The sequence below is a fragment of the Mycobacterium sp. NGS33 genome (genome assembly GCF_059812885.1).
The window spans coordinates 111,923-153,068 of record NZ_JCALDN010000010.1; the positions used below are offsets into that span (position 1 = coordinate 111,923).

Annotated in this window: 46 protein-coding genes, 2 pseudogenes and 1 riboswitch (1 of these 49 only partly in view); of the genes and pseudogenes, 29 read left to right on the forward strand and 19 right to left on the reverse strand. The window is 67.7% G+C overall.

Annotated features, from left to right (window positions below; translation table 11 throughout):
• A protein-coding gene (locus tag AC5Y5B_RS17110; protein ID WP_112630948.1) for an Rv1363c family protein crosses the window boundary here: on the reverse strand, nt 1–635 show its 5' portion. 157 nt of this gene lie to the left of the window's left edge; only the first 635 of its 792 coding nucleotides appear in the window; its start codon is at nt 633–635; its stop codon lies beyond the left edge, outside the window.
• A 213-nt stretch (nt 636–848) separates the two neighbouring features.
• Here AC5Y5B_RS17110 and AC5Y5B_RS17115 point away from each other — a divergent pair, with 213 nt between their 5' ends.
• Nucleotides 849–1,238 (forward strand): hypothetical protein, encoded by a 390-nt coding sequence (locus tag AC5Y5B_RS17115; protein ID WP_112631226.1) that lies wholly within the window; start codon nt 849–851, stop codon nt 1,236–1,238.
• Between the two features lie 9 nt (nt 1,239–1,247).
• Here AC5Y5B_RS17115 and AC5Y5B_RS17120 read toward each other — a convergent pair whose 3' ends face one another.
• A complete protein-coding gene (locus tag AC5Y5B_RS17120; RefSeq protein WP_112630946.1) occupies nt 1,248–1,850 on the reverse strand; it encodes a TetR/AcrR family transcriptional regulator in 603 nt (200 codons plus the stop codon).
• Between the two features lie 100 nt (nt 1,851–1,950).
• On the opposite strand from AC5Y5B_RS17120, the gene AC5Y5B_RS17125 reads away from it, so the two are divergent.
• Genes AC5Y5B_RS17125 through AC5Y5B_RS17140 form a run of 4 tightly spaced genes read left to right on the forward strand, consistent with a single transcriptional unit; the run spans nt 1,951 to nt 4,397 of the window.
• Entirely contained in the window at nt 1,951–2,736 is a 786-nt protein-coding gene (locus AC5Y5B_RS17125; protein WP_500005991.1) for a hypothetical protein, read from the forward strand.
• Entirely contained in the window at nt 2,733–3,536 is an 804-nt protein-coding gene (locus AC5Y5B_RS17130; protein WP_112630943.1) for a hypothetical protein, read from the forward strand. Before AC5Y5B_RS17125 ends, AC5Y5B_RS17130 begins: the two co-directional genes overlap by 4 nt.
• Nucleotides 3,533–4,111 carry a cytochrome c oxidase subunit 3 family protein gene (locus AC5Y5B_RS17135; protein ID WP_112630941.1) on the forward strand — a complete coding sequence of 193 codons (579 nt, stop codon included), beginning with the start codon at nt 3,533–3,535 and terminating at the stop codon, nt 4,109–4,111. The genes AC5Y5B_RS17130 and AC5Y5B_RS17135 overlap by 4 nt, the downstream gene beginning before the upstream one ends.
• Nucleotides 4,112–4,115: 4 nt before the next feature.
• Entirely contained in the window at nt 4,116–4,397 is a 282-nt protein-coding gene (locus AC5Y5B_RS17140; RefSeq protein ID WP_500005992.1) for a cytochrome C oxidase subunit IV family protein, read from the forward strand.
• Nucleotides 4,398–4,417: 20 nt separating this feature from the next.
• Here AC5Y5B_RS17140 and AC5Y5B_RS17145 read toward each other — a convergent pair whose 3' ends face one another.
• Nucleotides 4,418–5,713, reverse strand: coding sequence for a cytochrome P450 (locus AC5Y5B_RS17145; RefSeq protein WP_112630937.1), 1,296 nt, complete (start codon nt 5,711–5,713; stop codon nt 4,418–4,420).
• 195 nt (nt 5,714–5,908) lie between these two features.
• Between AC5Y5B_RS17145 and AC5Y5B_RS17150 the strand changes: the two genes are divergently transcribed.
• The gene (locus tag AC5Y5B_RS17150) at nt 5,909–6,610 is read left to right on the forward strand and encodes a TetR/AcrR family transcriptional regulator (RefSeq protein WP_112630935.1); all 702 of its coding nucleotides are present in this window, start codon (nt 5,909–5,911) and stop codon (nt 6,608–6,610) included.
• Here the strand turns inward: AC5Y5B_RS17150 and AC5Y5B_RS17155 are convergent.
• Together AC5Y5B_RS17155 and AC5Y5B_RS17160 are read right to left on the reverse strand one after the other, a co-directional pair.
• Nucleotides 6,526–6,966, reverse strand: coding sequence for an Rv2576c family protein (locus AC5Y5B_RS17155; RefSeq protein ID WP_500005993.1), 441 nt, complete (start codon nt 6,964–6,966; stop codon nt 6,526–6,528). The genes AC5Y5B_RS17150 and AC5Y5B_RS17155 overlap by 85 nt on opposite strands.
• Nucleotides 6,963–7,718, reverse strand: a complete 756-nt coding sequence (locus tag AC5Y5B_RS17160) for an enoyl-CoA hydratase/isomerase family protein (RefSeq protein ID WP_112630933.1) — start codon at nt 7,716–7,718, stop codon at nt 6,963–6,965. Before AC5Y5B_RS17160 ends, AC5Y5B_RS17155 begins: the two co-directional genes overlap by 4 nt.
• A gap of 111 nt (nt 7,719–7,829) precedes the next feature.
• Between AC5Y5B_RS17160 and AC5Y5B_RS17165 the strand changes: the two genes are divergently transcribed.
• The 5 genes from AC5Y5B_RS17165 (at nt 7,830) to AC5Y5B_RS17185 (ending at nt 11,786) form a co-directional block, all read left to right on the forward strand.
• Nucleotides 7,830–8,249: a lipoprotein LpqH gene (locus AC5Y5B_RS17165; protein WP_112630931.1), complete on the forward strand. Its 420-nt coding sequence runs from the start codon at nt 7,830–7,832 to the stop codon at nt 8,247–8,249.
• An 88-nt stretch (nt 8,250–8,337) separates the two neighbouring features.
• Nucleotides 8,338–9,528: an amidohydrolase family protein gene (locus AC5Y5B_RS17170; protein WP_112630929.1), complete on the forward strand. Its 1,191-nt coding sequence runs from the start codon at nt 8,338–8,340 to the stop codon at nt 9,526–9,528.
• A gap of 35 nt (nt 9,529–9,563) precedes the next feature.
• Nucleotides 9,564–10,967 carry a FadD3 family acyl-CoA ligase gene (locus tag AC5Y5B_RS17175; protein ID WP_240631641.1) on the forward strand — a complete coding sequence of 468 codons (1,404 nt, stop codon included), beginning with the start codon at nt 9,564–9,566 and terminating at the stop codon, nt 10,965–10,967.
• A complete protein-coding gene (locus tag AC5Y5B_RS17180) occupies nt 10,964–11,581 on the forward strand; it encodes a fatty-acid--CoA ligase (RefSeq protein WP_112630925.1) in 618 nt (205 codons plus the stop codon). Before AC5Y5B_RS17175 ends, AC5Y5B_RS17180 begins: the two co-directional genes overlap by 4 nt.
• Nucleotides 11,582–11,600: 19 nt before the next feature.
• Entirely contained in the window at nt 11,601–11,786 is a 186-nt protein-coding gene (locus AC5Y5B_RS17185) for a (2Fe-2S)-binding protein (protein ID WP_112630923.1), read from the forward strand.
• A gap of 4 nt (nt 11,787–11,790) precedes the next feature.
• Here AC5Y5B_RS17185 and AC5Y5B_RS17190 read toward each other — a convergent pair whose 3' ends face one another.
• Entirely contained in the window at nt 11,791–13,476 is a 1,686-nt protein-coding gene (locus AC5Y5B_RS17190) for an alpha-keto acid decarboxylase family protein (protein ID WP_112631222.1), read from the reverse strand.
• Between the two features lie 67 nt (nt 13,477–13,543).
• Between AC5Y5B_RS17190 and AC5Y5B_RS17195 the strand changes: the two genes are divergently transcribed.
• Genes AC5Y5B_RS17195 through AC5Y5B_RS17210 form a run of 4 tightly spaced genes read left to right on the forward strand, consistent with a single transcriptional unit; the run spans nt 13,544 to nt 16,062 of the window.
• Nucleotides 13,544–13,987: an SRPBCC family protein gene (locus AC5Y5B_RS17195; protein ID WP_112630921.1), complete on the forward strand. Its 444-nt coding sequence runs from the start codon at nt 13,544–13,546 to the stop codon at nt 13,985–13,987.
• A 5-nt stretch (nt 13,988–13,992) separates the two neighbouring features.
• Complete coding sequence (locus tag AC5Y5B_RS17200; RefSeq protein ID WP_112630919.1) at nt 13,993–15,069, forward strand: CaiB/BaiF CoA transferase family protein; 1,077 nt, start codon at nt 13,993–13,995, stop codon at nt 15,067–15,069.
• Nucleotides 15,070–15,127: 58 nt separating this feature from the next.
• Nucleotides 15,128–15,583 (forward strand): SRPBCC family protein, encoded by a 456-nt coding sequence (locus AC5Y5B_RS17205; RefSeq protein WP_112630917.1) that lies wholly within the window; start codon nt 15,128–15,130, stop codon nt 15,581–15,583.
• 38 nt (nt 15,584–15,621) lie between these two features.
• Entirely contained in the window at nt 15,622–16,062 is a 441-nt protein-coding gene (locus tag AC5Y5B_RS17210; RefSeq protein ID WP_112630915.1) for an SRPBCC family protein, read from the forward strand.
• Here the strand turns inward: AC5Y5B_RS17210 and AC5Y5B_RS17215 are convergent.
• A complete protein-coding gene (locus tag AC5Y5B_RS17215) occupies nt 16,059–17,240 on the reverse strand; it encodes a pyridoxal phosphate-dependent aminotransferase (RefSeq protein WP_112630914.1) in 1,182 nt (393 codons plus the stop codon). The genes AC5Y5B_RS17210 and AC5Y5B_RS17215 overlap by 4 nt on opposite strands.
• Nucleotides 17,241–17,522: 282 nt before the next feature.
• Between AC5Y5B_RS17215 and AC5Y5B_RS17220 the strand changes: the two genes are divergently transcribed.
• Both AC5Y5B_RS17220 and AC5Y5B_RS17225 read left to right on the forward strand, forming a co-directional pair.
• Entirely contained in the window at nt 17,523–18,734 is a 1,212-nt protein-coding gene (locus AC5Y5B_RS17220; RefSeq protein WP_112630912.1) for an acetyl-CoA C-acetyltransferase, read from the forward strand.
• 4 nt (nt 18,735–18,738) lie between these two features.
• Entirely contained in the window at nt 18,739–20,892 is a 2,154-nt protein-coding gene (locus AC5Y5B_RS17225; RefSeq protein WP_112630910.1) for a 3-hydroxyacyl-CoA dehydrogenase NAD-binding domain-containing protein, read from the forward strand.
• A gap of 68 nt (nt 20,893–20,960) precedes the next feature.
• Here the strand turns inward: AC5Y5B_RS17225 and AC5Y5B_RS17230 are convergent.
• The 3 genes and pseudogenes from AC5Y5B_RS17230 to AC5Y5B_RS17240 form a co-directional block, all read right to left on the reverse strand.
• Nucleotides 20,961–21,567: pseudogene (locus AC5Y5B_RS17230) on the reverse strand (class I SAM-dependent methyltransferase).
• A 31-nt stretch (nt 21,568–21,598) separates the two neighbouring features.
• Nucleotides 21,599–22,465, reverse strand: a complete 867-nt coding sequence (locus AC5Y5B_RS17235) for an LLM class F420-dependent oxidoreductase (protein WP_112630906.1) — start codon at nt 22,463–22,465, stop codon at nt 21,599–21,601.
• A gap of 60 nt (nt 22,466–22,525) precedes the next feature.
• Complete coding sequence (locus AC5Y5B_RS17240) at nt 22,526–23,734, reverse strand: FAD-dependent monooxygenase (RefSeq protein WP_500005994.1); 1,209 nt, start codon at nt 23,732–23,734, stop codon at nt 22,526–22,528.
• A 78-nt stretch (nt 23,735–23,812) separates the two neighbouring features.
• On the opposite strand from AC5Y5B_RS17240, the gene AC5Y5B_RS17245 reads away from it, so the two are divergent.
• Complete coding sequence (locus AC5Y5B_RS17245) at nt 23,813–24,349, forward strand: TetR/AcrR family transcriptional regulator (protein ID WP_500005995.1); 537 nt, start codon at nt 23,813–23,815, stop codon at nt 24,347–24,349.
• 29 nt (nt 24,350–24,378) lie between these two features.
• Complete coding sequence (locus AC5Y5B_RS17250) at nt 24,379–25,368, forward strand: LLM class F420-dependent oxidoreductase (RefSeq protein ID WP_500005996.1); 990 nt, start codon at nt 24,379–24,381, stop codon at nt 25,366–25,368.
• Nucleotides 25,369–25,372: 4 nt separating this feature from the next.
• On the opposite strand, the gene AC5Y5B_RS17255 is transcribed toward AC5Y5B_RS17250, so the two are convergent.
• The gene (locus tag AC5Y5B_RS17255) at nt 25,373–25,666 is read right to left on the reverse strand and encodes a putative quinol monooxygenase (RefSeq protein ID WP_112630898.1); all 294 of its coding nucleotides are present in this window, start codon (nt 25,664–25,666) and stop codon (nt 25,373–25,375) included.
• Between the two features lie 130 nt (nt 25,667–25,796).
• Between AC5Y5B_RS17255 and AC5Y5B_RS17260 the strand changes: the two genes are divergently transcribed.
• The 3 genes and pseudogenes from AC5Y5B_RS17260 (at nt 25,797) to AC5Y5B_RS17270 (ending at nt 27,490) form a co-directional block, all read left to right on the forward strand.
• Nucleotides 25,797–26,222 carry a Zn-ribbon domain-containing OB-fold protein gene (locus tag AC5Y5B_RS17260; protein WP_500005997.1) on the forward strand — a complete coding sequence of 142 codons (426 nt, stop codon included), beginning with the start codon at nt 25,797–25,799 and terminating at the stop codon, nt 26,220–26,222.
• Nucleotides 26,223–26,321 (forward strand): annotated as a pseudogene (locus AC5Y5B_RS17265) (hypothetical protein); the annotation flags it as partial.
• Between the two features lie 23 nt (nt 26,322–26,344).
• The gene (locus tag AC5Y5B_RS17270) at nt 26,345–27,490 is read left to right on the forward strand and encodes a thiolase family protein (protein WP_112630894.1); all 1,146 of its coding nucleotides are present in this window, start codon (nt 26,345–26,347) and stop codon (nt 27,488–27,490) included.
• Here the strand turns inward: AC5Y5B_RS17270 and AC5Y5B_RS17275 are convergent.
• Both AC5Y5B_RS17275 and AC5Y5B_RS17280 read right to left on the reverse strand, forming a co-directional pair.
• Nucleotides 27,487–29,136, reverse strand: a complete 1,650-nt coding sequence (locus tag AC5Y5B_RS17275; RefSeq protein WP_500005998.1) for a DNA repair helicase XPB — start codon at nt 29,134–29,136, stop codon at nt 27,487–27,489. The genes AC5Y5B_RS17270 and AC5Y5B_RS17275 overlap by 4 nt on opposite strands.
• Before the next feature lie 41 nt (nt 29,137–29,177).
• Nucleotides 29,178–31,436: a helicase-associated domain-containing protein gene (locus AC5Y5B_RS17280; protein ID WP_500005999.1), complete on the reverse strand. Its 2,259-nt coding sequence runs from the start codon at nt 31,434–31,436 to the stop codon at nt 29,178–29,180.
• Between the two features lie 150 nt (nt 31,437–31,586).
• Here AC5Y5B_RS17280 and AC5Y5B_RS17285 point away from each other — a divergent pair, with 150 nt between their 5' ends.
• From AC5Y5B_RS17285 to AC5Y5B_RS17300, 4 genes are read left to right on the forward strand one after another with little or no spacing between them, the layout of a single operon-like run.
• Nucleotides 31,587–31,787, forward strand: a complete 201-nt coding sequence (locus tag AC5Y5B_RS17285) for a hypothetical protein (protein WP_067351092.1) — start codon at nt 31,587–31,589, stop codon at nt 31,785–31,787.
• 8 nt (nt 31,788–31,795) lie between these two features.
• Nucleotides 31,796–32,326, forward strand: a complete 531-nt coding sequence (moaC, locus tag AC5Y5B_RS17290) for a cyclic pyranopterin monophosphate synthase MoaC (protein ID WP_112635835.1) — start codon at nt 31,796–31,798, stop codon at nt 32,324–32,326.
• On the forward strand, nt 32,323–32,805 hold the full coding sequence (locus tag AC5Y5B_RS17295) for a MogA/MoaB family molybdenum cofactor biosynthesis protein (protein ID WP_112635841.1): 483 nt from the start codon (nt 32,323–32,325) through the stop codon (nt 32,803–32,805). The genes moaC and AC5Y5B_RS17295 overlap by 4 nt, the downstream gene beginning before the upstream one ends.
• Complete coding sequence (locus tag AC5Y5B_RS17300) at nt 32,802–33,227, forward strand: molybdenum cofactor biosynthesis protein MoaE (protein ID WP_112635833.1); 426 nt, start codon at nt 32,802–32,804, stop codon at nt 33,225–33,227. Before AC5Y5B_RS17295 ends, AC5Y5B_RS17300 begins: the two co-directional genes overlap by 4 nt.
• A gap of 110 nt (nt 33,228–33,337) precedes the next feature.
• Here AC5Y5B_RS17300 and AC5Y5B_RS17305 read toward each other — a convergent pair whose 3' ends face one another.
• From AC5Y5B_RS17305 to AC5Y5B_RS17320, 4 genes are all read right to left on the reverse strand, one after another.
• Entirely contained in the window at nt 33,338–34,144 is an 807-nt protein-coding gene (locus AC5Y5B_RS17305; RefSeq protein ID WP_500006000.1) for a transglycosylase family protein, read from the reverse strand.
• 13 nt (nt 34,145–34,157) lie between these two features.
• Nucleotides 34,158–34,342, reverse strand: a riboswitch (cyclic di-AMP (ydaO/yuaA leader).
• Between the two features lie 234 nt (nt 34,343–34,576).
• Complete coding sequence (locus AC5Y5B_RS17310) at nt 34,577–34,855, reverse strand: MoaD/ThiS family protein (RefSeq protein ID WP_112634939.1); 279 nt, start codon at nt 34,853–34,855, stop codon at nt 34,577–34,579.
• A gap of 4 nt (nt 34,856–34,859) precedes the next feature.
• Nucleotides 34,860–35,939 (reverse strand): GTP 3',8-cyclase MoaA, encoded by a 1,080-nt coding sequence (gene moaA / locus AC5Y5B_RS17315; RefSeq protein WP_500006001.1) that lies wholly within the window; start codon nt 35,937–35,939, stop codon nt 34,860–34,862.
• Nucleotides 35,936–36,343, reverse strand: a complete 408-nt coding sequence (locus tag AC5Y5B_RS17320; protein WP_112634941.1) for a YccF domain-containing protein — start codon at nt 36,341–36,343, stop codon at nt 35,936–35,938. Before AC5Y5B_RS17320 ends, moaA begins: the two co-directional genes overlap by 4 nt.
• Nucleotides 36,344–36,508: 165 nt before the next feature.
• Between AC5Y5B_RS17320 and AC5Y5B_RS17325 the strand changes: the two genes are divergently transcribed.
• Nucleotides 36,509–36,916 (forward strand): cold-shock protein, encoded by a 408-nt coding sequence (locus tag AC5Y5B_RS17325; protein WP_007777168.1) that lies wholly within the window; start codon nt 36,509–36,511, stop codon nt 36,914–36,916.
• A 32-nt stretch (nt 36,917–36,948) separates the two neighbouring features.
• Nucleotides 36,949–37,953, forward strand: a complete 1,005-nt coding sequence (locus AC5Y5B_RS17330; protein WP_112634942.1) for a glutathione S-transferase family protein — start codon at nt 36,949–36,951, stop codon at nt 37,951–37,953.
• An 81-nt stretch (nt 37,954–38,034) separates the two neighbouring features.
• On the opposite strand, the gene AC5Y5B_RS17335 is transcribed toward AC5Y5B_RS17330, so the two are convergent.
• On the reverse strand, nt 38,035–38,535 hold the full coding sequence (locus AC5Y5B_RS17335) for a DUF2771 domain-containing protein (protein ID WP_500006002.1): 501 nt from the start codon (nt 38,533–38,535) through the stop codon (nt 38,035–38,037).
• Entirely contained in the window at nt 38,532–40,175 is a 1,644-nt protein-coding gene (locus AC5Y5B_RS17340; RefSeq protein WP_500006005.1) for an MFS transporter, read from the reverse strand. Before AC5Y5B_RS17340 ends, AC5Y5B_RS17335 begins: the two co-directional genes overlap by 4 nt.
• Before the next feature lie 130 nt (nt 40,176–40,305).
• On the opposite strand from AC5Y5B_RS17340, the gene AC5Y5B_RS17345 reads away from it, so the two are divergent.
• The coding region (locus tag AC5Y5B_RS17345) for a DUF3027 domain-containing protein (protein ID WP_500006003.1) at nt 40,306–41,146 on the forward strand (841 nt) is incomplete at its 3' end.

Below are 41,146 nucleotides of genomic sequence, written 5' to 3' on the forward strand. Positions count from 1 at the left end.
GACTGGACGGCGACACCTTCGATGGTGACCTTGGTGCCGACCTTCGTCTCCTGGGCCTTATTCACTATCAGAGTCGACAGCACGGCTAGCTGATTCTTCTGGTCGCCCGTGGAGGCATCGATCGAGCGTTGGACGTCCTCCTTGGCATGAGCGGGGTCGATCGACATGAAAGCCGTGATCCCTTGCCGGGCGGCGGCGCTGAATTCCGCGGCCAACTTGCGATTGTGCACCGCAATGTGGTGCTGCCACAACATGTAACCGCTCGCGGCGAGAGAGGCCGCGAAGAGCAGCGAGCCGCCGACGGCCGCCACTGCTTTCCTCTTTGGGCGCCGCAACCAGCGTGGCCGCGACGGCCGCGAGAGCCGTAGCCGTTTCCGAGTCTTCGCGGGGGGCTGCTCGATATCCGGGGAAGCGCCGTCCTCGTCGTCCACGCCCCCGTTTTCGGCGGCCCGGCGCAGTTTTGCGAGGCGTTCTCGAGCCGCCGCCGCGCGCGCTTCCGCCGCGGCGACTTCGTCGTCTGCGTCCGCTTTCGGCACGGGCGCTGCGATGTCCGCCTCAACCCCACGTTGGGCGGGATCGATCGCTTCCGCCGCGTCATCACGTGGGCCGGCGGCGGGCCCCTCCGGATCGTGCACGGAGAAGCAGCTTATCACTGGGGTCCGGGCTCAAAGCCGTCGTCGGTCGGCTGCCTTCCCGGCCCTTACATGCGGAAATAGTCGCCCGCAGGGGATCGGGCCGGGGTGACGTTCGGGAAGGCGTCCCCCCGGCCGCGGTCCGGCCCCGCTGATCGTCTCCAACCAGGAGAATTTTCTTTCCAGGTGTGGCAGAGTGATCGGGTGCGATCAATCGTGGCTCTGGTTGCCGCGTTGCTCGGCGCCGGGGTCCTGGCGGCGCCGCCAGCCTCGGCGGGGCCGACCGTCTGCGACTACCCAGCTTGCACCCCGGGCATCATGCCCCATCAGGTTCTGGGTGCGCCGTGTGACAACACCACCTATTACGCCTTCGGTGTCGCCGACGGATACGTGTCCTTCGCCTCGGAGCCCGGCCGGCTGATGTTCTGCGGCTCGCCGAGGCGATACCAGCCTCGCTGGTTCCGCTCGCCGCCGATGGCGGGGGTCAAGGACGAAAACTCCGACTGCACGAACTATTTGAACTACGTCGCGCAGGCCCCCGATGGTCTGTTCCTGATCTGTATCGCCCACGACGGCATCTCGAGCTGGGTCCGCGCCGACACGTAGCCGCCGCGCTCAGTCGCGCAATGTGCGGGGCAGACCGAGCAGGCGGCGGCTCAAATCGGTAACCCGATCGAGCAGGGTCTCGTCGTCGATGTCGGCCACCAGCGGATGCATGACCGCGGTGCTGAGCGCGCCGGAGAACATGGCGGCCTCCACCCGCCCGTCGAGGCCCGCGTCGCTCAGCAGCACCTGGTACAGACGGTCCATGAAACGCTGAAACGGCTTGTGCTCGGCCAGCAACCGGACGACGACGGGATCGAATTGCAGCGTTCGCACCAGCCGGCGGTCGCGAACCGCCATCTCAATCACGCCCACCAACAACGCATCTCGCGCCTGCGGGCCGTTGTCGTATGCTTCGGCCGCCTCGAGGGCGGGCTCAAGGCGGCCCAGTTCGCGTTCGGTCACGGCGATGACGATCTGCTCTTTGGTCCGAAATTGATGGTAGACAGCAGCTTTCGTGATGCCGACGGCGTCGGCGATCATCTGCAGCGACGTACCGCTGACGCCGTGGGTGGCGAACAGATCCAGCGCGGCATCGAGTACCCGCGTGCGGGCCGGACTGTGCTCGATGAGCCAGAATTGCTCACCGATGTCCGGCTGCCGTGCTGTTCCCACGCACCGAGAGTAGACGACGCTATTGACCCTGGCTAGCCGATCGGCTAGCTTCGCTCACTAGCCGGGTTGCAACGGCGATTTCGTGCGGGAAGGAGTGCCGATGTCCGACGTCGGCGGAAACGATGCGAGCGGTAGCCAATCGGCGCGAACCGCCCGGCGGCGGACCGATGGCGAGCTGATTCTGCTCTGGACGTTGCCGGCGGCGCTGATCCTGTGGATCGCGTCCTTCTTCCTGTTTCCCGGGTTCAACCCGCCGATGTCACCCACCATGCCGGCCGAACAGGTGGCCGCGTTCTACCGCGATCCGGCGCATATCCCGCAAATCCGTTCCAGCATGATCCTGTTCAACTGGTTCGGCGTGTGCCTCGTGCCGATCCTGGCCCTGATTGTGCTGCAGATCCGCCGCATGGCGCATCAGACGCCGATCTTCTCCTACGCGATGCTCGGGTGTGCGGCCGGCGGTCCGACGCTGTTTCTCGTCGCCAACGTCTGCTGGCTGCTGGCCGCGTTTCGACCCGAGCGCAGCCCCGAGCTGACTCAATTGCTCAACGACCTCGGCTGGATCACCTTCACCATCCTGGTGCCGTTTCTCATCGGGCAGTGTGTAATCCTGGCGTTGGCAATCTATTTCGATGATCCGTACCGCCCCGTGTTCGCCCGTTGGGTGGCGCACTTCAATCTTGTGGTGGCGGCCGCGCTGGTGCCGGCATCGTTCGTCGGTGTGTCGTTGACCGGCCCGCTCGCCTGGGACGGCGTGCTGTCGTTCTGGGTGAAAAACGCCGCCATCGCCTTCTGGATCATCGTGATGGGCGTTGTCCTGGGCCGCGCCGTCTATCGTGATCGGACCGAAAGCCGCGGCTGCTCAGGCGAATCGGCTCCCGCATGAGCGCGGTGATCACGCCGTCGACGTCCCCGGCGGGCCCCCTGCATCGCCGAATCGGCTGGCACCTGCGGCGCGACCGCAAGCGAGAACTGTGGCTGGCGTGGGGGGTGCTCATGGTGTTCTATGGCCTCTTCTTCCCCATGTTCTTCATCGTGGCCCAGGTCCAGCCGCCACCGGAACCGACCTGGGACCTTGCGACGCAGGTCCACTGGTTCGCCGAACGTCGCCTCGGCATTCCCGTCGGCTTCGGCATTATCTTCGCCATCAGCGGCATGATCGCGGTCAACAACGCCCTCATCGCGTATTCGATGCGGCGCATGTCGGTCAGCCGTGCGTTCGCTTACTCGTATCTGCTCATCTACTCGCTCAGCGCGGTTCCCGGCATGCTGCTGCTCAACATCGCGCTGATCGTCGGCACGCTGCGCCCGGACCGCGACCCCCGGGCGATCGGTTGGCTGTATGACTTCGCGTTCCTGTCATTCGACGGGACGATGGGGGTGTTTCTGATCGGCTCGCTGATCTGGATGGTGGCGATCCTGCTCGACCGGAACAGGGTGTTCCCCAAGTGGTTCGGGTATCTCAACCTGTGCAACGCGCTGACCGAGGTCGTCGTGGCACCCTGCTGGATCTTCCGACGCGGCGTGTTCGCCTGGGATGGCGAGATCGCGTGGTGGCTGGACATGGTCGTGTTCGGCATCTACCAAGTCACCTTCATCGTCATGCTGTTTCAGATGATCCGCCGCGAAGACTTCGGGACCGGGGTACTGCCGGACCTGCCGCCCAAGAGGGCGGCGGCGCGGTGACCGGCCTGGCCGGCAGGCCCGCCCGTGCGAGGGCCGTGCCGGGACAACCCGACATGTGGGCCTTTGTCTTGTTCGAGACCCTGGTCTTCACAGCGTATTTCGGCTTCTACCTGTTCTCGCGAGGCCGCAATCCCGAGCTATTCCTGCAGTCGCAGGCCGCACTCGATCTGCGCGTCGGTGTCTTCAACACGTTGGTCTTGTTGCTCAGCTCATGGTCGGTGGCGCGCTGTGTCCAGTCGGCCCGCGCCGGCGCGTACCGGGCAGCCCTCCGCGACGTCTTCATCACGGCGGCGTTCGCCGCAGCGTTTTTGTCTTTCAAGGTGTTTGAGTGGGCGCGACTGGTCCACGGCGGACACGGCGTCGACAGCAACGACTTCTTCATGTTCTATTTCTTCCTCACCGGCATCCACTTCGTGCACCTGTTGATCGGCTTCGTCGTCCTTGGCGTCATCGTCTATCAACTTCGGAGCCCGGCGCGTCGTTCGCAGGAACTTGTCGAAACCTGCGCAACGTATTGGCACACCGTCGATTTCCTCTGGGTGCTCATTTTCGCGCTGCTCTACGTGGTGAGGTGAGCCAGTGAAATTCAACAAAAGACTGCTGTTCGTCTGGGTGATCCTGGCCGCGCTGACGCTGGCTTATCTGTGGATAGATCACACCGCCGGCGGGCTGCTGAAGTCCAGCGCCGTGGTCACGTCGAGCGTCATCGTCATCGCACTGGTCAAGGTGCGCATCATCTTTCGCGAATTCATGGAGGTGCGAGACGCCCCGGCACTGCTGTGCCGACTCACCGACGCGTGGGTGGTGCTGATCGCCGTCGTCCTGCTCGGCAGTTACTTCGTCGGGCTGCAGGCCCGGTAGCGCTCGCGCGCGACGAGTTCCTAGGCGACCGGCGCGATCGCGTCGGCGGTGGTGAACGTCAGGTGCAGTTCGCTCAGGCCCCGCAGAATGTACGTCGGCTCGTAGGTGTAACGACGCTCGGTGGCCGGCCCGTGATGGGCCTCGTCGATCTCGATGTGCGGCATGCGGTCCAGGATCCGCTCGATCGAGACACGGCCCTCGACGCGGGCGAGCGGGCCCCCTGGGCAGGAGTGCACACCGCGCGCGAACGCCATGTGCTCGCGGACGTTCTTGCGGCGCAGGTCGAACTCGTGCGGGTTGTCGAACCGCCGCGGGTCGCGGTTGGCGGCGCCCGGCAGGATCATGACCACGGTGCCGGCGGGGATGTCGACACCACCGATGCTGGTGGCCTTGCGGGCCAGGCGTGAGTCGCTCTTCACCGGGCTGTCCATCCGCAGCGACTCCTCGATGAAGCCGGGAATCAGGCTGCGGTCGTCACGCAACTGTTGCTGGATGTCCGGCCGGTCACCGAGCACCTGCAGGGCGGCGCTGAGCAGCTTGGCCGTGGTTTCCTGGCCGGCGGCAAAGAGGAACGTCGCCGAGCGCACCACCTCGATCACCGGGGGTGTCGACCCGTCCGGATACTTCGCTTCCGCCAGGAAGGTCAGCACGTCACCGCGGGGCTCGCGGCGACGATCCTCGATGTAGTTACAGAACTTGTCGTCGAGCCACTCGAGGGGGTTGATGCCCACCGACTCGTGGTCCAGGGCGCCCACGCGTGCCTCGGGGCGGTCGGCCCCCAAAACCTTGCGGAACTCCTTATGGTCTTCTTCAGGCACGCCGAGCAGGTCGGCGATCACCAGGGTGGCGAACGGCTTGGAATATTCGGCGATGAACTCGCACTCACCGAGGCTCAGGAACTCGTCGAGCTGACGGTCGGCGAGGCGCCACATGAACTCCTCATTCTGCTTCAGCCGGCTCGGGGTCAGCAGCTTGGCCAGCACGGACCGGGCCTTGGTGTGGTCCGGTGGATCCATGGTGACCATGTGCTCGTACATCGGGAAGGAACTGCGGTGCGCGTCGATCTGCGCGCTGATGTCGTCGCCTTCGGGCGTGAACGGGAGCGGCGGGAACGGCCCGCCGAGCGCGACGATGTTCGAGAACGTGTCGGGGTCCTTGTAGATCTCGCAGGCTTCGTCGTACCCGGTAACCGCGACGACGCCGTAGTGCGGCAGGCGCAGCACCGGGTTTTGGCTCCGCAGGTAGTCAAAGTACGGATGCGGATCCGGGACCAAAGTCGGATCGGTGAAGAAATCAATCGTCTCGAAGTTGGTCATCTTCAGTGCGTCCCCCTGGGCTGGGTCTACCGGTGGTGTTCGGCGGCAAGCGGTACCGCCGCCCGATCGCGAGAACGAAAATATGCTGAGCACCTGCTTAGCATGGCGGTAATGTCAGGGTCAAGATCGAGGGCGCCGGGCCACGATACGATCCGTATGGCCCGCACGGGATGGCACACAGTACGGAGCAGCGACATGACATCGGCCCGCAGGATCGGGGCGCCGGACGCGAAAAACCGTGGTCTGTTGCTCGATGCCGCGGAGCAGCTGATGCTCGAGGAGGGCTACGCCGCGGTGACGTCGCGGCGCCTCGCGAACAAGGCCGGGCTGAAGCCTCAGCTGGTGCACTACTACTTCCGCACCATGGAGGAGCTGTTCCTCGCGGTCTTTCGCCGCCGGGCGGAAGAGGCGCTCGAAGCGCACGCGCGACTGCTGCAATCGCCCCAGCCGCTGTGGGCGCTGTGGCGGTTCGGCACCGACCCCGCGTTCACCCGGATTTCCCTGGAATTCATGGCGCTGGCCAACCACCGCAAGGAGATGCGCGCCGAGATCGCGTACTACGCCGAGCGCCTGCGCGAGGACCAGCGCCAGGCGGTGACCGCCGCGCTCGAGCGTTATGGGGCGGTCAGGGACGACATGCCGCCCGTGGTGTGGACGGTCCTGATGAGCAGCCTGTCGTGGTTCCTGGTGCTCGAGCAGGCAGTCGGCATTTACGGTGGCCACGCCGAAACCGTGGAGCTGGTCGAAACCTACCTGCGTCGCCTGGAGGGCGAACCGCGACCCCTCGAAGGTATACCGCCGGCCTGGGTGGTTCACCAGTTCCGCAACGAGCAGAGCACACCTTTGGGCCCATCCTTGGATACAACGACGGCTCCGTCGACCGCCAAGTCGCAGTGAAGCCCCGGCGTGCCCGGTTCGGTACCCGTGCTCGCCACGACCATCGCGTAATGATCGGGGTCCGACATGTCCAGATCGAATCCCCACGGCTTGCCCGGGGCGAGGTCGACGTTGACGTGTGGGGTGAACGAGTAGGGGTTGTGGCTGTAGTCAGAGAATTTGTCGGGCTGGTGGTCCAGATAATAGATGCTGGTGTAGATCGGATGCTGCGTGGTGACGGTGTACTTCACGTGATGCATGACGGGGTCATCGGCGTGTGCCCGTCCGCTTCCCACCAGCACGCCTGCCGCCGCCAGTAGACAGGCCAGCCAGATGGCGGGGCCGACGGCGATCACCGTCTTGCACTTGATGGTCATGACGCTCCTTCGGCTGCCGTGCGCGATCTTGTGTTGCGGCTCATGACCCGATCTGCGGCCTGCCAGTGTGGGTCGGCAACCCATAGTCGCGCAAAGGATGCTATCGCCTCATCAGGAGAAACTCCGCGGATTACGCGCTTTATCTCCGTCGCCGGGCGGCGGGCCAGCGACCTCGCGACCGCTCGCCATCCCTCGTCGGGTGAGTCGAAGACTCCGCGGGGCAGCACTCGGTCGACCAGGCCGATCCGCTCGGCCTCGAGCGCGCCAATGGCGGTTCCGGAACCGGCCAGTAGCAGCGCCTTGCTCTTTCCGACCAGCGCGGCCAGCCGCTCGGCTCCACCCCAGGCCGGCATGATCTCCAGCTGCACCTGGTTGAAGGCGACCTTGATGTCGTCGGCGGCCACGCGGATGTCGGCGGCCACCGCGACTTCGGCGCCACCGCCGAACGCGTGACCGTTGAGCGCCGCGATGACGGGGGCGGGGAAGTCCGCCAACCGATCGCAGATGGACCGCATTCGTCGGGCCATCGCAGCGGCATCCTCCTCGGTCCGCAGCGCGCTTAATTCCTTGAGGTCACCGCCGGAGACGAAGGCTTTGTCCCCGGCACCCTTGATCACCAGCGCCTGCGCACCCGCAGCCGCGTCGAGCGCCTTCTCCAGCTGGTCCATGGTGTCCAGGCCAATGGCGTTGCGCGCGTGCGGACGGTCGATGGTGACCACGGCTAACCCGTCGCCGATCTCCAGGTCCACCATGTTCTTATTTACGCTCCTCGGCAAGAACCCGATATTGGCATTCTCTTCTGGCGAGAATAACATCATCACTGCAGGCTCAAGAACTTCGCCGGCGAGGATGGAGGTGACTCGATGCGGAACCAAATCGTCGTCGCTGCTGCGGTCCTGACCGTCACTTTGGTCGGGGCGTGCGCGTCGAAACCGCCGACCCAGCTCGCCAGCACGGCATCGGTCACCGTGAACGGTAACGACCGGACGTTCCACCTTGTCAAGTGCGGCCAACGCGAATGGACTCGCACGATCGACATCGGTAGCGATTTCGCCGGCGCCAAGCTCATCGTCGACGAAAGCGCGCAGCCGGCGATCGTGGAGTCGCTGCGCATTCAGAACCTGGGTGGCTTCAGCGGGATGTTCTCCCGGGGCGGCGATGGCATGGCCGACATGAGCATGACCGGCGACAACTTCACCGTCAGTGGCACCGCCAACGGCTACAAGACCGATAAGCCCAGTGAACCGGCCACCGCCACCTACAAGATCCACGTGTCGTGCTGACCGCGTCGAACCGCGGTTCGGCGGGGCCCACGTTGCGGTTCGGCGCCTGTAGAGAATAGTATTCTCACAAATCAAGAAGGAGGATTCCATGGGTCAGTTGTCCCACAAGGTGGACGTTCCGTTCCCGATCTTTGACGCCGATAACCATCTCTACGAGCCGCCGGAGGCGCTGACCAAGTTCCTGCCCAAGGAGTACAAGGACTACGTCCAGTACGTGCAGATCAACGGTCGCACCAAGATCGCCATCCGCGGCCAGATCAGCAACTACATTCCGAACCCGACCTTCGAGGTCGTCGCCCGGCCGGGCGCCTGGGAGGAGTACTTCAAGTACGGCAACCCGGACGGCAAGAGCAAGCGCGAGCTGTTCGGCGAGCCGATGCGCGCGATCCCGGCGTTCTTCGAGCCCGGCCCACGCTTGGAGACGATGAACGAGCTGGGCCTGGACAAGACGTTGATGTTCCCGACCTTGGCCAGCCTCCTCGAGGAGCGGCTGCGCGACGACCCGGTCGCCATCCACGTCCTGGTGCACGCGCTGAACGAGTGGCTGGACGAGGTCTGGGGCTTCAACTACCAGAACCGCATCTTCACCACGCCCGTCATCACCCTGCCGATCGTGGAGAAGGCAATCGAGGAGCTGGAATGGGCGGTCAAGCGTGGCGCCCGCGCCATCCTGGTCCGCCCGGCTCCGGTCCCCGGCTTCCGCGGTCCGCGGTCGTTCGCGGTGCCCGAGTTCGACCCGTTCTGGGAACGGGTCGTCGAGCACGACGTGCTGGTCGGCATGCACTCTTCGGACAGCGGCTACTCCCGGTACACCTCCGAGTGGGACGGCGCGGACCAGGAGATGCTGCCGTTCCAGACCAACGCGATGGGCATCCTCAACGAGTGGCGGCCGATCCAGGATTCGGTGGGGTCGTGGGTGATTCACGGCGCGCTCTACCGTCACCCGAAGCTGAAGGTTGCGATCGTCGAGGCCGGTTCGAAGTGGATGACGCCGCTGCTCGACGGCCTGGCCGAGGTGTTCCGCAAAGCCCCGGAGGCGTTCCCGAGCGACCCGGTCGAGATGGTCAAGAGCCGGATTCACGTCAGCCCGTTCTTCGAGGACGGCATCGACGATCTGGTCAACCTGGTCGGTGTGGATCAGGTGCTCTACGGCTCGGACTGGCCGCACCCCGAGGGGCTGGCGGAGCCGACCTACTACATCGAGGCGCTGTCGCACCTGTCGGTGGACGATCAGGCAAAGATCATGGGCGGCAACCTCGGTCGGCTCGTCACGGTGTGACGCCGGCCAACCAACCTTGGCAGACCATCCCCGAGATGGTCTTGAGCGCAGCGGACCGCTTCGGCGATGCGGAAGCCGTCGTCGACGGTCCGCTGCGTTTGACCTTCAAACAGGTCGTCGACCGAATCCGGTGCGCCGCTGGGGCTTTCGCCGACCTCGGCATCGAAAAGGGTGACCGCGTCGCGATCTGGGCACCGAATTCGGCCGAATGGATCATCGCGGCGTTCGGGCTGCTCACCGCGGGCGGTGTGCTGGTCCCGGTCAACACGCGGTTCAAGACCGACGAGGCCGGCGACATCATCGGGCGCGCCAAGGTGAAGGCCGTCCTGGTCCAGAAGGGTTTTCTGGACCAGGACTACACCGCTCCCGCGGGGGTGCCGGTCATCGACCTGAAGTCCGACTTCCTGTCCAGCGGTTCGCCGTTCGAGCGGCCGGTGGACGGCACCGATACCTCGGACATCATCTTCACCTCGGGCACGACCGGGCGTCCCAAGGGCGCGATGCTCAATCACGGTCAGACGCTGCGCATGTACGAGGAGTGGGCGACGCTCGCCGACCTGCGCGAGGGCGACCGCTATTTGCAGATCAACCCGTACTTCCACACGTTCGGGCTCAAGGCCGGCCTGGTCACGTCGTTCCTGCGCGGTGCGACCATGCTGCCGGTCGCGGTGTTCGACGTCGACACCGTGGTGAATCTCATTGAACGCGAACGCATCACGATGCTTCCCGGGCCGCCGACGCTGTATCACTCGCTGTTGACGGTGAGCGACAAGTCCAAGCTGTCGACGTTGCGTGCGGGGGTGACCGGCGCCGCCGACATCCCCGTCGAGCTGGTGCGGCGCATCCACGACGAGCTGCCGTTCCAGACGCTGATGACCGGTTACGGGCTCACCGAGGCCGGCAACGTCACGCTGTCGCTGCCCGGCGATTCCTTCGAGGATGTGGCCACCACCGCGGGCGTGCCGTGCGACGGGGTCGAGGTGCGTATCGCCGACGACGGCGAGGTGCTGGTCCGCGGCTACGGGGTCATGCAGGGGTATCTCGACGAACCGGAGGCCACCGCCCAGGCGATCGACGGCGAGCGATGGCTGCACACCGGCGATCTGGGCGAATTCACCCCCGCCGGTCGGCTGCGCATCGTCGGCCGGAAAAAGGACATGTTCATCGTCGGTGGATTCAATGCCTACCCGGCCGAGATCGAGGGCTTCCTGCTCAACCACCCGGCCGTCGTGCAGGCGGCCGTCATCGGTGTCCCCGATGAGCGGATGGGCCAGGTGGGCAAGGCTTTCGTGGTCCGTAACGCCGACGTCAGCGCCGAAGAGTTGATCGGCTGGTGCCGGGACCGGATGGCCGGGTTCAAAGTGCCGCGCGCGGTACAGTTCCTTGATTCACTTCCACTCAACGCCACGGGGAAAGTGATGAAGGACCAACTGCGATGAACAACGGCGACATTCATTCGATGGTGATCGCGTCGGACTATCGCGTCCCCGATCCGACCCGGGTGTGGCCGCTGCTGGAACGCAATAAGGCCGCCCTGGCCGACATCGGCGCGCACCACGTGCTGGTCTACACCTCGACACATGACCACGGCCGGGTGTTGGTGATGATCGGCGTCCACAGCCGTGAGCCGATCGTGGAGCTGTTGCGCTCCCGGGTCTTCTTCGACTGGTTCGACGAGGCCGGCGTCGAAGACATCCCCGCGGTCTTCGCCGGCGAGATCGTCGACCGGTTCATCGCGCAGCCACCGAAAACCCCCGCGGCGCCGGGCGTCGTGGTGGCCGCCATCGCGTCGGTCAACGACGTGTCCCTGCTGACCTCCGAGGTCGGCACCGCGATCGACAGGTTCACCACCGCAGGAATCCGAAAGACGTGGGTATTCCAGGCTTTTGACGACGATCACGAGGTGCTGATCCTGCAGGAGTTTCCCGACGAGGACAGCGCGCGGCGCTGGATCGACCACCCCGATGCCGCGGCGCAATGGATGTCCGGGGCGGGCATCGGCGCGTACCCGCCGCTGTTCGTCGGCCGATTCTTCGACATGATGCGCATCTAGGCGGACTGAGGATCCGCCGGTGTTCGTATGCCTGTGTAACGGTGTCACCAGCCAAACCGTGTGCGAAGCGGTGGAAAGCGGCGCGTCGACCACCAAGGAGGTCGCCCAGGCCTGCGGGGCGGGCGCCGACTGTGGTCGGTGCCGCCGCACGGTGCAGGCCATCCTGCGATCATCCAGCCCGCAGCGATCACCCAACTCGCGCTAGATCCTCAACGGCGCGGGCTGCCGTCCGGTGACGTCGGTTGGACGAGTTCGACCAGCAGATTGGGGATTTCGAGCCGCGGCAACACCACCTCGATGAACACCATGCGGTCCTGGTGGTCCGCGGCGGCGGTCAGGGCGTCGTCGAGCTCGCCGTAGGTCTGGACCCGGAACGCCAGATGGTCGATGACGCCCAGCGCTCGGGGAACGTCCGTCCACTTCCAGCTCACGATGTCGTTGTACGGCGCGGTCTCGCCGTGGATCGCCCGCTCGACGGTGTAGCCGTCGTTGTTGACCACCACGATGACGGGGGACAGGCCCTCACGCGAGAAGGTGCCGAGCTCCTGGACCGTCAGCTGCGCGGCGCCGTCCCCAATGAGCAGCACCGTCCTGCGGTCCGGATGCGCCACGGCCGCCCCAACCGCGGCGGGCAACGTGTAACCGATTGAGCCCCATAGCGGTTGACCGATGAAGGTCACTCCCTGCGGCAGCCGGTGGTCGGCCATGCCGTAGAAGGAGGTGCCCTGGTCGGCAAGCACCACGTTGCCCGGGGTGAGGGCCACACACAGGCGGTCCCACAGCATCTTCTGGGTCAGCGGCTGCTCGGGCGGTGGCGGCGGCGGCAGCGGTTCGGCCGGCGGCGCTTCCACCGGTGGCGACGAGGCGCCGCGCCGGACCAGGATGGTGGCCAGCGCCTCCAACGCCGCGCCCATCTCCAAGGGCGCGAAGACTTCCCCGGCGACACTGCTCTGATACTGGCCGACATCGATGGTCCGGGCCGGGTCGATGCGCTGGCTGAAAAAGCCGCTGACCATGTCGGTGAACACCACGCCCGCGGTGACCAACACGGGCGCCTCTTCGATCGCGGTGCGCACCGCCGGAGCGCTGGCGGACCCGGCGTAGATGCCCAGGTAGTGGGGTGAGCTCTCGTCGAGCAGGCTCTTTCCCCACATCAACGTGGCGTGCGGCACCACGTCGGCGTCCAGCAGCGCCTCGAGTTCCTTGATCGCCTGCAGCCGGTGCACCAGCAAGTCGGCGAGCACGGTGAGCTGGTGGTCGCCGATGAGTTCGGTCGCGGCCTCGACGAACATCGTCAGCGCGCGGGGACTGGTGCCACCGGTGTAGCGGGGCAACGGCGCCTCGGGCGGCTCGGTGGGGAAGCGGGCCACGTCGGTGGACAACAGGATGTATCCGGGGCGCTTCTGTTCGCGCACCTCGGACAGCACCCGGTCGATCTCGCGGCGGGCGGTCGCGGGCATGAGATTCGCTTGTGCGCAGGTGATTTCGCGGCTGATGCGGAAGAAGTGCTCGAAGTCCCCGTCGCCGAGCGAATGGTGCAGGGCGCGGCGGGTGCCCTGGGCGTCCTTGGACGGGCCGCCGACGATGTGCACGACGGGCACCTGCTCGGCGTAGCTGCCCGCGACCGCGTTGGCCGCGGAGAGCTCGCCGACGCCGAATGTCGTTACCAAAGCCGACATTCCGCGCAACCGGCCATATCCGTCGGCGGCATAGCCGGCGTTCAGCTCGTTGGCGTTGCCGACCCAGCGGATACTGGGGTGGGCGATGATGTGGTCGAGGAATTCGAGGTTGTAATCGCCGGGAACGCCGAAGATCTCCGAGACGCCGAGTTCGGCGAGACGGTCCAACAGGTAGTCACCGACGGTGTAGGCGGTATCGGTCGCGGCATCAATCACAGGCACGACGGTACGCCCGAAGTCCAATCCGTTCCGGGTGAGACGCCAGGCCAGTATCGTGCGGGCCATGGCACTCAAAGAATCCCGCGACATCGTCATCGAAGCCTCGCCCGACGAGATTCTGGACGTCATCGCCGACTTCGAAGCGATGCCCGAATGGTCGGAGCCTCATCAGAGTGCGGAGATCCTCGACACCGGCGACGACGGGCGCCCCCGCCAAGTGAAGATGAAGGTCAAGGTCGCCGGGATCACCGACGAGCAGGTGATCGCGTACACGTGGGGCGACAACGTGGTGAGCTGGAAGCTGGTCAGCTCCTCGCAGCAGAAGGCGCAGGACGGGAAGTACACCCTGGTGCCGCAAGGTGACGGGACCCTGGTCAAGTTCGAGCTGCTGGCCGACCCGAACGTGCCGCTGCCCGGTTTCGTGCTCAAGCGCGCCGTGAAGGGGACCATCGATTCGGCGACCAAGGCGCTGCGCGACCGGGTGCTTCAGGTGAAGAAGGGTAAGTAGCCGCCGTGAGCGGTGGTCCGCTGGCGGGGGTGAAAGTCATCGAACTCGGCGGCATCGGACCGGGTCCGCACGCGGGCATGCTGCTCGCCGATCTGGGTGCCGACGTGGTGCGGGTGCGCCGGCCCGGCGGGCTCACCATGCCGGCCGAGGATCGCGACCTGCTGCACCGCGGCAAGCGAACCGTCGACCTGAACGTCAAGACGCAGCCGCAGGCGCTGCTTGGCCTGGCCGCCAAGGCCGACGTGCTGCTGGACTGCTTTCGGCCCGGGACCTGCGAGCGACTGGGCATCGGGCCCGACGACTGCGCGGCGGTCAACCCGCGGCTGATCTACGCGCGGATGACCGGCTGGGGACAGGACGGGCCGCTGGCGCCGACCGCCGGTCATGACATCAACTATCTGGCGCAGACCGGTGCGCTGTCGGCGCTGGGCCACGCCGACCGGCCACCGATGCCGCCGCTGAACCTGGTCGCCGATTTCGGCGGCGGCTCGATGCTGGTGGTGATCGGCATCGCGGTCGCCCTCTACGAACGCGAACGCTCGGGGGCGGGGCAGGTGATCGACGCGGCGATGGTCGACGGTGTCAGCCTGCTGGCCCAGATGATGTGGACGATGAAGTCCACTGGGGCACTGCGCGACCGGCGCGAGTCGTTTCTGCTCGACGGGGGCGCCCCGTTCTACGGCTGCTACGAGACCGCCGACGGTAAGTATGTCGCCGTCGGCGCCATCGAGCCGCAATTCTTCGCCGCGTTGCTCGACGGGCTCGGCCTGTCGCCCGACGACGTGCCCGCCCAACACGACAGAGCTTCCTACTCGCGGATGCGCGACATCTTCGCCCAGCGGTTCGCCGGTCGCACCCGCGACGAATGGGCACAGACGTTCGCCGGCACCGACGCGTGCGTCACCGCGGTGCTGACGTGGAGCGAGGCCGCCACCGACGAGCACCTGCGGGCGCGATCCACGGTGATCACCGCCCACGGCGCCGACCAGGCCGCACCCGCCCCGCGCTTTTCGCGGACCCCGGCCGGACCGGTCGGGAGGCCGCCGGTTTCGGCCACGCCGCTCAACGAAATCAACTGGTAGGAAACTCTTTACGCCGAATCCGTCCGTGTCGGGGTCGGCGTTGCTAAGTTGATCTTCAGTGGCCGTAAAAGCATCACGGGAATTCGTTGTCAACGCGCCGCCAGAAGTGGTGATGGAGGCGCTGACAGATGTTGGCGTCCTCTCATCGTGGTCGCCGCTGCACAAACACATCGAAGTGATCGACCGCTATCCCGACGGCCGGCCCCACCACGTCAAGACCACCATCAAGATTCTCGGGCTGGTCGACAAAGAGATCCTGGAATATCACTGGGGCCCCGATTGGGTTGTCTATGACGCCAAGGGGACCTCCCAGCAGCACGGGCAGCACGTCGAGTACACCCTCAAACCCGAAGGGATCGACCAGACCCTGGTGCGCTTCGACGTCACCGTCGAACCCGGCCGTCCCATGCCCTCGTTCATCGTGCGGCGGGCCGCCGAGAGCGTTCTCGACGCCTCGATGAAGGGGTTGCGCGACCTGGTGGCACGCCACACGGGTTCCCCCGGGTCGGAATAGCCTTCGCGGGTGGCCGCGCTGGCGTTAACTTAGTAGTAGTGGCCGTTCAAGCATCGTCGGAGATCGTCATCGACGCGCCTCCGGAAGTCATCATGGAGGCGCTCGCCGATATGGATGCGGTGCCCTCCTGGTCGTCGGTCCACAAGCGGGTCGAGGTCGTCGACAAGCATCCCGACGGGCGCCCCCATCACGTGAAGGTCACGATCGCGGTGACCGGCATCCACGACACGGAATTGCTCGAATACCATTGGGGCCCAGACTGGATGGTGTGGGACGCCAAGAAGACGGCGCAGCAGCACGGTCAGCACGGCGAGTACAACCTGAGCCGGTTGGGCGTCGACAAGACCAGGGTGCGCTTCACCATCACCGTCGAACCGTGGGCGCCGCTCCCGGAGTTCTGGATCGCCCGGGCCCGCAAGAAAATCCTTCACTCCGCGCTGGAGGGCCTGCGCAAGCGGGTGATGGGGATGGCGGGCTAGCCGGTTTCTTCCAGGGCGCCCAGCCGCTTGATCGCCTCGTCGAGGGTGTCGTCGCGTTTGCAGAAGGTGAAGCGCACCAGGTGATTCCACACGTCGGCCGGACCGCTCGTGGTGGCCGGGTCGCAGAACGCCGACATCGGGATCGCGGCAACGCCAACCTTCTCCGGTAGCACCGCACAGAACTCACCGCTGTCGTCGTATCCGAGCGGACGCGGATCGGCGCACAGGAAGTACGTGCCGGCGCTGGCGTGCACCTCGAACCCGACGTCGATCAGCCCGGCGGCCAGACGATCGCGTCTGGCCTGCAGCGTGGCACGCAGGTCGTCCACCCACGCGTCCTGTGTTTCCAGGGCCAGAGCCACCGCAGGCTGGAAGGGCGCACCGCCGACATAGCTCAGATACTGTTTGGCCGCGCGCATCCCGGCGATGAGAGGTGCTGGGCCGCAAGCCCATCCGATCTTCCAGCCGGTGCAGTTGAACATCTTGGCCGCGCTGGAGATGGTGATCGTGCGCTCGGCCATGCCGTCGAATCCAGCCAGCGGCACGTGCCGGCGGCCGTCGAACACCAGGTGCTCGTAGACCTCATCGGTGATCACCAGCAGGTCGGCCGCGACCGCCACCTCGGCAATGGCGGCCAACTCGTCGGCGCTCAGCACCGTGCCGGTCGGGTTGTGCGGGGAGTTGACGATCAGTGCGCGGGTCCGTGGGGTGACCGCCCGGCGCAGCGCGTCGGCGTCCAGGGCGAAGCCCCGACCGTGGGGGACCAGGGGCACCGCCACCCGTTGCGCGGAGGCCATCGCCACCACCGGCGAGTAGGAGTCGTAGAACGGCTCGATCAGCAGCACCTCGGAGCCCGGTTCGACCAGGCCGATCACCGCCGAGGCGATGGCCTCTGTCGCCCCGACCGTCACCAGCACCTCGGTGTCGGGGTCGTAGTCGATGCCGTAGCGGCGCCGGCGCTGGGCGGCGATGGCGTGGCGCAGCGGCGCGATGCCGATGCCCGGGGGGTACTGGTTGACGCCGTCGGCGATGGCCTCCTGCGCGGCCTTGAGCATGGCCGGGGGCCCGTCCTCGTCGGGGAACCCCTGACCCAGGTTCACCGCTCCGATCCGCGCGGCCAGCGCCGACATCTCGGCGAACACCGTGGTTGCGTAGGGCCGCAGCCGCTCCACCGTCATGGTGGTCGAGCTTAGGCGTGGCATGCCACGGCGAGCGCCGCGACGTCTTGCCGGCCCGGTGTGAAGTTAGGCGCACACTCGCCGCCGAGCGTGAAGGTAATTTCTCGCTCGCCCACGGGCGGGCGGCGATCCGCCAACGGAACGCGTGGCGTCCGTCACAAGGCACCCCTGAGCTGGGCGGATCTGCTCAACCAACAGGTTGGCCGGGGGGCCTGTTAGGGTGGGGCGGAATCTAGTCTCGGAGACGGATTCGAACCCTATTCGTCAGAACAGGAAGTCGTCATGTCCGAAGAAGCTTTTATCTATGAGGCCATCCGCACCCCGCGGGGCAAGCAGCGCAACGGTTCGCTGAACGAGGTCAAGCCGCTCAACCTGGTCGTGGGCCTGGTGGACGAGCTGCGCCGGCGTTTCCCCGACCTGGACGAGAACCTGATCAGCGACATGATCCTGGGTGTGGTGTCCCCGGTCGGTGACCAGGGCGGCGACATCGCCCGCACCGCCGTGCTGGCCGCCGGGCTGCCCGAGACCACCGGCGGCGTGCAGCTCAACCGGTTCTGCGCCTCCGGCCTCGAGGCCGTCAACACCGCCGCCCAGAAGGTGCGGTCCGGCTGGGACGACCTGGTGCTGGCCGGCGGTGTCGAGTCAATGAGCCGGGTCCCGATGGGCTCCGACGGCGGCGCCTGGGCGACCGACCCCGAGACCAACTACCAGATCGGCTTCGTGCCGCAGGGCATCGGCGCCGACCTGATCGCCACCATCGAGGGCTTCTCCCGTGACGACGTCGACGCCTACGCGCTGCGCTCGCAGGAGAAGGCCGCCGCGGCCTGGTCGGGCGGCTACTTCGCCAAGTCGGTGGTGCCGGTGCGCGACCAGAACGGGCTGGTCATCCTCGACCACGACGAGCACATGCGGCCCGACACCACGCTCGAGGGCCTGGGCAAGCTCAAGACCGCGTTCGACGGCATCGGCGAGATGGGCGGCTTCGACGACGTCGCGCTCACCAAGTACCACCGGGTCGAGAAGATCAACCACGTCCACACCGGCGGCAACAGCTCGGGCATCGTGGACGGCGCCGCGCTGGTGCTGGTCGGTTCGGAGGCCGCGGGCAAGTCGCAGGGCCTGACGCCGCGGGCCCGCATCGTGGCCACCGCCACCAGCGGCTCGGACCCGGTCATCATGCTGACCGGCCCGACCCCGGCCACGCGCAAGGTGCTCGACCGCGCGGGCCTGACGATCGACGACATCGATCTCTTCGAGCTGAACGAGGCGTTCGCGTCGGTGGTGCTGAAGTTCCAGAAGGACCTCAACATCCCGGACGAGAAGCTGAACGTCAACGGTGGCGCCATCGCGATGGGCCACCCGCTGGGCGCCACCGGCGCCATGATCACCGGCACCATGGTCGACGAGCTCGAGCGCCGCAACGCGCGTCGCGCGCTGATCACGCTGTGCATCGGCGGCGGCATGGGCGTCGCCACCATCATCGAGAGGGTTTAAGACCATGGCAGAGAACACCATTCAGTGGGACAAGGACGACGACGGCATCGTCACCCTGACCCTGGACGACCCCACCGGGTCGGCCAACGTGATGAACGAGCACTACAGCGAGTCGATGCACAACGCTGTGGAACGCCTTGTCGCCGAGAAGGATTCGATCACCGGCGTGGTGATCACCAGCGCGAAGAAGACCTTCTTCGCCGGCGGTGACCTGAAGGGCATGATCAACCTCGGCCCGGAGAACGCCGGGGAGGCGTTCGACACCGTCGAGTCGGTCAAGCGTGACCTGCGTGCGCTCGAGACGCTGGGCAAGCCGGTGGTGGCCGCCATCAACGGCGCGGCGCTGGGCGGCGGCCTCGAAATCGCGCTGGCCTGTCACCACCGCATCGCGGCCGACGTCAAGGGCAGCGTCCTGGGCCTGCCCGAGGTGACGCTGGGCCTGCTGCCCGGCGGCGGCGGGGTGACCCGCACCGTGCGGATGTTCGGCATCCAGAACGCCTTTATGAACATCCTGTCGCAGGGCACCCGCTTCAAGCCGGCCAAGGCCAAGGAAATCGGCCTGGTCGACGAGCTCGTCGGCTCGGTGGACGAACTGGTGCCGAGCGCGAAGGCCTGGATAAAAGAGGTCAAGGACAACCCGGACTCTTTTACACAGCCCTGGGACAAAAAGGGTTACAAGATGCCCGGCGGCACCCCGTCCAGCCCCGCGCTGGCCGGCATCCTGCCGTCGTTCCCGGCGTTGCTCAAGAAGCAGCTCAAGGGCGCACCGATGCCGGCGCCGCGCGCCATCCTGGACGCGGCCGTCGAGGGCGCGCAGGTGGACTTCGACACCGCCAGCCGCATCGAGAGCCGGTACTTCACGCAGCTGGTCACCGGCCAGGTCGCCAAGAACATGATCCAGGCGTTCTTCTTCGACCTGCAGCACATCAACGGCGGCGGGTCGCGGCCGGACGGCATCGAGCCGGTCAAGATCAACAAGATCGGTGTGCTGGGTGCGGGCATGATGGGCGCCGGTATCGCCTACGTGTCGGCCAAGGCCGGCTTCGAGGTGGTGCTCAAGGACGTCAGCCTCGAGGCCGCCGAAAAGGGCAAGGGCTACTCGGAAAAGCTTGAGGCCAAGGCACTTCAGCGTGGCAAGACCACCGAGGAGAAGAGCAAGGCGCTGCTGGACCGAATCACGCCGGCCGCCGACCCGGAGGCCTTCAAGGGCGTCGACTTCGTGATCGAGGCGGTGTTCGAGAACCAGGAACTCAAGCACAAGGTGTTTCAGGAGATCGAGGACATCGTCGAGCCCAACGCGCTGCTGGGATCGAACACCTCGACGCTGCCCATCACCGGTCTGGCGACCGGCGTCAAGCGCCAAGAGGACTTCATCGGGATTCACTTCTTCTCGCCGGTCGACAAGATGCCGTTGGTCGAAATCATCAGGGGCGAAAAGACTTCCGACGAGGCGCTGGCCCGGGTGTTCGACTACACGCTGGCCATCGGCAAGACCCCGATCGTCGTCAACGACAGCCGCGGCTTCTTCACCAGCCGCGTCATCGGCACGTTCGTCAACGAGGCGCTCGCGATGCTCGGTGAGGGCGTGGAGCCGGCCAGCGTCGAGCACGCCGGCAGCCAGGCCGGCTACCCGGCACCGCCGCTGCAGCTGTCCGACGAGCTCAACCTCGAGCTGATGCACAAGATCGCCACGGCCACCCGCAAGGGCGTCGAGGACGCCGGCGGCACCTACGAGCCGCACCCGGCCGAGGCCGTCGTCGAGAAGATGATCGAGCTGGGCCGCCCGTCGCGGTTGAAGGGCGCGGGCTTCTACGAGTACGCCGACGGCAAGCGCACCCGGCTGTGGCCGGGCCTGCGCGAGACGTTCAAGTCCGGCAGCGCCGATATCCCGTTGCAGGACATGATCGATCGGATGCTGTTCGCCGAGGCGCTGGAAACCCAGAAATGCCTCGACGAGGGCGTGCTGACGTCGACCGCCGACGCCAACATCGGGTCGATCATGGGCATCGGGTTCCCGCCGTACACCGGTGGTAGCGCCCAGTTCATCGTCGGCTACTCCGGTGCGCACGGCATCGGCAAGGAAGCGTTCGTGGCCCGGGCCAAGGAACTGGCCGAGCGGTACGGCGACCGATTCCTGCCGCCTGCATCGCTCACCTAACTACCGCGAGCAGACATAAAAACCCCCGCACGCACGGCGTGTCGGGGGTTTTTACGTCTGCTCACCGGTCAGGGGCGCCGTTGGAACAGGTAGTACCACGCCGGCGTCTTCTCGGCGCGGTCCAGCTCGCGTTCCGCGCCGGCGGACAACAGCGTCCAGCCTTGCGCGAAGCGGCGTTCCATCTCGGCGCGGTCGACCCCCGCGCACCCCGACCCGGCCGCCGGGCACGAACGCGACGATCAGCAGCCGCGCGCCGGGCGCCGCCAGGGCGGTGATCTCGCGGACGTAGGCGTCGCGATCCGCGTCGCTCATGTTGTGCAGGCACCCGTTGTCGACGATCAACTCGAAGTTCGCGCCGATGCCGGTCCGGCTCAGCTGCGTGACGTCGGCCTGGACGAAGTCGACGGCGGCGCCCGCCGCGTGTGCCTTGGCGCGGGCACGCTCGAGCGGCTTGGCCACGAAGTCGACCGCGGTGACCTTCCAGCCGTGTTGGGCGAGATAGATCGAGCAGTCACCGGTGCCGCAGCCGACCTCCAGGGCCGACCCCGCGGGAAGGGCGGCGGCGTTCGGGGTTCCCTCGACGAGATCGCGCACGCTCTGTGCGAGCGGATGGCCATCCCACGGGGTGAAACCGACGCGGTAAAAGATCCGAAACAACGTCTGTTTGGAGGCCATAGCTCACCCTAGGCCGCGTCGCGGCGGCCGGTCACCCCTCCCGGGAGGCGGCGGCGATTCGGCGCCATTCCTCACGCGGGAACGCGCGAGGATCGGCCCGCAGCACTTGGACGCAGACGTGGTCGGCGCCCGCGGAACGATGCTCGGCGACGCGGCGCATGACGGCCTCTTCATCGCCCCACGCGATGATCGCGTCGAAGAGCCGATCGCTCACCTGCGATAGGTCCTCCTCGGAGAAGCCGCTGCGCAGCAGGTTGTTGGCGTAGTTGGGCAACGCCAAATACGATCGCAGCCAATCGGTTCCGATCTGGCGGGCCTCCTCGGCGCTGTCGGTCAGGATCACCGTCTGTTCGGGCAGCAGCAGCGGCCCGCCCCCCAGCGTCGCGCGGGCGGACGCGGTGTGCTCGGGCGTGACCAGGTATGGGTGGGCGCCGCCGGCCCGGGTCGCGGCCAGCGTCAGCATCTTGGGGCCGAGCGCGGCAAGAACCCGGCGTTCGATGGGAACCGGCCGCAGCGCGGCATCCAGGCCGTCCAGGAACGACGCCGTCGCCGCCAGCGGTTTGCGGTAGCGACCGGGTTGGCCGGCGTCGATCAGCGGCGCGTGGCTGACGCCGATTCCCAGCAGGAACCGGTCACCGTGTTCGGCGGTCAGGGTCGCGTAGGACTCGGCGACCTCGGACGGCGAATGCATCCACAGGTTCAGGATTCCGGTGGCGATCACGGTCCGCTTGGTCGCGCCGAGCAGATGACCCACCGCGTCGAACACCGGGCCGCCGACGTCGGGTATCCACAGCGCCGGGAAGCCCAGTTCGTCGAGTTCCGCTGCGGCGTCGGAGGATTCGGCGGGGTCGCCGTAGCGCAGTTGACTGCTCCAGATTCCCACCCCGGTCAGTTTCATGTGCAGCCTTCCCGTCGTGGCGCGCGGTGGCTCGCGCCCGCCGCTCTACGCAACATGCTGTCAGACGTCACCGAAGGTGTACTCGGGGACCGGCATCGAGTCGTGCATCCGCACGCCCTTGGTGTTCAGCTTCGCCAAGGACCGCGACAGCGATCCCGGCATCGCCGAGACCAGTTGGGCCCCACGGGTCAACGTCCACAGGCCGATTCGTGAACCGGGGATGACGCCCTTGGCCGCCCCGCGGGCAAAGGACCGGCTGCGGTGCACCGGTTCACGCATGCGGAGTTCGTAGGCGGCGAAGGCGCGCAGGTGGTCGCCGTCCGCCTCGGCGAGCTCGCCGGCCAGCACGTAGGCCCCGAGCACGGCGAGGCTGGTGCTGCCGCCTACCGCGGGGCCCGGGCAGTATCCGGCGTCCCCGACCAGGGTGACCCGGCGGCGCGACCACCGGTCGGTGCGCAGCTGGGTGATGGAGTCGAAGTAGAAGGTGGGCGTGCGCTCCAGCTCACCCAGCCAGCCGTCCACCTGGTCGTGCATCCCGGTGAACGCGTCCCGCAGTAATCGCTTCTGGCGCAACGCATCGTGATGGTCGTAGCCCAATTCCGCCTTGCTGCGGAACATGAACACCGCGCGGGCGTCGTCCAGGTGGTCGGCGGTGTAGATGCCGGCGAAGCGGCTGACCCCCACGTGGGCGACCATTTCGCCGGGCGCCACCAGCGACTTGGGCGCCGAGACCACCGACAGGTAGCCGCCGAGGAAGCGGGTCAGGTCCGCGTCGTCGCCGAAGGTCAGGCGCCGCACATTGGAGTGCAGGCCGTCGGCGCCCACGATCACGTCGAACGTGCGCGCCGGGCCGTGCTCGAAGGTCACGGTGCCGTCGTGCTCGATCCCGGTGATCGAATCACCGAACAGATACTCGACGTCGTCGCGCGCGGCGTCGTAGTAGATCTCGCTGAGGTCGTCGCGCATGATTTCCACGTGCCGGTCGGAGGTGGCCGCGTAGATCTTGGTGAGGTCGATCCGGCTGGGCTTCGTCCGGCCTTCCCGGTGCAGCGTCAGCCGGTCCGTTCCGGTGGCGCGCGCCTCGATGCGCGGCAGGACACGCATCTTCGCCGAGATCTCCATTGCGGGACGGAACAAGTCCACGGCGTGGCCACCGGTTTTGCGCAGCGTCGGTGCGCGCTCGACCACGGTGACGTCGAAGCCGTACCGGGTCAGCCAGTACGCCAGGACCGGGCCGGCGATGCTGGCACCGGAGATGAGTATCCGCATGGCGCCTCCCACACTTACTTAACGTTCGGTAAGCGTAGCATCCCACTTACCTATCGGTAAGTCAGATAAGCTCGTGGGGTGAGCAGGCCCCGGTCGGACACCCGCGAGCGCATCCAAGAGGTCGCCCGCGAGCTGTTTTTGCAGCGCGGCGTGCAGCGCACCAGCCTGCAGGACATCGCGAATCAGCTGGGCATCACCAAACCCGCGCTGTATTACCACTTTCCGTCCCGCGAGGATCTGGTGCGCAGCATCCTGGTGCCGCTGATCGACGAGGGTGAGCGGTTCGTCGCCGACCACGAGGGCCGCGGTGACAACGACGTTCGCGAATTGCTCGAGGGCTATTTCGACCTCCACTACCGGCACCGCCGGGACCTGGTGCTGTTGTTGACCGAGCTGTCGACGCTGATCGACCTCGACCTCATCGACACCGTGCTGGCCTGGCGTGAGCGGCTGGCCAGGCTGGTGTTCGGGAATAAGCCGACGCTCGCGCAATCCACGCGGGCGGTGGTCGCGTTCGGCGGCCTGCAGGACTGTTGCGTGCAGTTCCCCGATTCCCCGCACAAGGAGCTGCGCGAGAAGTCGGTCGCGGCCGCGCTCGACGCGCTGGGCGGGTGAGGCGGGAGGGCTGCGGCTACAGTCCGGGTATGCGCTTTGGTCTCTTCATCCCGCAGGGCTGGCGAATGGATCTGGTCGGCATCGAACCCGAAAATCATTGGGCGGTGATGCGCGAACTGGCCGACCACGCGGACAGGGGCAGGTGGGACTCGCTGTGGGTCTACGACCATTTCCACACCGTGCCCGTGCCGACCGGGGAAGCCACACACGAGGCCTGGTCACTGATGGCCGCCTATGCGGCCACCACGTCGCGGATCAAACTGGGCCAGATGTGTACGGCGATGAGCTATCGCAACCCCGTCTATCTCGCCAAGGTCGCCGCGACGGCCGACATCATCTCGGGTGGGCGCATTCAGATGGGCATCGGTGGCGGCTGGTACGAACACGAATGGCGCGCCTACGGATACGGATTCCCCTCGGCGGGTGTGCGATTGGGCCGCCTGGACGAGGGCGTGCAGATCATGCGCGGTGCCTGGCGCGACGGCAAGGTCAGCTTCGACGGCAGGCACTACCAGGTCGAGGGCGCGATTGTTGCGCCTAAGCCCTTGCAGGGCAACGGGATTCCGCTGTGGATCGCCGGCGGTGGCGAAAAGGTGACGCTGCGGATCGCCGCCCGGTACGCGCAGTACACCAACTTCACTCCCGAGCCGGAGGCGTTCGCGCACAAGTCGGGCGTGCTGGCCGAGCACTGCCGCGACGTGGGCACCGACTTCGGCGCCATCGTGCGTTCGGTCAACGTCAACGCCATCGTGGGCGCGTCGGAGGCCGACGTCGAAGACCGGCTGCGGCGGGTCCGCGACCGCCTGGCCGGCTACGTCGGTGAGGCTTCGGCGGACGCGATGATCGCCGGGACCAGCGGCCCCGATTCGGCAACGGGCACACCGGAACAGGTCATCGAGCGGCTCACCAAGATCCGCGACCTCGGCTGCGAGTACGCGATCTGCTACTTCCCCGAGGCCGCCTATGACCGCTCGGGCATCGAGTTGTTCGAGCGTGAGGTCATGCCCGCGCTGAGTTAGCGCGTTACACGTCGCTGGTGAGGTACCTCGTCTTGGCCGGTGGCGCGGCGAGCAGCGGGGGAAGCTGCGTCAGCTTGCCCTCGCCGGCGCGGAAGGCGCGGTAGGCCTCGTCGTGCTCGACCGACTCCCAGATTTCGTAGATGAGCCAGTGCGCTTCGTCGTCCTCGTCGACGAGCACGTCGGTGCGCACGTTCCCGTCGAACGCCCGGGTGTCCTGTAGCGCCCGGCCCATCAGCTCGCGCCCCGCGGCGACCTCGTCGGGCTTGAATCGGAGCTCGAGTATCACCGTGACCGTCATGCGCCCAACATATCGCTGCGCTTCAGCCCATCGACGTCCTCCCGAAGATGAGAATGCGGTTTCCACTTTTCGGAAAGCTGTTATACGGTTCAGTGAGCAATGTTCTGTGGCGGATTGTGGAGGATCCTCGATGCAGAAGGCACTCGCCCCTGAGATCTCTACCTGGCCCGATGAGAGCCCGCAGCTGATCGGCAGCCGATGTGGCAGCTGCGAGGCGACCACCTTCCCGGTGCAGCAGTGGTGCCCGCGGTGCAGCGCCGATGAGATGTCCGAGGTGCTGTTGCCCCGCCGCGGAACGCTGGTGGCGTGGACCACCCAGGGCTTCCCGCCCGGCGCCCCCTATGCCGGTCCGACCGGTAAGGACTTCGTGCCGTTCGGCGTGGGGTTGGTTCAGCTCGGCTTGGGAGAAGAAGCAGTCATCCGCGTCGAAGGCCGGCTGACCGAGAACGACCCGGCCAAGCTGCAGTTCGGCCAGGAAGTCGAGCTGACCATGGTGCCGTTCGCCACCGACGACGAGGGCGCCGAAATCATCACCTTCGCATTCCAGCCGGTCTGAGTGGCGATCGTGAGCGCGGCGCAGCCGGGCGAAGCGGGTCGCCACCATCAACCAGTGGCGATCGTGAGCGCGGCGCAGCCGGGCGAAGCGGGTCGCCACCATCGAACTCTGAGGAGCCTGAGATGACCAACGATGTCGCCATCATCGGCGTGGGCCTGCACCCTTTCGGCAGGTTCGACAAGACCGCGATGCAGATGGGCGCCGAGGCCGTCCAACTCGCCCTCAAAGACGCCGGCGTGGACTGGAAGGACATCCAATTCGGCTTCGGCGGCAGCTACGAAGTCTCCAATCCCGACGCGGTGACCCGGCTGGTCGGGCTGACCGGCATCACGTTCACCAACGTGTTCAACGCCTGCGCCACCGCGGCCAGCGCCATCCAGCAGACCGCCGACACCATCCGGCTGGGCAAGTACGACATCGGCATCGCCATCGGCCTCGACAAACACCCGCGCGGCGCCTTCACCGATGACCCCGCCAAGCTGGCGCTGCCGCAGTGGTACGCCAACAACGGCCAGTTCGTCACCACCAAGTTCTTCGGGATGAAGGCCAACAAGTACATCCACGACCACAACATCTCCCAGGAGACGCTGGCTCGGGTGGCCAACAAGAACTTCCGCAACGGCGCGCTGAACCCGAATGCGTTCCGGCGCAAGGAGATTTCCGTCGAGGAGATCCTCGCCTCGCCCGCGCTGAACTACCCGTTGACGCAGTACATGTTCTGCGCGCCCGACGAGGGCGCGGCCGCGGTCATCATGTGTCGCGCCGACATGGCCGAGAAGTTCACCGACAAGCCAGTCTATGTGCGCGCCTGCGAGATTCGGACCCGGCGCTTCGGCGCCTACGAGGTGCACGCCACGTCGGCGCCGCTGGACGAGGACGCCTCACCGACGGTCTACGCCGCCAAGGCCGCCTACGAGGCGGCGGGCATCGGTCCGGAGGACGTCGACATCGCCCAGTTGCAGGACACCGATGCCGGCGCCGAGGTGATTCACATGGCCGAGACGGGTCTGTGCGCGGACGGCGAGCAAGAAAAGCTGCTGGCCGACGGCGCCACCGAGATCCACGGCTCGATGCCGGTCAACACCGACGGCGGCCTGATCGCCAACGGCGAGCCGATCGGTGCGTCGGGCCTGCGGCAGATGCACGAGCTGGTGCGGCAGTTGCGTGGCGAGGCGGGGGAGCGCCAGGTACCGGGCAATCCGCGCGTCGGCCTGGCCCAGGTGTACGGCGCGCCCGGCACCGCGTCGGCGACCATCCTGTCGCGTTAAATCGCCGGACCCAGCAGGTCATCCGCGTCGCGGATGATGTAGCCGTAACCCTGCTCGGCCAGGAAGCGCTGCCGATGCGCGGCGTACTCGGCGTCCAGGCTGTCGCGCGCCACCACGGAATAGAAGATGGCACCCCCGCCGTCGGACTTGGGCCGCAGCAGCCGCCCGAGCCGCTGCGCCTCCTCTTGGCGTGAGCCGAATGTCCCCGAGACCTGCACTGCCACAGAGGCTTCCGGTAAGTCGATGGAGAAGTTGGCGACTTTGGACACCACCAAGGTGGACAACTCGCCGCGGCGGAAGGCGTCGAACAGCTCTTCGCGTTCCTTGGTGCGGGTGGAACCCTGGATCACCGGGGCGTTGAGCTCCGCGCCGAGTTCGTCGAGCTGATCGAGGTAGGCGCCGATCACCAGCGTCTGCTCGCCGGGATGCTTGGCCAGGATCGACTTGACCACAGCGATTTTGGTGTGCACCGTCGAGCACAGCTTGTAGCGCTCTTCGGGTTCGGCGGTGGCGTAGAGCATCCGCTCGTTGTCGGTCATGGTGACCCGCACCTCGACGCACTCGGCCGGCGCGATCCACCCCTGCGCCTCGATGTCCTTCCATGGCGCGTCATAGCGTTTCGGGCCGATCAGGGAGAACACGTCCCCCTCGCGGCCGTCCTCGCGGACTAGCGTGGCGGTCAGCCCGAGGCGTCGCTTGGACTGCAGATCGGCGGTCATCCGGAACACTGGCGCCGGCAACAGGTGAACCTCGTCGTAGATGATCAGGCCCCAGTCGCGGCTGTCGAAGAGCTCGAGGTGCCGGTATTCGCCCTTGGTGCGGCGAGTGATCATCTGATAGGTCGAAATGGTGACCGGTCGGATCTCCTTGCGTTCGCCGGAGTATTCGCCGATCTCGTCCTCGGTGAGCGACGTGCGGGCGATCAGCTCGCGCTTCCATTGGCGCGCCGCGACGATGTTGGTGACCAGAATCAGTGTCGTCGCGCCGGCTTTCGCCATGGCGGCCGCGCCCACCAGCGTCTTGCCGGCGCCGCAGGGCAGCACCACCACGCCCGATCCGCCGGACCAGAACGAGTCGGTGGCCATCTGCTGATAGTCGCGCAGGTGCCAGCCGTCCTGGGCCAGGCTGATCGGGTGCGCTTCGCCGTCGACGTAGCCCGCGAGATCCTCGGCGGGCCAACCGATCTTGAGCAGCCTCTGCTTGACCCGGCCGCGCTCGCTGGGGTGGACGATGACGGTGTCGTCGTCGATCCGGGCGCCGAGCATGGGGGCAATCTTCTTGTTGCGCAGCACCTCTTCGAGCACCGCGCGATCCAGGCTCACCAGCGTCAGACCGTGCGCGGGATTCTTCACCAGCTGCAGGCGGCCGTAGCGGGCCATGGTGTCGACGATGTCGACCAGCAGCGGCTGCGGCACCGCGTAGCGCGAGAAGCTGACCAGCGCGTCGACCACCTGCTCGGCGTCGTGGCCGGCCGCGCGGGCGTTCCACAGCGCCAGCGGCGTGATGCGGTAGGTGTGCACGTGTTCGGGCGCGCGTTCGAGCTCGGCGAACGGCGCGATGGCGGCGCGCGCCGCGCCTGCCAGCTCGTGGTCCACCTCGAGCAGCACCGTCTTGTCGGACTGCACGATCAACGGTCCGTCAGTCATCTAAGCGCCACTCCTCCTCCTCTGCGTGGGCATGCCACCCATTATCGAGCGGTGGCCGACACGACCGACGTGATGCGGTGGATGGCGAAGTCACGCAACCGGCCGGACGCGGAATCGAACGCCACCAACTGGCCGCCCTTGATGGTGATGGGCGACACCACGCGCTGGGTGGCCACCCCCGCCGCATCCAGATAACCGATGACCAGGGTCTCTTGTTCCCTGGCCGCGCGCTGCAGCTGCGTCATGGTGACCGCCGGGTCGACGCGGACGTTGCCGAACGGTGCGGCGGTCACCTTACGCAGCACCGCCACCACCGCGTGGAGGCTGTCGGTATTGGGGCGCCGGGCCGGGCGGTACGGCCGGCGTTGCTGCGGGGTGGCCACCCTGGCGCCACGCGGACGGACGTCGACGATGGCTCCAGAGGAGTCCTCGGCGGCCGGGGCGAACCCCGCGGCGCGCAACGCGGTGAGCACCTCGCCGATGGGCGCGGGCGACACCGCGACCGTCGGCGCCAGGGCCCGCAGCTGCACCTCTTCGGTCGCCGGAGCGGCCACTGCCTGGGCCAGCAGCGCTGGGTCCTCGCAGCGCACGAACGACGAGGCCATGCCGATCCGCAGCTGCCCGTGCCGTCGCGCGACGTCGTCGATCAAATAGGTGAGGCCTTGGGGCACCGGCGTTGTGGAATGGTTGGCGAACAGCGAATGCATCCAGTCGCGCGTCTTGCCGACATCGAGCGCGTGCCGGATCGACTGCTCGCTGACGCGGTACACCATTGCGGTGCCCGCGGATTCGACGGTGGCCACGACGGCGAGTTCCTCGGCCAGGTCGCGTTCCAGCGGCCCGGGCACGACCACCGTCAAATCCGCCTGCACCAGGAAGTGATCGACCGGTTTGGGCAGCGCCCGGTTCATCGCCTCAATGGCAAGCTGCGGATCGCCGTCGTCGTCGAGCAGCGCGCGGCCGGGCGTGCTGATCGCGCCGCGGCCCACCAGGCCCAGGGCGTTGCTCTCGGCGAGCAGATCCCCGACGGGCCCCGGCTGCAACCGCTTGGCCCAGCGCGGCCGCCGCCAGATCAGCGCCGCCGAGGCCGCCGCCGCGTCGACGCCGGCGCCGGGGGGCAGCTCGGACAGCATGCCCAGCAACAGCCGGCGATCCAGCGGCGCGGCCGTGGAGTACAGCCCGTCGGTGAGGGCCCCGTAGGGCTTGGCGTCGGGGCCGCGACTGCCGATCAGGGCCGGGCGCCCGGGCAGGTCCAGCCAGCTGCTGGCCAACAGCTGCCAGCGCTCGGCGACCGACATCGCCGTGTAGCGGTCGGTGGCGATCGTCGGCGCCCAGTACGGTGCCTCGCCGGTGACCGGTTCGGGGTCGGGCATGCCGCTTGCGATCAATCCGGCCGCGGCCGCGACTTCGAGGAGCAGGCCCAGCCGCTGCTCCTCGATGCCGGTCACCTTGCTCAGCCGTTTGACTTCACGGATCCCCAGGCCGCCGCTGCGCAGCTCGGAAACCGGCGCGGTGGAAAGGGTTTCGAGCAGGACGTCGACCTCGCGCAGCAGGTCGATGACGGCCCCGGCGGCCGCGGCGTCGGCATCCTCGGGCGTGGTGGTCGACACCACCGGGTCGGGTGCCGTCAGTTGCGTGGGGCCGGGCTGCTCGCCGCGCAACAGCTGCCCGACGTGGCGGGGCAGGATCACCGTCTCGGCGTCGATGCGCCGCAGCAGGCCCATGGCCAGCAGCTGGGGCACCGGCCGGTCGGCGGGCGCACCGGGCGCGGCGTCACGGGTGCGTCCCATCGGCGAGCCCTCGAGAAGCTTCTCCACAACGTCGAGCTGTGCCTGGCTGAGGTCGTCGATCAGGGCGGCGATCTGCTCGGCGCTGCGCGAGGTGTCCTCGAGGATGACCTGACCCGGATGCCACGGCATGCCCGTCGCGGCGTCAGGGGCGACCCGCAGCGTGGCCTCGCCCCAGACCAAGGCGCGTTGCCGCAGGTCGTCGACCGCCTCCAGGACATCGGCTTCGGGGGCGCGGTCACCGATCAGCGCCAGCAGCTTCGGGGTGGGCACCGGCTCGGCGTCGGCCTGCAGCACCAGCAGCGCGTCGAGCACGGCCAGGCGCAGGAAGTCCAGGTCGTCGGTGCCGGCCTTGATCGACTGGCGGGCCTGGGCGCGGGCGGCCAGTGCGGCGATGCTGCCGGGCGGGGGCTGGGCGAGGTCCGGCCGCAACTCCAACAGTCGGATCAGCTGCTCATCGGATAACTCGGCCAGCCACGACCCCAGCGGGATATCCGGGGTGTTGTCGGTCATTGCTGACCAGCGTAAAGCAGGTCGCGGCTACCGAGCAGACCTCGACGGCCCATCGACGCACCTGGGCACATGCCCCTGAGTCCGACGGCGACGCGTCGCGAACTCCGGTCTTGCGCCACACGCGCATTGCCACCTGTAAGAATGGACGTCGTGGCTGACACTGCAGAGGGCAAAGCGCGCAAGACCAAGTACGTCGACAATGGCTGGCCGACGACGGACCCCGACGACCACGCGGTCAGCGAACTCGTGACCGATCGCACGGGTGCGCTGTCGCCCTTCGGCGAGCTGGTGTTCCCGCTGCCCTCCACCGAGCTGCCCTACCTGCACCCGGTCACCGTCGTCAATCGGTAGGTCGCCAGATGGCCAGGGCCTCTGAGGCCTCGCAATCCTCGGCGAACTGGGCCTCCAACGAGCCCGGCTCGGGCGGGCTGTCGCATCTGGACGACCACGGCGCGGCGCACATGGTCGACGTCAGCGAGAAGGTAGCAACCAAGCGGACCGCGGTCGCCGCGGGTGTCCTGCGCACCTCGGCGCACGTGGTGGCGCTGATCTCGACCGGTGGCCTGCCCAAGGGCGACGCGCTGGCCACCGCCCGGGTGGCCGGGATTCAGGCAGCCAAGCGCACCAGCGACCTCGTCCCGCTATGTCATCAGCTCGCGCTCACGGGGGTCGACATCGACTTCACGGTAGGCGAATCTGAGATCGAGATCATCGCAACGGTGCGAAGCACCGACCGCACGGGGGTGGAGATGGAAGCGCTCACGGCCGTCAGCGTCGCGGGCCTGACGCTCTACGACATGATCAAGGCGGTAGACCCGGCCGCACGGATCGACGACATTCGAGTGCTGCGCAAGGAAGGCGGCAAGACCGGAAGGTGGGCGCGCCCATGAGCACCCGTTCAGCCCGCGTCATCATCGCCTCGACCCGCGCGTCGTCGGGCGTGTACGACGACCGATGCGGCCCGATCATCACCGAATGGCTGGCCGAGCGCGGCTTTTCGGCCGAGCAGCCCGAAGTCGTCGCCGACGGGCCGCCGGTCGGCGACGCGCTGCGCACGGCGATCGACGCCGAAGTCGACGTCATCATCACCTCGGGTGGCACCGGCATCTCGCCGAGCGACAGCACCCCGGACCAGACCGTGGCCGTCGTCGACTACCTGATCCCGGGGCTGGCCGAAGTGATCCGCCAGTCGGGCCTGCCCAAGGTGCCGACGTCGGTGCTGTCGCGCGGCGTGTGCGGCGTGGCCGGCCAGACGCTGATCGTCAACCTGCCCGGTTCGCCCGGCGGGGTGCGCGACGGCCTCGGAGTGCTCGCCGATGTGCTGGATCACGCGCTCGACCAACTCGCCGGTAAAGATCACCAGCGATGACGCTCGTGGTGCGCGCTGCCATGACCGAGCACCCGATTTCACTGGCCGAGCATGAAGAGTTGGTGGGCCATCAGTCGGCCGGGGCCATCGTGGGGTTCGTCGGCGTGATCCGCGACCACGACGGCGGACGGCGCGTGGTGCGGCTCGAGTACTCCGCGCACCCGTCGGCCGAGCAGGTCATCGCCGACGTGGTCGCCGATGTGGCCGGGCAATCCAGCGGTGTGCGTGCCGTAGCCGCCAGCCACCGGATCGGCGCGCTGCGCATCGGAGAGGCGGCCCTGGTGGCGGCGGTCGCCGCCGATCACCGGCAGGCGGCGTTTGCCACCTGCGCGCATCTGGTGGACACCATCAAGGCCCGGCTTCCGGTGTGGAAGCACCAATTTTTCGCCGACGGAACCGAGGAGTGGGTGGGCTCGGCCTGACGTCCTGGCCGCGACCCCCGTCGCGAACGGCGCGTGGTGGCGAGTGATGCGCCGTGCCCAACACGCCCCGAAGAGGAGGGTTTTCGGGGCGTGTGGGGAGTCTGGCGGCGTTAGGCGCTGGGTGACGGCTGAGCGAGAGCGTCCAGCGCGTCGTTGCCCTGAACGTCCTGCGCCCGGATCGCGTCCCACAGCTGCTGCGTGTAGGCGGTGTCCTCGACGTGCTGAGGCATGCCGGCCGGTACGAAGCCGTGGAAGTCCGTGTCCACGACGGGCGGAGCGTCCGCGGGGGGCGCGGGCGGCATGGCGTCGGCCGGCGGCGGGGCGTCGGCCGGAGGCGCGGGCGGGAGGGCGTCCGCCGGAGGCGCGGGCGGCAGGTCCGCCGGCGGTGGCGGCGGGGCGTCCGGCGCTGCGGGCCGGTCGAACGAGGCCAGTTGCACCGGAGCGGGCGGGGGAGCGTCCGGCGGGGGCGCGTCGGCGGGCGGCGCCAGCGGCGCGGGCGCACCGTTGAGGCCGGGCGCGTCCAGGCCGGCCGGAGCGGGCAGGTCGCGCTGCGTGGGACCCGACAGGGGCCCGCCGCACACGGGCCAGGCGCCACGGCCCTGGGTGGCGAGAACCCGCTCGGCGACGGCGATCTGCTGTTCCTTGGTGGCGAGTTCGGCCGACGGGGCGTACTGGCCGCCGCCGTGCGACGCCCAGGTGCTCGCGCTGAACTGCACGCCGCCGTGGTAGCCGTTACCGGTGTTGATGGCCCAGTTGCCACCGGATTCGCAACGGGCTACCTGATCCCATTCACCGTCGGTGGCCGCGGCCGCTTGGCCGGCAAGGGCGATGCTGCCGCCACCAAGAACCGCACCGGTGAAGGCGATCTTGGCGACGCTGATGTTTGAACTGCTGGGCTTACGGTGACGTCCACTCATACGCGCCGGGGTATTCCTCTCTCGTCACGCGCCTGCGAGGTCAGCTGTCGGGTTCGGGTTGGAGAGGCCACCCGGCCGACGTTGTCCTCAAGCGGACGACGCCGGCTTCACCCCTAGGAGCCGCGAGCGGCCCCAGTCCGATCACGGTGGACCGGTGGGTCCCCCGTCTCCATCCATGTAGTTCGGTGGCCCCCGCCTATTGGATGGAGCTCGGCGCGATAGGGAGGGGAGGTCGCCAATCGGGATGGCTGGCGAGCCTTCGGAGACGGTAACGGTTTCTGTTGGTCTCGTCACGTCTTGCGAAACCCGGCGTTTCCCTCTCGGCCATCTGCGAAAACCCCAGGAACACGAGGTGTTTGCGCAGGTCATAGTGGGCGATATCGCAGCGTGACCGCGCCGTTATAAATCCGTTACGTGAGATAACTCACAGTTTCAGCCGCCAGAAAAGGGCGGCAGGACATCGATTGTGTCACCGGATTGCAACGTCACGGTCTCGTCGCGCACGGCGATCCCGTCGCGCAGGTATGAGCACCGCGTCAATACCGTGGCGAGGCGGGACCCTCGCGCGGCGAGCCGCCCCACCAGTTCGCCGACCGTGGTGCCGGGGCGCAGCACCACCGTCTCGGACTCGACGTCAGCGGCCGCGCGGGCGGCGGCGAAGTAGCGCACCGTCACCTGGATTCCGTTTGCTTGGACAGGGGTCTGTCCCATCGGGCTAGCCACCGATCGCGCTCATCGGGCGGTCGGGCTGGATGAAGTTGGGGTCGTTGATGCCGTGTCCGGCGGGCTTGCCCCACATCGCGGTACGCCACGCCGCCTCGATCGCGTCGTCGGACCCGCCGCCGCGCAGCAGGCCGCGCAGGTCGGTCTCCTGTTCGGCGAACAGACAGCTGCGGATCTGGCCGTCGGCCGTCAACCGGGTGCGGTCACAGGCCGCGCAGAACGCGTGCGAAACCGAGGCGATGACGCCGAACTTCCCGCTCGGGGTGCCCGGGCCCGTGTCGACCAGCCAGAGCTCGGCGGGGGCCGAGCCGCGCGGCGCCGGGTCGGGGCGCAGCCGGAAGTGCGGGCGCAGGGCCGCCAGCACGTCGTCGGCGCTCAGCGCGGCATCCCGGCGCCACTGGTGCCCGGCATCCAGCGGCATCTGCTCGATGACGCGCAGTTGGTAGCCGTGCTCGAGGCAGAACCGCAACAGTCCCACCACGTCCTCGCGCCCGGTGGCGGGGTCGAGCACCGCGTTCACCTTCACCGGCGTCAGGCCCGCGTCGTTGGCGGCGGCCAGGCCGGCCAGCACGTCGGTGAGCCGGTCGCGGCGGGTGATGGCCGCGAAATGGCGCCGATCCACGCTGTCCAGCGAGACGTTGACGCGGTTCAGGCCCGCCGCCGCGAGCGCGGCGGCGCGCCGCGCCAGCCCGACACCGTTGGTGGTCAGCGAGATCTCCGGCCGGGGCCGCAGGGCGGCGGCCGCGGTGACCACCTCTTCGAGGTGGCGCGCCAGCAGCGGTTCGCCGCCGGTGAAGCGCACGCTGGTCACGCCCAGCCGGGTGACCGCGATGCGCATCAGCCTGGCCAGCTCGTCGGCGCTCAGCAGCTGCTCGCCGGGCAGCCAGTTCAGGCCCTCGGCCGGCATGCAATAGCTGCACCGCAGGTTGCAGCGATCGGTCAGCGAGACCCGCAGGTCGGTGGCGACCCGGCCATAGGTGTCCACCAGCGGCCCGGTGGCGGGAGCGTCGGCGGGCACGGCCGGGCCGTCGCGGCTCGGTACCGACGGGAGGCCCAGCGTCGTCAGCGTCATGCGGCCACCGGCGGGGCGTAGTGCACCGGCGAGCCGACCGGGACGATCTGCTTGCCCAGCGGCATCAACGACACCGGGATCAATTTGAGGTTGGCCAGCGCCAGCGGGAGGCCCACGATCGTGAGCGCCATCGCCGCGGCGCTGACCAGATGGCCGATCGCCAGCCACACGCCGAACAGCACCACCCAGATGACGTTGCCGATCAGCGCGGCGGACCCCGCGGTCGGCTTGTCCACGATCGTGCGCCCGAACGGCCACAGCGCGTAGGAGGCGATGCGCAGCGACGCGAAGCCGAACGGGATGGTGATGATGAGCAGGAAGCTGAGCAGCGCCGCAGCCAGGTACCCGACGGCCATCCACAGGCCGCCGAATATCAACCAGATGACGTTCAGGATCAGGCGCATATCTCCTCCGCGGGTATTACCAAGCGTACCGAGTGAGGAATAACGGGGGTGCTCGTTACCCGGGCATCCGAGTAGGATCAGACTCCTAATACGGCGTCCTGCGCAGGCGGGACGCTTATTGTGTTGGCGATTTCTATTGATCCGTTAGACAAGCAGGTGAGTCCAGTGCCGACGGGCAAGGTTAAGTGGTACGACGCTGACAAGGGTTTCGGCTTCCTGTCGCAAGAGGACGGCGAAGACGTCTACGTCCGCTCGTCGGCGTTGCCCGCCGGGGTCGAGGGCCTCAAGGCGGGCCAGCGGGTGGAGTTCGGCATCGCCTCCGGACGGCGCGGACCGCAAGCGTTGAGCCTCAAGCTGATTGAGCCGCCGCCCAGCCTCACCAAGACCCGTCGCGAGGCGCCGGCCGAGCACAAGCACAACCCCGACGAGCTGCACGGCATGGTCGAGGACATGATCACCCTGCTGGAAAGCACCGTGCAGCCCGAGCTGCGCAAGGGTCGCTACCCGGACCGCAAGACCGCCCGCCGGGTCTCCGAGGTGGTCAAGGCCGTCGCGCGGGAACTCGACGCCTGACGTCGGCTCGTTATTGAGCGACTATGGGAGCTATGGCTTCCTATATCGCGCAAGCGGGCGAATTCACCCGCGACACCAACTACATCAGCACCCGCATCACCGCCGATGGGCGCGACGGTTACCCCGTCGAGCCCGGCCGGTACCGGCTGATCGTCGCGCGTGCGTGCCCCTGGGCGAACCGCGCGATCATCGTGCGCCGTTTGTTGGGCCTGGAAAGCGTTCTCTCCATTGGCTTTTGTGGCCCCACCCACGACGAGCGCAGTTGGACGTTCGATCTCGATCCCGGCGGCGTCGACCCGGTGCTGAAGATTCCGCGGCTGCAGGACGCCTACTTCAAGCGGTTCCCCGACTACCCCAAGGGCATCACGGTCCCGGCGATCGTGGATGTGCCGACCGGGGCGGTCGTCACCAACGACTTCGCGCAGATGACGCTCGACTTCTCGACGCAATGGTCGGCCTACCACCGCGACGGTGCGCCCGAGCTGTATCCCGAGCACCTGCGCGACGAGATCGACGAGGTGAGCAAGCGGGTCTACACCGAGATCAACAACGGTGTGTACCGGTGCGGGTTCGCCGGCTCGCAGCAGGCCTACGAAGCGGCGTATGACCGGTTGTTCACCGCCCTGGATTGGGTGAGCGAACGGCTGACCGATCAGCGATTCCTGGTGGGCGACACCATCACCGAGGCCGACGTGCGGCTGTTCACCACGCTGGCCCGCTTCGACCCGGTCTATCACGGACACTTCAAATGCAACCGCAGCAAACTGAGCGAGATGCCGGTGCTGTGGGCCTACGCGCGCGACCTGTTCCAGACGCCGGGTTTCGGGGACACCGTGGACTTCGTCCAGATCAAGCAGCACTACTACATCGTGCACGCCGACATCAATCCCACCCGGATCGTGCCCAAGGGTCCGGACCTGGCCGGATGGCTGACCCCCCACGGGCGAGAAGCCTTGGGCGGCAAGCCCTTCGGGCAGGGAACGCCGCCCGGGCCGCCCGTCGACGGTGAACGCGTGCCGGCCGGCCACGGGGCTTGACGGTTTCTCCGCCGAACGTCGACTTGTTGGGCGCACAGTGGTGTTTCCCCCGACAAGTCCGCGTTCGCCCGAAAGGCGACCTCAGAAGGTCAGCCGCACCGACCATTCCGCGTGGGGCACGTCGTGCAGCTCCCCTGCGGGATCCACCGCCAACGTCAGCAGCTGCACGACGATCCCGGCCAGGCGCCCGCGATGCGGGTCGACCGAGGGGATCGTCACGGCGAAGCGGGTGCCGGGCCGAAAGAGGGTGCTGGTGGTATTCGTTGGGTCGTCGTAGACCTGCAGCAGCCGCCACGGTGCCCGGTAGATGGCGTCCGGCACCGAAAGCTGAATGGGGTAGCGCTCGGTGACCCGTAGCTCGCCCTGGTTCTGCGGCGACTCGCAGTCTTCGAGGTTGAGCACGTTGCAATACAGGTAGGGCCCCACCCGCGTCAGATGCCCGTGCGAATAGGCGCTGATCTCGGGGTGCTGCGGGCCGGAGCGCCCCACCAGCAGCCAGGTGCCCACCCCCGCGCCGGCGCAGAGCACGGCCACCAGGCAGGCGAGCAGCACGGCCACACCCCGCTTGCGTTGCGGTTTCACTCGGCGACCACCGCCGCGGCGCCGGCACCGCGGCGCTTGCCCTCCTGCTCGACCATGATTGGCCTGTTTCCTCCCAGGCCGGGAATCAGTGAGTTGCCGCGGAAGCTGACAAGCGTCTGCGCCAGGCCCAGGATGAGCAGCGCAGTGACCGCGGTGAAGCCGACCCACAGTTCGGTGTACACCAACACCCCCACCGCGCCGCCGAGGACCCACGCCAATTGCAGCGTCGACTCCGAGCGCCCGAAGCCCGAGGCGCGGGATTCCTCGGGCAGGTCGTTCTGCAGCGACGCGTCCAGGGACGCCTTGGCGATGGCGCTGGCGCCCGACGTGACCAGGGTGGCGATCACGGCCACCACCAGGTTGCCGGCCACCGCGGCGGCCAGCGCGACCGCGCTCACCGCCACCGTGCAGCGCACCACCAGCGCGGCGGGCCTGCCCAGCTTCAGGCGCGCGCTGGTGAAGTTGCCGACGAAATTGCCGATCCCGGCCGCGGCGCCGATCACTCCGAGCATGGCGACCTGGGCCCAGCCGTTGGCCTGATGCGCCTTGGCGACGAACGCGGGGTAGAGGAACAGGAAGCCGACCATGACCTTGATGGTGCAGTTGCCCCACAGCGAGGTGATGATGTTGCGCCCCAACGGTTGTCGAAGCGCCCCGCTGACTTCCTGGTGCCAGCTGCGCCGCAGCGGTTCGCTGTCCTGCCGGTAACTCAGGGTGGCGGGAACCTCGCCGGCGGTCACCTCGACCCAGCGCGGTATCCGCATGGACAGCATCGCGCCGGCGATCGTCACCGCGATCACCACGAACAACGCCCCGGGCAGCTTGAACAGGTGGGTGCAGACGAACTCGACACCACCGGCGATCGCGCCGCCGACGATGGTGCCGCCCAGCAGGCCGAACATGGTCAGGCGGGCGTTGACGCGCACCAGGTCGATGGTCGGCGGCATCACCCGTGGGGTCACGGCGCTGCGCAGCACGCTGAACGACTTGGAGAACACCATCATCGCGAGCGCACACGGATAAAGCACCCAGGACGGGAAGCTGCCGGTGGCGCCGTCGTAGTTCATGACCAGCAGCACCGCCAGCGCGGTGCGCAGGGCGAACGACGCGGCCAGCGCAGCGCGACGGCCGTGCTGCAGCCGGTCCAGCGCGGGCCCGATCAGCGGTGCGATCACCGCGAACGGCGCGATGGTGATCAGCAGATACAGGGCGACCCGGCCCTTGCTCTCGCCAGTGGCAGCGGCGAAGAACAACGTGTTGGCCAGCGCGACGGCCATCGCCGCGTCCACCGCGAAGTTGGCCACCACGGGCCACGTCAGCGCCGTCAGGCCGGACTTGTCGGCGCCGTCGGCCGTCGCGGCGCGCTGCACCATCCAGTACATGCGCGAACCCATTTCGCGGCTGCGCAGTGCCGCGGCGCGGGTGACGGTGATCCGCTCACCGGACGCCGGGCTACGCGGTGGCGCCTCGTTGCTGCGATTGCGCTCCGGCTGGTGGCCCAGCGGGGGCAAGTAGCGGTTGGCGCTCGGCATGGGCGACGGACGGCGGGCGCGCCGATCGGCATCGTCGCCCGCGGGGTAGTTGGCCGCGCCCGGATGTTGGGCGCTCTTGCGGGGCCGGCGGCCCGGCTGAGAGGCCACTCGGCCCGGGTCGTTTTGCCGCCGTCCAGACACGTCGCAATTCTCCCCTATGCCGCCTGGATGCGTCTGCAGGTAACGGGGCGTGGCTCGCCAACCTAGTATTGGAAACGCAATGCAGAAAGAAGACAGCGTGACCAGACCTATCGAGGCATCCGCCAGGTCGACCGGGGCCGACTGGCCCGAGGGGTTGGCGGCGGTGCTCACGGGCGCCGCAGACCAGGCCAGGGCCGCCGTCGTGGAGTTCAGCGCACCGGAGATGGTCGGCGACTACCTGGGCGTCGGCTACGAAGACCCGAGCAGCGCCACCCACCGCTTCCTGGCGCACCTGCCCGGCTACCAGGGTTGGCAATGGGCCGTCGTCGTCGCCGCCTATCCCGGCGCCGACCACGCGACCATCAGCGAGGTCGTGCTGGTGCCCGGGCCGACCGCATTGCTGGCACCCAAATGGGTGCCGTGGGACCAGCGGGTGCGGCCCGGCGACCTGAGCCCCGGCGACCTGCTGGCGCCCGCCGCCGACGATCCCCGGCTGGTTCCTGGCTACACCGCCAGCGGTGATCCCCAGGTTGACGAGACCGCCGCCGAGATCGGGCTGGGCCGGCGCTGGGTGATGAGCGCCGAGGGCCGATCGGACACTGCCGAACGCTGGCGCGCCGGCGATTACGGGCCCGACTCGCCGATGGCGCGGTCCACCAAGCGGGTGTGCCGCGACTGTGGCTTCTTCCTGCCGCTGTCGGGATCGCTGGGCGCGCTGTTCGGCGTGTGCGGCAACGAACTGTCGGCCGACGGCCACATCGTCGACAAGCTCTACGGCTGCGGCGCCCACTCGGACACACCCGCCCCGGCGGGCACCGGGTCGCCCGCGTACGAGCCGTACGACGACGGCCTGCTGGACGTCACCCAGACGCCGGTCGAACCGTCGGCCTCGCCTGAGGTGTCCGCCGAGACCCCTGCGGCGCCGGGGGAATCCGAGA

Excerpts from the sequence above, each read along its gene's own strand:
- moaA (WP_500006001.1), bottom strand. The coding sequence starts at position 35,939 with ATGACGCTGACGACGCTGGGCCTCCCGTCGGTACCGAGCCGCGACGGC.
- AC5Y5B_RS17155 (WP_500005993.1), bottom strand. The coding sequence starts at position 6,966 with ATGACCATCAAGTGCAAGACGGTGATCGCCGTCGGCCCCGCCATCTGG.
- AC5Y5B_RS17195 (WP_112630921.1), top strand. The coding sequence starts at position 13,544 with ATGGCACTCAAAGAATCCCGCGACATCGTCATCGAAGCCTCGCCCGAC.
- AC5Y5B_RS17250 (WP_500005996.1), top strand. The coding sequence starts at position 24,379 with ATGCGCTTTGGTCTCTTCATCCCGCAGGGCTGGCGAATGGATCTGGTC.
- AC5Y5B_RS17225 (WP_112630910.1), top strand. The coding sequence starts at position 18,739 with ATGGCAGAGAACACCATTCAGTGGGACAAGGACGACGACGGCATCGTC.
- AC5Y5B_RS17300 (WP_112635833.1), top strand. The coding sequence starts at position 32,802 with ATGACGCTCGTGGTGCGCGCTGCCATGACCGAGCACCCGATTTCACTG.
- AC5Y5B_RS17215 (WP_112630914.1), bottom strand. The coding sequence starts at position 17,240 with ATGACGGTGGAGCGGCTGCGGCCCTACGCAACCACGGTGTTCGCCGAG.
- AC5Y5B_RS17275 (WP_500005998.1), bottom strand. The coding sequence starts at position 29,136 with ATGACTGACGGACCGTTGATCGTGCAGTCCGACAAGACGGTGCTGCTC.
- AC5Y5B_RS17130 (WP_112630943.1), top strand. The coding sequence starts at position 2,733 with ATGAGCGCGGTGATCACGCCGTCGACGTCCCCGGCGGGCCCCCTGCAT.
- AC5Y5B_RS17260 (WP_500005997.1), top strand. The coding sequence starts at position 25,797 with ATGCAGAAGGCACTCGCCCCTGAGATCTCTACCTGGCCCGATGAGAGC.
- AC5Y5B_RS17295 (WP_112635841.1), top strand. The coding sequence starts at position 32,323 with ATGAGCACCCGTTCAGCCCGCGTCATCATCGCCTCGACCCGCGCGTCG.
- AC5Y5B_RS17145 (WP_112630937.1), bottom strand. The coding sequence starts at position 5,713 with ATGACCAACTTCGAGACGATTGATTTCTTCACCGATCCGACTTTGGTC.
- AC5Y5B_RS17175 (WP_240631641.1), top strand. The coding sequence starts at position 9,564 with ATGGTCTTGAGCGCAGCGGACCGCTTCGGCGATGCGGAAGCCGTCGTC.
- AC5Y5B_RS17220 (WP_112630912.1), top strand. The coding sequence starts at position 17,523 with ATGTCCGAAGAAGCTTTTATCTATGAGGCCATCCGCACCCCGCGGGGC.
- AC5Y5B_RS17255 (WP_112630898.1), bottom strand. The coding sequence starts at position 25,666 with ATGACGGTCACGGTGATACTCGAGCTCCGATTCAAGCCCGACGAGGTC.
- AC5Y5B_RS17310 (WP_112634939.1), bottom strand. The coding sequence starts at position 34,855 with ATGGGACAGACCCCTGTCCAAGCAAACGGAATCCAGGTGACGGTGCGC.
- AC5Y5B_RS17320 (WP_112634941.1), bottom strand. The coding sequence starts at position 36,343 with ATGCGCCTGATCCTGAACGTCATCTGGTTGATATTCGGCGGCCTGTGG.
- moaC (WP_112635835.1), top strand. The coding sequence starts at position 31,796 with ATGGCCAGGGCCTCTGAGGCCTCGCAATCCTCGGCGAACTGGGCCTCC.
- AC5Y5B_RS17305 (WP_500006000.1), bottom strand. The coding sequence starts at position 34,144 with ATGAGTGGACGTCACCGTAAGCCCAGCAGTTCAAACATCAGCGTCGCC.
- AC5Y5B_RS17165 (WP_112630931.1), top strand. The coding sequence starts at position 7,830 with ATGCGGAACCAAATCGTCGTCGCTGCTGCGGTCCTGACCGTCACTTTG.
- AC5Y5B_RS17280 (WP_500005999.1), bottom strand. The coding sequence starts at position 31,436 with ATGACCGACAACACCCCGGATATCCCGCTGGGGTCGTGGCTGGCCGAG.
- AC5Y5B_RS17240 (WP_500005994.1), bottom strand. The coding sequence starts at position 23,734 with ATGCGGATACTCATCTCCGGTGCCAGCATCGCCGGCCCGGTCCTGGCG.
- AC5Y5B_RS17150 (WP_112630935.1), top strand. The coding sequence starts at position 5,909 with ATGACATCGGCCCGCAGGATCGGGGCGCCGGACGCGAAAAACCGTGGT.
- AC5Y5B_RS17170 (WP_112630929.1), top strand. The coding sequence starts at position 8,338 with ATGGGTCAGTTGTCCCACAAGGTGGACGTTCCGTTCCCGATCTTTGAC.
- AC5Y5B_RS17330 (WP_112634942.1), top strand. The coding sequence starts at position 36,949 with ATGGCTTCCTATATCGCGCAAGCGGGCGAATTCACCCGCGACACCAAC.
- AC5Y5B_RS17270 (WP_112630894.1), top strand. The coding sequence starts at position 26,345 with ATGACCAACGATGTCGCCATCATCGGCGTGGGCCTGCACCCTTTCGGC.
- AC5Y5B_RS17125 (WP_500005991.1), top strand. The coding sequence starts at position 1,951 with ATGTCCGACGTCGGCGGAAACGATGCGAGCGGTAGCCAATCGGCGCGA.
- AC5Y5B_RS17235 (WP_112630906.1), bottom strand. The coding sequence starts at position 22,465 with ATGAAACTGACCGGGGTGGGAATCTGGAGCAGTCAACTGCGCTACGGC.
- AC5Y5B_RS17160 (WP_112630933.1), bottom strand. The coding sequence starts at position 7,718 with ATGGTGGACCTGGAGATCGGCGACGGGTTAGCCGTGGTCACCATCGAC.
- AC5Y5B_RS17180 (WP_112630925.1), top strand. The coding sequence starts at position 10,964 with ATGAACAACGGCGACATTCATTCGATGGTGATCGCGTCGGACTATCGC.